This is a genomic window from Weissella sp. MSCH1, assembly GCF_045799135.1.
GTDB lineage: Bacteria > Bacillota > Bacilli > Lactobacillales > Lactobacillaceae > Weissella.
In genome coordinates this window covers 1-57,303 of record NZ_JBJMBA010000028.1, presented here as the reverse complement: position 1 = coordinate 57,303, position 57,303 = coordinate 1, and the positions used below count along the sequence as shown (strand labels likewise).

The window sequence follows — 57,303 nt, the reverse complement described above, 5'->3', positions numbered from 1 at the left end:
AGTCTTTGCTTATCCTGAATACAACGTTTTGTCAGCCCGGGTTGCACTAGCGGAAAATCGAATTGCGGACGCCATGCAATTATTGCAGTTAGCATTGGGAGATGTCGAAAAGCATCAGTATGAATTGACGGTCGAAATTTTCACGGAGATGGGCGCGACTTGGTTAGCACAAGGTGAACACATTAACGCATCAGAGTGTTTCGAACGGGCGCGTGGGATTATCCATCGATTGCCACGGGATGTGCAACTCAGTATGGCACGTGTTATTGCTCATACGAACCGTCATCGCGCGGAGATGTATTTAGCCGTCGAAGACCCACAACGAGCGATGGAACGGATTACGGAGGCGATTGATATCCTACCTGCGCCTGAAGTGACAGACTATCATGAAATGGTAGAACTACAAATGTTACGGTCACGTTGTGCAGATGCGTTATCATTAGAAGAAGAAGCAGCCAACGCGAAGATGCTGGTATATGCAGCAGCTGAATTTTCTAAGGATGCCAAATTGCAAGACGATGTAAAGCAATATTTGACACCAGTTATGCCTGAAGAGGTATAGCTAGTAATGAATACTAAAAACCCCCGGCAAAAATTTTGCTGGGGGTTTAAGTATTAGTAACCACGTGTTAAATCTACGACATTAACCGATAAAGGCTCATTTGCCAAGTAACTTGGTAAGTTCTTCATAAATAGTGGGAACAGGTTGCCAGCACGTCCCGCACTAGAATGTTCTGCCCATGTTGTATGTTGTGTTAGCAGGAGGTTGGGTTGTTGCCACAAGGGTGAATTATCAGGTAATGGTTCAGGCAACGTGACATCCAATGCTGCCTGACGGATAGCCCCTGTTTCCAATGCCGTGATTAGATCACGCTGGTTGACAGTCGTGCCACGACCGACATTGATGAACAAATACAAGTTGCCAAGGGTTGCAAAACGTTCAGCGTTGAAAAAGTTAACTGTTGTGTCAGTGCCCGGCAAGACGTCAACGACGACAGCAATATCATCAGGTAGTGCATCTAGATTGTCGATAGCGACAACGTCATCAAATCCTTCAACTGGATGACCAGAGGTGTTGACACCATAGACACGCCCACCAAACGCCTTAAGATACTGAGCAATTTGGCGTCCAATGTTGCCGGTTCCAAAGATAACGGTAGGTAGCTCGCTAATCGTATATTGATCAGTGAATTCTTGCCAGTGGGTTTGGGTTTGATAAACATTTAACCCCCGAGCAAAATGCAGGATATAACTGATTACGGATTGGGCAATTGGGATGGACTTCAAACCACTGGCGTTCGTTAACATCACTTGTCGAGCAGAAAGCTCTGCTAAGGGCATGTAATCGACACCGGCCGACATGGCTTGAACCCATCGCAGCTTGCTAGTTGGATCAGCAAGTATTTTTTCCCCGATTTCCGTTGACCAGCCGTAACTAATTTCAATTTCGCTGATATCAGCTGCTGTGACTGTGTCAGGTGTCACAACAGTAATGTCGAGATCATGTAAGACGGCAATGTCTTGCGGTTGTAATTTTGTAACTTCTAAGAGTAAGCGTGACATAATAAATTCCTCCTTGATTTGGGTTGCTTACGATAAGTGTATGTCATTTATAGGAGTTCGTCTATTAATAGTGTATTCCCTTTTCTCCACTGTCTGCACAGATAGCCTGCTATAATAACCGCATTAATAAATTTAGAGGTTATTGGAAATGACAAATACACGCTTGAAGACTCGTCAAATGGTATTGACGGCGCTATTCATTGCAATTATTTTAGTACAATCAATTATTCCATGGTTGGGTTATTTACCACTTGGCGCTTTTGCCGTGGGTGCGGCTGTACAAATTATTAGTGTGACGGTTGCGATTGGTGCGCTTATTCTTGGTCCAGCGCGAGGTGCACTGCTTGGCTTTGTTTGGGGAGCGTACGCGCTATGGAATGCTTGGACGCACGCGCCTGTAATCGGTGGATTGATTTTCCGTAACCCAATTACAGCGCTTGTACCACGTATTCTGGTCGGGTTGATTATTGGCTACCTATATTGGCGTTTTGTAAGGAACCGTTCACTTGGGCAACAAACAATTTGGCTTGTTGGTCTTGGTGCATTATCAGCTTTTATTAACACGTTCTTCGTACTTGGTTTCACCTGGATTGGCTTTACGGTGATGCACACGACCTTTACCGGCATTCCACAAACCGGCTTGCTTGGTTGGTTAATCGTCGGCGTTGCTGGATTCAATGGTATTTTTGAAATTATTGTGTCAGCTATTTTGGTACCATTAATTGGTGTACCTGTTTTGACAGTGTTACGTCGAGCAGAGTAATTAATATTTTTCGGATAAAGCAGACTGGGAATGTTGGCGGTTTTAGACCTCCGATGTGACCAATAGCTGCAGTGATAAATCCCAGTTTCATTCGTGAAGCTGGGATTTTTTTTGCGATTAATGTCCGGAAAGGGTGATTTATATGAATAAATTCTAAAGTGACATAAATAAAGTGGTAAAAATAGGACATACTCTGTACAATTAGAACTATGTAAGCATTTATTCATTGTTTAGGGATAATTTAATATTTTATAGGAGGCAAACAGTATGGATTTGACAATGGGCCTGTCTATTTTAGACTTGGCACGTGTGCAATTTGCCATGACAACTGTATTTCACTTCTTCTTCGTACCGCTGTCAATCGGACTAGGTTTGGTTGTTGCAATTATGGAGACGATGTATGTCATCAAAAAAGATGAGCAATACAAACGCATGACGAAGTTCTGGGGTAAGATTTTCTTACTTAGTTTTGCAGTGGGTGTTGTTACAGGTATCGTTCAGGAATTCCAATTTGGGATGAACTGGTCACGATATTCACGCTATGTCGGGGACATCTTTGGACCAGCTTTGGCCGTTGAGGCGTTGGTAGCGTTCTTCATGGAATCGACTTTCTTGGGTTTGTGGATGTTCGGCTGGGAGCGTTTCAATAAGGGACTTCATTTGGCCTTTATCTGGATTACCACGATTGGGTCAGCCTTTTCTTCTTTGTGGATTTTGGCGGCTAACTCATTTATGCAAAATCCAATCGGTTTCAAGGTAGATCATAAGTTTGACCGCGCCGTTTTGGTCGATTTTCCAGCATTGCTACAGAATCACCAGTTGTGGCTAGAATTCCCACACGTTATCTTTGGGACGTTCTTGGCAGGATCATTTGTTGTGATGGGAGTATCTGCTTGGTCATTGTTGCGTAAGCCAACACATGAACTAGATTTCTTTAAGAAGTCAATTAAGATTGCAGCAATTGTGGCATTAGTTGGAACGGCAGGAATTGGCCTGACCGGTGATCGTCACTCATTGTACTTGCAAGATGACCAACCAATGAAGTTCGCTGCAACCGAAGGACTTGATAAAAACGTTGGTGGTAAGAACGAATCGGCGCCTTGGTCGGTCGTCGCTTACACGAATCCAAAGACTCACGAAGTTGAATGGTCATTGGACGTGCCATACGTATTGTCAATTTTGGCGCACCACTCGCTTGTTGGTGGCAGCCAAGGTTGGACAGAAATTAATAAAGAATTACACGAAAAGTATGATCTTAAGTTTGGTAAGGATATGAACTACTACCTACCAAACAATACGATTTACTATGCATTCCGTATTATGGCTATGTCGGCTGGGGCTTTTGGCCTACTATCAGTCGTTGCTTTATGGGCTGTTCGTAAGAAGTCTAAGCTTGATATTACGAAATACAAGTGGGCATTGTGGATTTTCGGACTAGCAATGTACTTGCCATTCGTTGCCATTACGGCTGGTTGGCTGGTTACAGAATTAGGACGAGCACCGTGGGTAGTTTACGGTGTTTTGACAATTGCTGATGCCGTGTCACCAAATGTGTCATTTGCTTCCCTACTAACATCAAATATTTTGTACTTCCTAACGTTTGCTGTTTTGGGTGGTTTGATGGTGATGTTGTCACGACGCGTGATGATTGCCGGGCCTGATTCTGAAGAACGTGTGGCCGAAGAATTGGTTGATCCATTCTCCGCAAAAGCATTTGAAGCTGGCAAGGAGGCTTAAGCATGACAGATTTTCAAATTTTATGGTTTGTTTTGATTGCCGTTCTGTTTGCTGGATTTTTCTTTCTAGAGGGATTTGATTTCGGAATTGGAATGGCACTGAAAGGTGTTGCGAAAACAGAACATGAAGAAGATGCGTTGATTGCATCAATCGGTCCTCACTGGGATGGCAATGAAGTATGGTTGATTACTGCCGGTGGTGCCATGTTCGCAGCGATGCCATTTTGGTACGCATCACTATTTTCAGGTTTCTACTTAATCTTATTTGCGATTTTGTTAGGGTTAATCTATCGTGGTGTTTCATTTGAGTTTCGTGAGCAAATGAAGACAGCCAAGTATCGTAATTTGTGGACAACCATCTCGGCGGTTACGTCGTTCTTTGTACCATTCCTATTCGGGGTTTTGTTTGCAGATGTTGTGCAGGGAATGCCATTGGATAAAGCCGGCGACATGTCAGCAACGTTCTTTGACTACTTCAACGTCTTCTCGATTATTGGGGGTGTTGCAGTGGCGTTGTTGTCATATGTCCACGGTTTGAATTACCTCCGCTTGAAGGTAGAGACGGGCGTCCTACACGACCGAGTTCAAACACAAATCAAGGTGTTGTACCCAGTTTTGTTGGTTGGTGAAGTTGCTTTTGCGGCAGGCTTGTTCTTGTTTACTGACTTCTTTGCTAAGAAACCATTGATTACAGTAGCGTTTCTAGCTGTGATTGTCCTATTGACGGTTATTGCGTGGCTAACTGGTTTGAAGCGTCATAATGTTTGGTCATTTATCACGTTGGGATTGGCCATCATTGCAGTCGTGCTACTATTATTTACCGGTTTGTTCCCACGTGTGATTGTTGGGGATGTACCAAGCATGTCATTGCTGTTGAAGAATGCAACATCATCAGCATACACACTGAAGTGGATGACAATTATTTCGTTGACGGCTTTGCCAATTGTCTTGGCATACCAAATTTGGAGTTTCTATATCTTCCGTCAACGCATTGTTGTTAAGAAGTAATAATGCCCGTCGCGTACGGACATGGAAGGGGATCAAGGTTAACTTGGTCCCCTTTGTACATATCGAGAAAATGGAGAGTTTGTCATGTTAGATAAACGATTGTTTAAATTTCCGGGTGCCCGGCAAGCACTCGGCGTGTTATCACTGCTAACGTTGATTCAGGCGATTGCCATTATCGGTCAAGGACGGTTTCTAAGTGTCGCCATTACTGATTTGTGGGGCGGCCATCAATTAACATCAATTGGCATGGTGCTTGTTTGGTTTATGTTGGCTTACTTGTTGCGACAAGTAATGGGGGTCGCTAAGCAATATGCGTTGGCCCCATTCGCCGACAAAACGACGGCTAGTTTGCAGACACAGTTAACACAGAAGTATGCGGCTTTAGGTCCACGAACGGTGGCCAATCAAGGCACTGGTAAGTCAGTGACGTTAGCAGTTGAAGGAATTGACCAAGTTCATGATTATTTAACTTTGGTGTTGGTGAAATTATTTGATATGAGCATCACCCCATGGCTCATTTTGTTGTATATTGCGACAATTAATTTCAAACAGGCGGTATTTTTATTTGTCATTTATCCAGTGATTGTGATTTTCATGATTGTGCTGGGATTGGCAGCCCAAGCAAAGGCTGACCGAGAGTATGAAACGTTTAACCGTTTATCGAATCATTTCGTTGATTCACTCCGAGGCCTAACAACGTTGAAACAATTGGGGTTAGCCAAGCAATATGCGCAAAATATTTACGATGTTTCTGAAGACCATCGTAAAGCGACGATGAGCACGCTTAAGATTGCTATCTTATCAACGTTTGCGTTGGACTTTTTTACAACATTATCAATTGCGGTTGTTGCCTTGTTCTTGGGGTTAGGTTTAATGGATGGGGCAACACACTTGTTGCCGGCCTTAACGATTTTAGTTTTGGCGCCCGAATATTTTTTGCCAATCCGAAATTTTGCTAATGATTATCATGCCACACTAAATGGTAAGAACGCTTTAGCAGATATCATGACTTTGTTAGAACAACCGGTTGCACCGGAAACGAATCGGTATGTGCGACAGAGTCAACGTTGGCAAGCAACGGATACGTTGACTTTAGACCAGGTATCATTTAGTTATCCCAATACTGACCGACCAGCACTTCAGCGGATTAACTTATCCTTGACCGGTCATACTAAAGTGGCCTTAGTTGGCACTTCTGGGTCAGGAAAATCGACTTTGCTCAATTTGTTAGGTGGATTCTTAGTTGGCGAGGGTGATGTAAAGATTAATGAACAAGCATTGCCACACCTACAACAGCGTCAATGGCAAGAGCAAATTCAGGTGTTGCCACAACATCCGTATATTTTTCATGACACACTACGAGCTAACCTGGCATTTTATGCACCCGATCAGCGTGACGAGGATCTGGTTGCAGTGCTACAACGAGTCGGACTCGCCGATTGGTTTGCTAGTCTAGCTGATGGACTGGATACGTTAATTGGTGAAGGGGCAATGCAAACGTCCGGTGGTCAAGCACAACGGATTGGGCTAGCCCGGATTATGCTCGACGAAGAGCGTCGTGTTCTTTTGCTGGATGAACCGACTGCACACTTGGATATTGAAACTGAAGCGTTGCTAAAAGAAACGATGTTACCGGTTTTCGACAATCGATTAGTTATTTTTGCCACGCATCGATTACACTGGTTGCGCCAAATGGATTGGATTATTGTGATGCGAGATGGTGAAATAGCTGAACAAGGAACACTGGCTGACTTAATTGCGAATAACGGCTACTTCGTGACCTTACAAGCAGCGATGCGAGGAACGACACATGCGTAAAATGATATTACTGATCAAACGAGACACCTGGGTATTTCCATACCTCAGGTCATATAAAAAATTATTAGCCTTGATTATTTTCCTAGGATTTATGACAACGTTTTCTGGGGCGGCTTTGATGTTTACCTCAGGGTTCCTGATTTCACGTTCGGCACAGATTCCTGAAAATATTTTGATGGTATATGTCCCCATCGTATTGACACGTGCATTCGGAATTGGACGACCATCATTCCGCTACGCCGAGCGACTCGTGTCACACAATTGGGTACTTAAAATTGTGTCGACTTTCCGTCGGCGGTTATATGAGTTAGTTGAAACGGGAACAAAATCGGTTTATGCGAAAACGCAAACGGGTGAGGTTTTGAATGTTTTAGCAAATGACTTGTTTAAGATTGAAAACTTTTACTTGCGGACCCTGTTTCCAACCGTAATTGGGTTAGTCATCTACGTCCTAATTGCGATTGGTGTCGGCGTATTTGATTGGGGATTTGCCTTGGCAATCTTCTTGATATTGGGGATGACCACCATCTTAGCGCCGATGATTACGCTAGCCGTCAATGGGGCACGTGATTTTAAACAACAGCAACTAGAAGCCGAATTATATACAGATTTAACGGATACGGTCATGGGCTTGCAAGATTGGATTTTAGCTGGCCGAACAGCAGAATTGGCTGATCGACAACAAGCTGACTTCAACGCCATTAATCAGTTGAAGTCTAAACAGGCGCATTTCAATTGGTGGCGTGATTTTAGTGGTGCGATGATAATTGGATTGACGGCAATTGTCCTGCTAGTTTTTGCAACTCGTCACTTTGGGGGCACAAGTTTTGGGGTTAATTGGATTGCCGCATTTGTGTTAGCTATTTTTCCGGCCGAAGATGCCTTGACCTCTATTAGCACTGGGGTAGGTGAATGGCCGCGTTATCAAAATTCGATTACACGGTTAAATGAGATGGATGAACAGGCGCAAGCTGAGGCACAGCTACAAACGGCACAGCAGGCCGCACTGCCAGGCAATTCGACAATTGTGCTCAATCAGGTGACGTTTGGTTACGATCAAACACCGGTGTTACGGGACATGTCTCTGACGATTCCAGATGGACAAAAAATCGCGATTCTTGGTCAATCTGGTGCAGGAAAGACAACCCTTTTGAAACTATTACTTGGTGACGAAATGCCCTTGGCTGGTACAGTTACCATTGGTGGTACGGCAGTGGCTGATTTGAGTAGTGAACGGTCGACATTAATTGCGGTGTTAGATCAACAACCGTACCTATTTGCTAGTACGGTCGCTAATAATTTGCGGTTGGGGAAACTTGACGCGACTGATGCAGAGTTGTGGGACGTGTTAGAACAGGTTAATTTAAAAGAACTCGTGGTACAATTACCTGACGGCCTAGCCACACCAATGAGTGAGATGGGGAGTCGTTTTTCCGGTGGTGAACGACAACGATTCGCGTTGGCCCGTATCTTATTGCAAGATACACCGATTGTAATTTTAGATGAACCAACAGTTGCGTTAGATCCAATTACGGAATTGGCCGTATTGCAGACGATTTTTAAAACGTTACATGATAAAACTGTGATTTGGGTTACCCACCACTTGACCGGAATCGAGCTCGTTGATAAGGTTATTTTTATAGAGAATCAACAAATTGCGATGGCGGGTACACCAGCTAAGTTAATGGCCACTGAGCGTCGTTTCCAGCGCCTGCTGGCTCTGGATCATGGCGATTTAACGTCGGAATAGGAGGGAAAGGTGATGGCAAAAAGAAAAAAGCGTCGGCCACGACGGCCAAAACGCAATTTTCAGTTGTCACATTTTTTCGTTAAAAAAGGGCGACTGCAATGGCCGCGGGTGATTGTACTAGTTGTGCTTATTCTAGGCGTGGCGATTTGGCAAACTGATATGCAACATCATGAGGCTGCCGCGCAGACGCCGACAGCTGATTTACCGTTAAATCAATTAACCCGGGAACAATTCATTGACCGTCTTGCCCCAGAAGCCCAAAATTTGCAGGCGGAGTATGGCGTACGTGCCTCAATTAGTATTGCGCAAGCCGCCTTAGAATCAGATTGGGGACGATCGGAGCTTGCTGCAAAGTATAATAATTTCTTTGGTGTGAAGGCTTCACCCGGTATGCCGAGCGTGACGCTGGCTACTAAAGAATATGTTAATGACGAATGGGTGACCATCAATGCAAGTTTCAGAACGTATCAAGATTGGCGTACGTCGATGGATGACCACGCGTACCTCTTGGCCCACGGAACGACAGATAATGCCCAACGTTATGCAGGTGTGATTTATGCAGCCGATTATAAAGCGGCGGCGCAGGCGCTGGTTAGTGGTGGTTATGCGACTGATCCAGGTTATGCGACAAAAATCGTGCAAATGATTGAAACGTATCATTTAAATCAATATGATGTTAATTAGAGTTACGAAACGAAGTGAGAAAAAGTATGAGTCTTGAATTTTTACCAGGATCAACAATTGGTATTTTAGGCGATGATATGATGAGCCAGTATGTCGCTCAAGTTGCCCATAATATGGGTTACAATGTGGCGGCATATAGCACGAACCCTGAGGCGCCAGTGTTATCTGAAGCGGATTACCGTTTCGTTGAAACAGCCGGTGATTTAACAGCGCTGCAAAATTTTCTTGCGCTATCATCAATGGTGACTTATACGTCATCATGGTTACCAGCCAAAGTCATCGATGCATTGGCTGAATCACGGTTACCACAGGGCACGGATTTATTACAACTGACTGATGATCACGCTCTGGGACGAGCTTTTGCCGAAAGTCAGTCATTAAATATTTTGCCGTATGAAACAGTGAGCTCATTGGACGAGGTTGCACATGCAGCCGCGGACCTTGGTTACCCGGTGGTGGTTAAACCAATTTTTAAACACAAGCATCACGACGATACCGTTATTCTGCGAGGCGATTGGGATTTAGGGCTTGTTGCACCGATGATTGATGGTGGCACGTTGATTGTTGAGACGTGGCTCGATGATGTCCAAGAATTTGCCATGACGGCAGTCCGTGGCGTCACAGGGGACATTAAAATTTACCCACTGCGACAAACTGCGGTTGCGACGGATCACATGCGACGTGCGTGGACTATTGGAGACATCGCCGATGATTTAATGACGGTTATGTTGGGCGTAACAGAGCAAGTCGGTGAAGCTTTGCAGTACATTGGTGCTTATAACGTGGCATTCTTCTACAGTAGTACGGGTAACCTTTATATTCGTGATATTGCAGCGGGTGTGCAAGAAACAGCTGCCGTGTATACAGCAACAACCAATGTATCTGTGGCTGAGCAACACGTGCGGGCTATTACAGGACAAGCACTGTCAGACATTTTAATTAATCAGGCAGCAATCTATATGCCGTTTACAACTGAACAAGTGCCGGCATTGATGCGTCATTGGGAAATTCAAGCTAATTGGCAGATTTATTTTTACCGTTTTCCTGATACAACTGGAAAAGCAGGGTATGTCTTAGCTTGTGGCCCTTCAGTGACGTTGCTGTTTAATCAATTGCATGTGGCCGGTGTCTGGCAGTTTGCCGATTAACATTATCAAATAAAAAAACTACCTTTACGTTTACGTCGTAAAGGTAGTTTTTTTAACCCATCATAACTTGGAACAGCGTGATGAACACACCTGCCAATGAGAGTAATAACATAAAAATAACGAAGCCTTGAATAATCTTTTGCATCGTTGACTTTTCTTTTTTCTTAGCCATATGGATTTCCTTTTGATTGTTGATTAATTCTATTGTACCATTTGCCGATATGATAGAATAGACAAGTAGAACGACTGTTAGACAGTTGTTAAAATTAGTGTAGGAGGACAACCATGCTGACAGTTTTTAACTGGCCCATTACGGTCGCCCTGGCTTTTGTTATTTGGGGTCTCCTGTGGATTGGTCAACGCACGGTCTTCCTGTATAGCTGGCCGAAACATTTGCGGGCAATTGATTTAGCAACATTTGTAACGTGGTGGAGTATCGAATCGATGACGTTTCAAATTTGGCATCAATCAATTTTAGCGCCAATTTTATTGATGTTTGTCCTCTGGGGCATTGGCATCGCTCTGTATCAAGGTTTTGTGCGCGAAACGTTTGAGACGCGCAAATTCTGGATTATGTGGTGGCGCGTTGTTGGTCTGGGCAGCTTTGTAGTAATGATTGCAATGGCAATCTTTGCTTTTGTTGTGACGAAATAGAAAGAGATAATAATTATGGAAAAAATTGAAGGTTACGTTAAGACCTGGAATGCTGATAATGGCTTTGGTTTTATTGAATTGAAGGGCGAAGATGACGTCTTCGTCCACTTTTCAGCAATTGAAACACCACGTGTTCGTGATTTAGAAGTTGGTGAACCGGTTAAGCTGGTTGTCGTACAGGGCGTTCGTGGTCCGCAAGCAGCGGCTGTTGAGGTTAAAGTGACTGGGGAGGCATAACATGGCATCACAATATGACGATAAGTTTCGTGAGCGCGTTATTTCTGAAGAAGAACAATATGACGGTCATATCGTTCGGGTAACCGAGCAGACTGTTGTCTTGCCAGACGGTCGCCAAGCTAAGCGTGATGTTGTTTATCATGCCGATGCCATTGGTGTATTAGCATTGACCGCCGATGATGAAATGATTCTGGAACGTCAATGGCGTGCACCGGTCAAAAAAGTGACCCTGGAAATACCGGCCGGTAAAATGGATGAACGTGATACGGATCCGTTAGATACGGTTAATCGTGAGTTAAATGAAGAAACGCGGTTACAAGCGGGCCATGTCGAAAAAATTGCCGGCTTTTATACGTCGATTGGGTTTGCAGATGAATTCATGACGCTTTATTTAGCGACCGATTTGGTGCCAGTCGGAACCGAACTCCCACAAGATGACGATGAGCAAATCGATTTGGTGACCGTGGACTTTGCTGAGGCAACACGTTTGTTTGAAGCGGGCGAACTTGATGACGGTAAGACCGCAATGGCTTATTTGTACTGGAAGACACTTCGTTTGGCAGGTAAGTGATATGTTTTGGCAGAAGGAAAAGACACCTCAAGGTCCAGCTGATTATACGACCGATGGCAATGATGATGGGCTAGGTAGTGTACCGTTACAGTCGCAACCTGAGCAAGTAAACGATCATTTAACGCGGCGAGAGTATCGTTTATCGGGGAAGGGACGTTATGAGCTCGACCCGATAACGCATGAACTGACGCCGGTTGGAAAATCTGCCCGGTTAAAGCATCGACTTAATATCGCGATTATTGTGTTAGTGGTGTTAATCGTTGTGACTTATTTAATATTATTTTTGTTGTAGTAGAGTGATTTTGAAAGTGAGAGTTTAACGAACATGCGTTATGGAATTATTAATGCCATGGCTGAAGAGAAAGCGGCCTTGGTAGCAGCAATGACGGACGAAAAGCAAACGACAATTGCCGGCAAACTTTTTCACCATGGTAAGATTGGTAACGTTGACGTTGTGGTGGTTGAGTCAGGAATTGGGAAGGTTGCGTCAGCATTGACGACAACTTTGTTAATCACAAACTTTGCGGTTGATGCCGTGATTAATTCTGGATCAGCTGGCGCATTGGGTGCTGACTTGCGCATTGGGGATGTAGTGGTAGCGTCAGAATTGGCCTACGCCGACGCAGATGCCCGTGCATTTGGTTATGTCTACGGGCAAGTACCACAACAACCAGCACGCTTTGTGACGGATGAAGACCTATCAGCAGGCTTGGCAGCTGTATACGGTGATGTAACTGACGCTCGTTTGGTTCGTGGCTTGATTGTGACGAGTGATTCATTTATCTCTGGCGAAGAGCAAAAGCAAACAATTTTGGCAAACTTTGCTGACGCACAATCTGCTGAGATGGAAGGTGCGTCAATTGCTCAAGTGGCACATTACTTCGATGTGCCATTTGCAGTTGTTCGTGCTATCTCAGATAATGCGAATGGTGAAGCTGGCCCAACGTTTGACGAATTTATCGTCGATGCTGGTAAGCAATCAGCACAAGTGTTGATTGATTTCTTTAACAAGCAATAATAATGGCTAAAGAGCAACGTTGCAGGCTGATGCAACGTTGCTTTTTTCGGATGATGATAATCCTGTGACCATACAGGTTGTGTCATAACGGGTTATAATAGATGTTAAGCATATTAACTTACAAAAAGTACACCTTTTTATTTCCATTTCAAAAATAGTTCTGTTATTCTAATATCATTCATTAAGAGAATTACATGAAACGAAGGAGCATCCGAATATGACTATCCGTGGAATTCACCACTTGACGACGATTACGTCAGATTCACCAAAGATTTTTGATTTCTTTTCAGGGGTTTTGGGTCTTCACTTGATTAAGAAGACCGTTAACCAAGATGACGTACGTACGTACCACTTGTACTTTACTGATGATATGGGATCAGCTGGAACGGTTTTGACGTTCTTCGACTTCCCAGGTATCAATAAGGCCATCCACGGTACGGATGAAATTACGCGTACGGCGTTCCGTATTCCTTCAGACGCTTCATTCGATTACTGGATTAAGCGTTTTGACGAATTCGGTGTTAAGCACGACGCAGAAACTCACGAAGAGTTTGGTGTAAAGTACTTGGACTTTGAGGACTTCGACGGACAATTGTACGCTTTGGAGTCAAACGAAAAGAACACGGGTACTTGGGCTGAAGGTACGCCATGGCAATATTCATCAGTTGATCCACAACACGCTGTACTTGGTTTGGGTGCACAATTGTTGACGATTAACAATGAAAACGCTATGCACATGGTTTTGACGTCTGTTTTGGGCGCTAAGGAAGTCGCCCGCGATGGCGATGATGTTTTGTACGAGTTCGACAATGCCGGATTCGGTGGTCAAGTCCACACGCGTTTGGTACGTTTGTTGCCACGTGGTTTGCAAGGTTATGGAAACGCGCACCACTTCGCCTTGGCAGTTGATGATGAGACGGCTTTGAACTTCTGGATCAACCGTTTGCGTCAATTGGGCTTCCAAGACTCTGGATTCGTGGATCGTTTCTACTTCAAGTCAGAGTACTTCCGTCCAACACCAGGAATCTTGTTCGAAATCGCTACGAACGGACCAGGATTCTTGCAAGACGAGACGTACGAAGAGGCTGGTCACCACTTGGAGTTGCCACCATTCTTGGAAAACATGCGTGATGAAATTGAAGCTGGATTGATTCCATTCAACTCATCAAACGATGATTTGCCTTCACCAGAGGTGTTCAAGAAGAACGTTTCTGATAACGCAGAAAACTAATGATTATTTGAAGCAGGAACAAGTTGAAACTTGGTTCCTGCTTCTTTTTTACAAATTAGGTACACTAAAAGTACGGAAAACAGGTCGCCTTTTACTTGTTAAAAGTTAGTTAAAGTAGATATAATAGAGACACTTACTCGAACGGAGAATAAATAATGGCTAAGAAAAAGTATAAAAACACCATTCGGCATGCCTATGTATCAGGTGACCCTGATTTAGCACCAATTTTGTTACTACACGGAACTGGTGGTGATGAAACCGACTTGCTTGAAATTGCTGAATTCTTGGCGCCCGAAAATCCTAAGATTTCGATTCGTGGCCGCGTTAGCGAAAATGGTATGAATCGTTATTTTGAGCGTTATGAAGAGGGAGAGTTTAATCTTGAATCTTTGCACGCAGAAACAGATTGGTTAGTTGATGCGGTTCATGAACTGGCTAAGCGTTATGAGCTTCATGAAGAGGCCATGATTATGATGGGCTTCTCAAACGGGGCAAATATTGGGGCTCATGCGATGATGGCTCGTGAAGACACGCCATGGAAGACAGCGTTGCTCTTCCACGCGATGTCTGTTGAACGATTGGAAGAAATTCAAGATTTGACGGATACGCGCGTCTTCGCATCATTTGGTGAATTTGATCCAATTATCTCAGAGACCAATTTTGATATGTTGACGGAAGATTTGCGCAAAGGTGGCACACTATTGTCGACATTTGCGATTAAGACGTCACACACGATGTCACAACCTGAAATGCAAGCTGCGAAGCTTTGGCTTGATGCAAATGACTTACTCGATGTGGATGATGAGCCAGAATGGCCAGCTTCAATGATGTATGGTGAAGATGAACATGATCACCACCACCATGATGAACACGGGCACGATCACCATCACGAAGAAGATGATCATGATTGGCACTACCCAGATGGTCAACCGGCTGAAGATGAAGATGAGGTAGCCAAGTTGCCCGAAGACTAGTAAAATTATTCACATAAACGACTGCTTAAATGGTCGGGAAAGTTACTAGTAAAGGGAGATGTCACAATGGCATTTGAAACAACAGTTAAGGTGGTAGGCGATTCAGTAACATATCGCTTCAACCCACAATTAAAGAAATACGCGCTCGGTGATACAGGATTTGTCACTAATAATGCAGGTGCGTACGTGATGCAACGTTCACTCGAACCAGCTAAGGGATTGGCAAAGGCTATTAAGCTTAAGGTTGTCGTTGATAAGGATTTATCAGGTGTGAAAATTAAAACGGTTAATCCTAACGGGGCAGCCACGGTGAACATTTTCAACCGCAAAGATAACGCTGAAATGATTGAACTCTATCGTTTCTACTTAAACGAACTGGTTGAACGTGAAATTTTATTTGCTGAATAACAAGAAAACGCAATGGCAGAATGGCGCCATTGCGTTTTTATTTATCCAGAACTTAAAGAAAACCTTGATATTTGGGCATTTGCAAGGAAAAAGGGATAACTAAAAGTTACGGTATTTTATAAAACGCAACTTATCTTTTGTAATATTAACGTCACAAAAGGTTCAATTAAACCGAATGTTAAGGTAAAATCATGTAAAATTCGCACTTTGGACATAAATTATCTAGTTTTTTAACTGGTTAATCATTTTTGTAGAAAAGTGATTAGAACAATGATTTCGACTAACAATTCGTGCACTGTTGCATCAAAGTGACCTAAAAACAGGCGTTTGAGATAGAGACGTAACGCAACGACTTTTATTTGTAACAGTACGCGCGCTCAGGTTGGTAAACTAATATCTGTTGTTGAGAGGTACACGTGTCACAGTCGCAGAGCAATTTGGCCGCGACTGTTCGAACACATTTGTACATTTATAGATATAGAGTTTTAACCAAGAAGGAGAAATATTCCCCATGAATAAGAAGATGATTACTGCATTGGCTGTTGCTGGTATGGCTACGTTCGCTTTGACTGCTGATGCATCAGCTGACACATACACGGTACAATCAGGTGACACGTTGTCACAAATTGCAGCAAACCACAACACAACGATCGATACATTGGTCGCAAACAATGCCATTGCGAACGCTAACTTGATTTATGTTGGTGAGCAATTGGAAATCGATGCAGTTGCTTCAAACGCGTCATATGATGCAACGCAAGCTTACGTCGCACCAGCTGTTGCGTCACAAGCGCCAGTTGCAACGGAAGCAGTTGTTGCCTCAGCAGAGCCGGTTGCAACGTCAGTACCAGCTACGGTTGTTGCTTCAGCAGAACCAGTTGTTGCAGCAACGTCAGCTGAAGATACGACAGCTTACACAGCGCCTGTTGCCACAACACCAGTTGCGACGACAACTACTACGGCTGCTGCTTCAGGTTCAACGTATGACCAATTTATTGCCGCTGGTGGAACTGACGCTATGTGGACGGCTATTGTTATGCCTGAATCAGGTGGTAACGTTGATGCCTCAAACGGTCAATACCACGGATTGGGTCAAACTAACCAATCATGGGGTTACGGATCAGTTTCTGAGCAAACTTCAGGTATGTTGAACTACGCAACGTCACGTTACGGTTCAGTTGACAACGCCATTGCCTTCCGTGCGGCTAACGGTTGGTGGTAAGATTTAACCAGATAATAATTAATCGATAACACAAAAGCGCTTAACGAACACACTGTTCGCTAAGCGCTTTTTTTAGTTAACTCGATGGCTTTTTGCGGCGTCAGGAAAGGCTAGCACGGCTCCTGTGACGGGCCACATCCAATACTTTTGATTTGCGATCAATTGCATTTGTAGACTGTAAACATCTGTGGGGGTGGCCATAATGGTCACGTCTGTGATGTGATCAGTTTGATAACGGCTTGGTACTAAAATTTGCGAGACCAACTGTCGGTCATCATCAATTAGAATGCCTTCGCCAAGGGTATCATCTGCAAGTTTTACTAAACGTGTCATAAATTTCTCCAAATTGGTTACATGTCACGGAATAATTCTTGCCAGGCGGCTTTGTTGAGCTTCGGCTTTTTGCGTCGTGGCTGTCGTGGTTTAGGCGTATAGGTTGCTTTTTTATACTGCCGGACGATTTCAGCCTGGACATCCTTTTCTAGTGGCAGGGAATGGGCCACAAAATCAATGGCATCAACCGGCAAATCTGGGTAGGCAGTGTGGTTGTCAATGAACCATTGGCGCATCTCACTATTCAACCCGGCATGACGTCGAATACGTTGCAACAACTCATCCAAGCCAAAATCCAAGTGGTGAATTTTGGTTTGCAACTGGCGCATGACAGCTTCGGGAATCCCAATGTGATCCGCAAAATGTGTAATGCCAAGTTTGATAAGGGTACCGTCTTGATTTTGCAGGACGTACTGGTGCTTCAAGCGTCGACCGCAGTCGCAATAGAGTTGTGGACCGGTATTCGCATCATAATTATCGTTGTAATTATAGGCGACAAACTGCCAGGTACTGCCGTGCCCGATTAAATTTTGATCAACAAAAAGCGAAGTATGCTGATAACGAATATGCTGTTTCAACACGTCTTGCTGCTCTGACGTTAAATTATGCCAAGTTTCTTGTCGTCGTTCCCGTGTCAGGGAGACTTTTGACGACTTTGCGTGCGTTGCCATGTTTGACACGACCTTTCTAGTCAAAATACATGGTAACTATTATACGCGTTATTAGTAGCCCGCCTCAAGTAGGCGTTGTGAAATAGCGGCGTAGACTGTCTCAACATCGCGTGGCGTCCCGCGCAATTCATAGCTTGCAATCACAGGTGCCTGAAAGGCAACGGCATACCGGCGGGCAGTTAAGATGTATTGAGCGTTGAAATTTTTATTACCTGAGCCGACAATCCCTAATAAATGCTGGCGATTATCGCCATATGAAATTTGATCAGCCAAGGCATTGGTCATAATTTCTTTCACGCCGTTATCGATGCCGTTACCACCATCGAGGTAAGTTGGTACAAATGCGAAAAATGGTGCCGTTTCATCTTGATCGAAACTGGCGTCAGAAATCTCGACGGCTTCAAACGTCAAATCATCGTGATCCGTGGCATATGTCACGAGATGATTGACGAAAGATCGCGTATTGCCGGAAATCGACGTATATAAAAGACGAACTTTCATGATGTATTCCTCATATATATTTTTTCTAATACTATTCCTATACAGTAGTTGATTCAACCCATTTTTGCAAATTTTTCACATAACGGAAAGTTATTTTATAATATTTTTGTAACATTCACGCCGAAGCCTAATGTGGCGGTAAATGCCGTTGTCAAGCCCTTTTTTGTTCGATATCAGTCCCTTGCATTCTGTTAGGTTCGTCGCTATACTCAAAAGCAGATATTAACTAATGTCACGAATTTAAAAAACGAAAGATGAAGGTGAATAATATGCAAAACGTTACCGTATATACGAAGAATAACTGTATTCAATGCATGATGACGAAGAAGACGCTATCTCAATATGGAGTCAGCTATGTTGAGAAGAATGTTGAGGAAGACCCAACTGCCATGGCTTTTTTGAAGGATCAAGGTTACCAAGCGGTACCAGTTGTGTTCTCTAATACAGCCGAACCAATCAAAGGCTTCCGACCTGATTTGTTGGCGGAAGTTGCCAAGGCAATTTAAACAACTGCTTCATTAGTCGTACAAACATGCTACTCAAACGTCGGTGCAGCCATAACGGGTTCCGCTTTACGTTCGGTAGCACAGGGGGAATAATTTATGTCACTAGGAACGCTCGATTTAGATAAAGTATCATACTTTGATCTAAACAATGAATTAAACATTCCAAAGGATAACAGTATCCAACTTGGAAAAGACAAGGAAGCACTAGACGCGTTTATTCGTGAAAACGTCGTCCCAAACACGCTACAGTTTGACAGTTTGCGTGACCGCTTTGATTATTTAATTGCACATGATTTTGTTGACCAAAAGATGTTGCAACAGTATAGTTTCAATTTCATCACGCGACTCTATGACTATTTAAAGTCTCAGGATTTCCAATTCAAGTCATTCATGGCCGCGTACAAGTTTTACGCACAGTATGCAGTAAAGACCAACGATAGCGAATATTATGTTGAAAACTATATTGATCGTGTTGCGATGAACGCATTGTTCTACGGTGCCGGTAATGAAGAATTAGCTATGAATTTGGCTGATGAGATGGTTCATCAACGATACCAACCAGCAACACCATCATTTTTGAATGCCGGTCGTTCGCGACGTGGTGAATTGGTGTCATGTTTTATCCTACAAACAACGGATGATATGAATGCTATCGGTCGTGTGATTAATTCAGCCCTACAACTTTCAAAAATTGGTGGTGGTGTCGGTATCAATCTTTCTAATTTGCGTGAAGCTGGTGCGCCGATTAAGGGCATTAGCAATGCTGCCTCAGGGGTTGTGCCAGTCATGAAGTTGTTGGAAGATTCTTTCTCTTACTCAAACCAGATGGGACAGCGTAACGGTGCAGGGGTGACTTACCTATCTGTCTTCCACCCGGATATCATGAGTTTCTTAGCAACAAAAAAAGAAAATGCTGATGAAAAAGTTCGCGTGAAGACGTTGTCGCTTGGGGTGACGGTCCCAGATAAGTTCTATGACTTGATTCGCTCAAATGCGGATATGTTCTTGTTCTCGCCTTATGATGTTGAACGTGAATATGGTGAGCCATTTAACTACATTGATATTACGGCTGAATACGACAACATGGTTGCAAACCCTAAGATTAAAAAGTACAAGATTCGAGCTCGCGATTTGGAAAACGAAATTTCTAAGATGCAACAAGAGTCAGGTTACCCATACGTGATTAACATTGACACGGTCAATGCTGCCAACCCAATCCACGGTAAGGTGATTTCATCGAATTTGTGTTCAGAAATTTTGCAAGTTCAAAAAGCTTCTGAGATTGATAATGAGCAACAATACGTCACGATGGGATCTGATGTTTCTTGTAACTTAGGATCAACCAACATCGTGAACATGATGGCGACCACTGACTTTGCCCGTTCAGTTGAAACGATGATGCGTGCCTTGACATTCGTATCTGATAATTCAGATCTGGATATTGTGCCATCTGTCCAAAATGGTAATCGTGAATTGCACGCGGTTGGACTTGGTGCCATGGGCCTGCACGCTTTCTTTGCGAAAAACCACATGTATTATGGTGATGAAGAAGCATTGGACTTTACGAACGCGTATTTCTTGATGTTGAACTACTATACTTTGTTGGCGTCAAATAAGATTGCTAAGGAACGTGGCGAGTCATTTTATGAATTTGAAAAGTCTGCCTATGCGGATGGTTCGTACTTTAATAAGTATTTGATGGCTGACTGGTCACCAAAGACAGCAAAGGTTCAGGGAATTTTTGAACAACATCACTTCCCAACTAAGCATGACTGGGCGATGCTAAAAGAATCTGTGCAGAAGCACGGTTTGTACAATGCTTATCGGTTGGCAATCGCACCAACGGGATCAATTTCATACGTGAATGACTCGACGGCATCTTTGCACCCAATCATTAACAAGATTGAAGAGCGTCAAGAAAAGAAGATTGGTAAGATTTATTACCCAGCACCATATCTTGGCACGGACACGTTGCCCTATTATGAATCAGCCTACAATTTGGATATGCGTAAAGTGATTGATGTATATGCAACTGCGCAACAGCACATTGATCAGGGCATGGCTTTAACGTTGTTTATGCGTTCGACAATCCCAGCTGGTTTGTATGAATGGAAAAATGGTCGAACGGATAAAATGACCACCCGTGACTTAAATATTTTACGGATGTACGCGTACCATAAGGGCGTTAAGTCGATTTATTATGTACGAACGTATACAGACGATATGGAAGAATTCGGGGTGAATGAGTGCGAAAGCTGCTCAATCTAGCGAATTGTGAAATAATAAGCAAAAAGCTGGTATAATCTAGCTATGATTTAAGAAACGGTCAGGGTCTTAAAACTCTGACCGTTTCAATGTGTAAGTGATAGGGGATTGTTATGACTGAAGGATACGTTGCCATCAACTGGAATGAAGTTGAGGATGCGATTGATAAAGCAACATGGGAAAAATTAACTGAACAATTTTGGCTAGATACACGTATTCCGTTATCAAATGATTTGGATGACTGGCGTAAGATGACTGAAGAGGAACATTATCTGGTTGGCCACGTATTTGGTGGATTAACGTTGTTGGATACGTTGCAGTCACAAGATGGTATGGCGTCATTGAAGCGTTCAGTGCGTACACAACACGAAGAAGCAGTTTTAAATAATATTGAGTTCATGGAATCAGTGCACGCGAAGTCATATTCATCAATTTTTGAAACATTGAATACGCCCGCTGAAATCGATGAAATTTTTTCATGGACAAATACCAATGATTTCCTACAATACAAGGCGCAACGAATTAATCAAATCTACCAAACTGGGGATGATTTGCAAAAGAAGGTTGCGTCGGTATTCTTGGAAACATTCTTATTCTACTCAGGATTTTATACACCGTTGTGGTACTTAGGCCACAACAAGTTGAATAATGTGGCGGAAATCATCAAGCTAATTTTGCGTGATGAATCCGTGCACGGTACTTACATTGGTTACAAGTTCCAGCTAGGATTCAACGAGTTGACAGAAGACCAACAAAGCGAAATGAAGATGTGGATGTATGATTTGTTGCTAGACCTTTATAATAATGAAGAGCAATATACTAAGCACTTGTATGATGGAATTGGTTGGACAGAATCGGTATTGACGTTCTTACGCTATAACGCAAACAAAGCGTTAATGAATCTTGGACAAGATCCGTTGTTCCCAGATGGCGCTGAAGATGTTAATCCAATTGTGATGAATGGTATTTCAACGACCACATCTAATCACGATTTCTTTTCACAAGTTGGAAATGGTTACCGTTTGGGCCAGGTCGAAGTCATGGAAGATGGCGATTACAACATTGGTTTGGATTAGGTTGCATTTAAAAAATTAAAATGCTATCATAATTGCAAGATAAAAGTTAGGTGGAAACAGTGATGCAAAATGCAATGGCACAATTAAATGGTTGGTGGCGCAGCTAACGCGTCCGAATTGTTGATTAACAGATTCGGTACGTGCTCTTTTAGAGCGTATTGAGTCTGTGCCGACTGATTTCCGTTAACGAAAGGTCTGCACGGGTTACCGCGCAGGCCTTTCTTTTTACCGCAAGAGGGGTTTGCTAGGAGACCCTTTTGCGGTTTTATTTTGTCATGATAGTAAGAGGATAGCGATATGAATAAGAAAGTGATGGTAGCGTTAGGGCTACTCGCGGCAGTGTTAGTGGCAGCCGGCGTGCAAGAGTCAGTTAGCGAGCAACGGGCAGCGAAAGTCCCAACGGTTGGCATTTTACAATTTATGTCTCACCCGGCTTTGGATGCAATTAATAAGGGTATTCATACGGGATTGACTGAGAGTGGTTATCACATTGGTAAGGACGTCAAAATTGATTTTCAAAACGCGCAGGGCGACCAATCTAATCTGAAAACGATGGCAACGAAATTTGCGGATGCTAACGATGCCGTATCGGTTGGGATTGCAACCCCAGCCGCAGTAGCGTTGGCAAATTCAATCAAGACGCAACCAGTGGTGTTTTCAGCTTCTACAAACCCGATTGGCGCTAAGTTGGTAAAAAGTTACCAGAATCCTGGTGGTAATGTGACGGGAGTGTCTGATCAAGCCCCTTTGCCAGCGCAATTAAAGATGATGCGTGCATTTGTCCCCGGGCTTAAGACATTGGGGGTGATTTATACCTCCTCTGATGACTCGGCGACGACTGAGGCGCGCAAGATGATTACTTTAGCTAAGCAGGCGGGATTAAAGGTTAAAACCTATACAATTGCTTCTTCAAATGATTTAAATCAAACGTCGTTACAAATGGTAGCAGGGCATCAAGTCGATGCAGTATTCGTCCCAACGGATAACACCATTGCTGGTGCCATGACGACGCTTGTCAAGAATACGGACACGGCCAAGGTACCAGTCTTCCCCACGGTTGACACGATGGTGGCAGATGGTGGTGTGGCGGCTGAATCAATTAACCAAACGAAATTGGGTGTCATGACTGGAAAAATGGTGGCCAAGATTTTGAAGGGGGCTGACCCAAAGTCAGTACCGGTTGATTTTACCAAGGCAGGCGAATTAGTCGTGAACAAAGCACAATTAGATAAACTAGGTCTGACATTACCTCGTGGGTATACAGATGCAAAGCTTGTAAAGTAGAAAGGGCACATAGATGAGCATTTTAGTTTCAGCCATTGGGCAAGGGTTATTGTGGGCGACACTCGGCATTGGGTTGTTCTTAACATTTCGAATTTTAGATTTTCCGGATATGACTGTTGAAGGAACGTTTCCGCTGGGGGCAGCCGTGGCAGTCACATTGATTGCAAATGGTATGAACCCGGCGCTAGCTAGCTTGATTGCTGCGTTAGCCGGTGCGTTAGCTGGTCTGGTGACCGGTTTGATTTATACGAAGGGTAAGGTACCTATTTTGCTAGCCGGTATTTTAACAATGACTGCCATTTATTCGATTAATTTGCGTGTCATGGGTCAAGCGAACCGGTCACTCCTAGGGAAAGAAACGTTGTTTACGGCGCCTTTCTTGGACTTCTTGCCTAAGAATTTCCCAACGGTTATGGTGGGGTTGCTCATTATCATTGTGGTGACAGGTGCCACAGCGGCATTTTTGCAAACGGAATTGGGGCAGGCGTTTATTGTGACTGGTGATAATCGTGCAATGGCACGTTCATTAGGGGTCAATACAGATAATATGACCATTATGGGACTGATGGTATCGAATGCCTTAATCGGTCTTGGGGGTGCTTTAGTCGCACAAAATAACGGGTTTGCCGATGTAAATATGGGGATTGGGGTTATCGTGGTAGCGTTGGCTTCTATTATCATTGGTGAAGTTATTTTTACTGATCAAATGACGCTGACGGACCGGTTGATTACGGTTGTGATTGGTTCAGTCCTTTATCGTTTTGTTTTGGTCATCGTTTTGTATCTTGGCTTTAACGCGAATGATTTGAATCTCTTTAGTGCTGTCGTACTTGGATTGGCGTTGATTTTGCCACAGCTACGCAAGTACTTCAAGCTGGATAGTGTATTACGTAAGGGGGTCGCCTCACATGACTAAGACGAGTTTAAGATTAGAAAATGCAACGGTGGTTGTGAATCAAGGCACACCTGAGGAAAAGACGATTTTAGATAACGTCTCATTGACGCTTAACGAAGGTGATTTCGTCACGGTGTTAGGGTCAAACGGGGCGGGTAAATCAACCTTGTTCAATGTGATTGCAGGGTCCCTGATGTTAACTGCCGGTCATGTTTATCTTGGTGATCAAGACGTGACACGCCTAACTGAAACGCAACGGACGAAGTTCTTGGCCCGTGTGTTTCAAGATCCTAAGCTGGGGACTGCACCCCGCATGACGGTTGCTGAGAACTTATTGTTTGCTGAACGGCGGGGATTGTCACGTCGTCTTAAGTGGCGGGGGCTGACCAAAGAAAAACTGGCTGAGTTTGCGACGGTTGCGGCGACGATGGGAAATGGGCTCGATGCACGTTTGCATGTCGCGACTGGTGACCTATCGGGTGGACAGCGACAAGCCTTGTCATTTCTCATGGCGACAAGGCTACGACCTGAGTTATTGTTGCTTGATGAGCACACGGCGGCGCTTGACCCCAAGACGAGTGAGCAGCTGATGCGCGTCACGGACCAACGAATTCGGGAAGACGCATTAACAGCGCTGATGATTACACATCATCTTGAAGATGCAATTCAGTATGGTAACCGACTAATTATTATGTCTGCTGGAAAAGTATCGTTAGATGTTGCTGGTGCGGATAAGGCAAAATTGACGGTGCCAGATTTGCTTGAATACTTTAATCGTTATTAACAAAAAGCACTCGCGTTTGTGAGTGCTTTTTTGTTGTGAGTTAGAGACTTAACCTGATGTTTTCCTAAAAGGCTGAATAAGTGGTAAATTAGAAGGTGAGTTTTTTGCTGGAGGTATGGTATGAAAATTGATCGCACAAGACTGCTTGTTGTCGGTCGTGCAGTAATCGTGGGAATATTAGTTGGTATTGTTGTGAGTGCTTTCCGCTGGCTAGTGGAAGCCATTTTAGAACAGTGGCGCTATATCTACCATCAAATTGGCCATGCTGCGAACTGGCCAATTTGGTTAGTTGGCACAATTGTTGGGATGATTGGTTTGACCATTTTGGTGGGGCTCATTATTAAAGGTGACCCAAATGTCAACGGATCAGGAATTCCGCAAGTTGAAGGACAATTAGCCGGACAGATGACGGTTAACCCATCTTCTGTGCTGTGGCGTAAGTTCACGGCGGGCTTAATCACAATTGGCTCTGGTGCGATGTTGGGCCGTGAAGGGCCATCCATTCAATTGGGATCTGCCGTGGCACAGTTATATGGTGAAAAGCGGGGGTATGACGCCCGTGATACGAAATTAATGATTGCGATGGGGGCAGCAGCTGGTTTATCAGCAGCGTTTGGTGCACCCGTAGCTGGTACGTTGTTTGTGTTAGAGGAGGTTTATCGGACCTTTTCGATGTTGGTTTGGTTAGGGGCTTTAACGAGTGCCGTTGTGGCTGATATGGTGAGTGTGAACGTGTTTGGATTAACACCTGTGTTACACATGGCCAATTTGCATGCACTACCCTTGATTGATTATGCGTGGTTGCCATTATTCGGGATTTTGCTCGGGTTGTTTGGTTATGTTTATCAACGGGCCACGTTGGCAGCGCCTAAGTTATTTGCAAGTTTAACGTGGCTACCACGTCATTATCACTTTATTGTGGTCTTTATATTGATGCTACCAATCGGGATTTGGTTGCCTCACTTGCTTGGTGGTGGGGCCGGGTTAATTTTGGACCCAACGACAGCAACCGCTTCAATTGGATTATTAGCTCTTATTCTAGTGCTTCGGTTTGCTTATTCAACCTTAGCCTTTGGGTCTGGCGTTCCAGGTGGCATTTTTTTACCTATTTTGACACTTGGTGCTGTTGCTGGTGCCTTGTATGGCGCAATATTGGTGCATTTAGGTTGGTTGCAACCAACCTATGTATTGGACATGATGATTTTGGGGATGGCTGGCTATTTTGCCAGCATCTCGAAGGCCCCATTTACAGCCATTGTTCTGATTGCTGAAATGGTTGGCTCGATGAGTCATTTGGTCGCCATGGCAATGGTCGCGTTGATTGCGTATCTTGTAGTCGACTTTTTGGGTGGTGAACCCATTTACGAGTCTTTGTTGGCCCGGTTACGTTTGTCTGATCAGCTGACGGAATTACGGGGACGCCTCGAAGAAATGACGATTGTTGTTGCGCCAGGGAGTGCATTAGAAGATGCGGAAGTTCGTCAATTACAATTGCCAAAAGGCGTCCTTATTCAACGGATTCGACGAGGCGCGGAAGAACAGTTGCCCAATGGTGATTTTATCCTGCGGGTGGGCGATGAGTTGATCCTGTTAACTGATGAAGCGCAGTTTGGTAAGGTTTGGGATATTATGCAAGCCTTAAATCGGGAGGATCGTTAAAGATGACAAAACTTTTTTGGCAGCGTTTAATGGCGGTTGGTATTGGTGGTTTCTTTGGTGGAAGTCTGCGTGAAGCGGTCGCGCTGCTGGTTAATGTCACGGCTTTTCCGCTATCAACGCTAATTATTAATTTGACCGGTACTTTCTTGTCGGCTTTTCTAGTTGTCATTTGGTCAAAAAAAGTGACACTTGCGCAACCGGTTGCTGATTTTATTATGGTTGGCGTACTCGGGGCATATACCACATACTCAACAGCCATCTTAGATATGGTGACACACGGTTGGTTAATTGGTGGTCTGTATATCCTTGTGAGTGTTGTTGGCGGTGTCGTAGTTGTCTATCTGGGGCGTTATTTGGCTGAAAAGGTGGTGGCAGCATGATACAAATGGTCGTTGCAGGCCTGGGCGCGATTTTCGGCTCAATGGCCCGATTCAGTTTGTTAGAGTTGGCGCCAAAAGTATTTGGTAAGGCAAGTGCTTGGATGGTGATGGTCATCAATCTGTCAGCCGCATTGTTAATCGGTTTTGCGTATGGCATGCAGTTACCGGTTATGCAAAATACGTTCTGGGCAACTGGTATTTTGGGTGGTTATTCAACCTTTTCAACCCCAATTGTTGCCTTGGCAAATGGGCTACAAAATCCCGGTGAACGGGTTAACATTATCGGCCAAACCATACTAGCGTTTGTGGGCGGCGTCCCAGTCTTATTGCTAGGCGCGTGGTTAGGGGCACACTTTTGATTGGAAACGTGGTAAATTTAATACACGACGTAAACTATTTGGAGAAAAATAAGAGAAGATGAGCAAGATCGCGGTTTTGGTGGATAGTTCAAGTTATATTTCACCCGAAGATTTAGAAGCTTTAAATATTAAGCAAATTAATAATCCCATTATGATGGGCACACAAGTATTTCATGAGAATGAAGATTGGCAAACGCCGGCTGAATTTTATGAAATGGCCCGGACGGCAGCAACCCCATTTACAACCTCGCAGCCAGAAATTGGCGTTTTCATGACGGCCTTCAACGACTTGGCTGCAGCAGGTTATACTGACGTAATTGCCGTGGTTTTGTCGAGCGGTATTTCAGGTACCTATTCATCAGTCCAATCATTGTCACAAACGATGGATAATATTAAAATCCATGCTTGGGATTCACAAATTGCCGCAGCTGGAGCCGGCAATCAGGCTAAGTTGGCAGCCGAAATGGTGCGAGCTGGCCATGATGTAGCGGAAATTTTGGCGGCTTTGACGACGCTACGTGGAACGACTAATGTTTATTTCGCAGTAGATGATATTCGTCATTTGCAACGCACGGGTCGAATTTCAGGTGGGCAGGCAACGCTGGGATCATTGCTAAATATCAAGCCAATGTTGACCTTTGAAGATGGCAAAATCATTGCAATCGGGAAGGAACGCGCGATGAAGCGGGCTTGGAAGAAAATGATAGCTGACTTCACAGCAATTCACGATGCTGCTACTTATCCATTACGCGTTGCCATTGTTGATGGTAACCATCCAGATTTGGCAGATAGCTGGGCGGCTGAATTGCAAGCCGCGTTCCCGGATGTGGTTGTCGAACGTAGCATCATTGGGCCTTACATTGGTGTCCACACGGGCGAAAAAGCCATGGGGATGATTTGGGGGCAGGACTACAAGTCGTTATTATAAAGTTAAAGAATAGTTAAAGGTCTATACCAAACAAATGTTGGTATAGACCTTTTTTCATAAGGAATCATTGTCAAATCAACGGTTTAAGTGCAAAATAAAAAACATTGGTATAGGAAATTATTCATACTGTTAATTATTTTTTAGGGGAATTGTAAAAATGAAGGATTATCTACAACGAATGGGTCGTTCGTTGATGTTGCCAGTTTCCGTATTGCCAGCGGCGGCTTTACTTGTTGGGGTTGGTAATTGGATTTTGCGTTTACCGGGTGGTGTCGCGCAATCGATTGGAAATTTTTTGGCCTTTGCCGGTAATGGCTTGTTGGGCCAGTTGGCCTTGCTGTTTGCAGTCGGGTTGGCCTTGGGTATGGTGCAGAAGAAGGAAGCTGGCGCAGTTGCACTAGCAGCTGTTGTGGCGTACGAATTGCCGGTCAACTTATTAGCACCCAAGAATATCGCAGCACTGATGAACATCAAGCTTAGCGCCGTAAACCCGGCGTTTGATGCGTTGGTGACAAATAATGTGTTGCTGGGTATTATTTCAGGTTTGCTAGCGGCAGCAATGTATAATCGCTTTAGCGAAGTACGGTTGCCAGCTGCTTTAGCCTTCTTTAGCGGTAAGCGTTCAGTACCGATTATCACAGCTGTCCTGATGTTGTTGGTTTCGGTTGTATTATTATTGGTATGGCCACCGGTTTATACCGGCTTGGTTACGTTTGCGAAGCTGATTTCTGGTCTTGGCTGGGTAGGAGCCGGGTTGTACGGTTTCTTCAACCGCATGTTGATTCCAACTGGTTTGCACCACGCGTTGAATTCAGTCTTTTGGTTTAATATTGCCGGTATTAACGATATTGGTAATTACTGGAACTCAACTGGTGTTAAGGGTGTAACAGGTATGTACCAAGCCGGCTTCTTCCCAATTATGATGTTTGGGTTACCGGCTGGTGCTTATGCTATTTATCGGCAAGCACGTCCCGCGCAAAAGAAGCGGGTTGGGTCATTGATGTTAGCAGCTGGCATTGCGGCCTTCTTCACGGGGGTCACTGAGCCACTTGAGTTCTCATTCATGTTTGTGGCTTGGCCATTGTATGTGATTCACGCTGTTTTGATGGGCTTGTCATTGGCCATTGCGGCCTTCTTTCACTGGACGTCAGGATTTACGTTCTCTGGTGGTTTAGTCGATTACATTCTGAGTTATTCAATGCCATTGGCGAATAAGCCATACATGTTGCTAGTGCAAGGCCTCGTATTTGCGGTCTTGTACTACAGTATTTTTACATTCGCGATTAAGAAGTTTAACTTGATGACGCCTGGTCGTGATCCTAAGGATGACGATGACGCGGCTAACGATGTACAAGTTGGTAAGGCTGCAACAGTTGGTGGGGAAGATAAGTACCTCCGCACTGCCCGAATGGTATGGTCAGCACTAGGTGGCGACGCAGCTGCCAAGGATAATTTGACGTACTTGTACAACTGCACGACGCGTCTGCGTTACAAAATGACAGATACGTCACTGGCCGATGTGGATGCGTTGAAGAAGACACCTGGTGTCATGGGTGTTAACGTTTTGGATGATCACCAAATTCACATCGTGATTGGACCTGATGTACAATTCGTGGCTGATAACGTTGAAAAGATTTATAACGGTGAGTTGTCATCGAAGCTGGAGAAGCCATTGTCTGCTGATGAGGTGAAGACAGTTGATGAAGCACCAGCTGGTAAGGAAGAAAACTTCTTTGCGGTTGCTAACGGTGCCCTACTTCACTTGGAACACGTCCAGGATGAGACGTTTGCTTCAAAAATGATGGGTGACGGTTTTGCCATTGAACCAACCGATGACAATATCTTGGCGCCAATTGACGCCGAGGTTACGATGGTTTCACCAACCAAGCACGCTATCGGCTTACGGACAGAAAGCGGTTTGGAAATCTTGGTGCACATGGGAATCAACACTGTTGAACTAAACGGTGAACCATTTGATATCAAGGTGGCCGTGGGTGATAAAATCAAGCACGGTGACTTGCTTGCGACAATGGACATTGCTGCGGTTAAGGCTGCCGGCAAGCTTGCGACCACGATGGTTATCTTCATGGGCTTGTCAGAACAAGCCGAAGTCAAAGTTGACGATGAAGAGATTTTTGATGGTATCGCGGGGAATTATGTTGGCCGCGTGATTTTCTAGTAACGACATTCTAAAATTTAGACACAAAAACTCGTCTTTACGGTTGTAGTAAGTTAGCTACAATTGTGAGGACGAGTTTTGTTTTTTAAATCATATAAAAAATGTAAGGGAATATAGTTGAATGACTGTTTCGCCGGTGGTACACTCAGTTAAGAGAAAAAGGCACGTGCGCTAACACGCGCAAAAATCCAGAGAGAATAGATGTTGGAAGGTGTAACGCATGAGTTTAATTAATCGTGATCGAATCAATGAGATTCGACAAGCAAATGACATCCCGGTTCGTGAATTAGCGAATATTGGCATTAGCCGTAACCGCTATTACCGGTACTTGAATGAAGAAAATGATTTGCCTGCCGAGGGGTTCATCTCATTGATGAGTCACTTACTTTTGACGGGTGCGGAAATCAATAGTGAATTGGTTAACGGGCATGACACAGTTGAAGGATTAATGGGCGAGTTGTTGGCAGCAAATCAAGCCCAAGATGCAGAAACAATCAAAGAAGTGAGTCGACGCAGTTATCAGCTGTTCCGAAATACGATGGCTCGCGGATTTTTGCGTGTCGCGAGTTTAGCAGATGTGCTTCACGCGCGATTGATTCCCGATGAACACGCGCAAATTGCCCAACAAATTTTGATTGATTCGTTTGAAGCGGTTAAAATCTGGCGTGCGATGGATGTGGCATTGCTGTATCCGGTGATTGCAGAAGTTGATAAGGCGATGGCACAACAATATCTGTCAGAAATCTGGACCAAGAGCTGGCCACATAGTACGATGGAACGATTGAATGCAATGACTGTGCGTTATATGACGGTTTTGTTGGGCCGTGACGATTTTGATTTAGCCAGTTTTAAAACCGTGGCAGATTGGATCGTTAATGAGCCGAAGACCGCAATGAGCTTCGCTTGGTGGGCGCGACTGGTATCTCAATTGGAATACCATAATTGGGATGACGCTCGGAAACTGGCGAACCAGGCATCTGAATTAGGTATGGCTGAAATGGCCGAGTTATCAAGTGCCTTGATTGATGCTTGGTACAAGCGAGCAGAAAATATATGATGATTAAAATAGCCCCAACATGACCGAACTTGGTCGTGTTGGGGCTATTAACTATTTGTTAGCAATGACTTCGATGTGGTTACCTTCAAAATCATCTAAATGGAAAATGATATGCCGACCATCGTCACTCTCAGTAGCTGGCTTGGCCTGGGTGACATAGTAATTGATAAAGTGATTTTCAACGGTTTCCTTGTGATCACGAACGGTGACCTGGACAACAATTGGCTCGGCTTCCGGATCTTCTTCAAATACGATTGATTGCTGATCAAAGTACAAGTGCCGGGATTCATTCTCACCAAATTCAGTTGGCAAATCAAAAACTTCACGGTAAAAACGGACAGCTCGTGCAACATTCGTGGTCGGAATGCGCAGGGGAGCAAATTTACGAACTCGCATAATAAACCTCATTTGACTCTTAATGTGTATCCATTATACGCCTTTCTCATAGGTGGTACACGATGGAAAATGGATAATTACCCGCTTTGCGCGTCTGTATTGCTAGATGGAGGTGCGTAAATGCTAGAAATTGCAGATTCGGTGCAAAAAGTTGGTGATGCGATGGTGCAGCAGTTTGGACAGGCACCACAAGAGACCTGTTGGATACTAGCAGTCAATACGCAAATGCGGGTGCTAGAAGTTAATCGGGTCGCAATTGGAACCTTGGACAGTGTGACGGTGCATCCACGTGATATTTTTCGACGCCTAGTTGCCCTGAATGCTTACGGCTTTATTATGGTTCATAATCATCCGAGTGGTAGTTTACGACTCTCACAAGCTGATCACAAACTACTGACCCAATTGGCAATGTGTAGTGGGGTCATGCAATTCCATTTTCTTGACTTTATGGTTATTTCAAGTCGCGGCTATACGAGTTTAAGGTCGCAACATTGGTTGACAGAAATAAGCATTGAAACGTTGTATGACTTATGGACGAAAAACGATAAGGTGTGATAAACTTAATAAGAAATTAGTGTGGCGTTTTATCGTAGCAATTATTAATCTGAGCCTTGAAGTTTGTCTGGGCAGTGAGATTATTTTTTGCAGTTGATAAGGGTGACTAGGTTACGGTGGTGGGTGATAACTGCTGACGTGCCTAGAATGCTTATGTCAGGCCATAGAAAAATCAACTATAAAATATTGTAAAGAAAAGGGATAGAAGCCGTGTTTTCATTTGGAACTCGTAATGTCGGAATCGACTTAGGAACTGCCAACACGTTGGTATACATTGAAGGTAAGGGAATTGTGCTTCGTGAGCCATCAGTTGTGGCTCGTAACACAAAGACGAATGAAGTTGTCGCAGTTGGATCGGCTGCGAAGGATATGCTTGGTCGTACGCCAGGCTCAATTAAGGCAATCCGCCCAATGCGCGATGGTGTTATCGCCGATTACGAGACGACGGTTGCTATGTTGAAGTATTACCTGGGCAAGGCCTTGGGTGGCCGCGGTGCTAAGCCATACGTCACGATTGGTGTGCCATCAGGTGTTACGGCTGTTGAACGTCGTGCGGTTATTGATGCGGCACGTGTCGCTGGGGCTCGTGATGCCTATGTTATCGAGGAACCATTTGCTGCTGCTGTTGGGGCTGGCTTGCCAGTGATGGAGCCAACAGGGTCAATGGTTGTTGACCTTGGTGGTGGAACGACTGATGTTGCCACAATTTCATTAGGTGGCATTGTCTCATCACGTTCAATTCGTATGGCCGGTGACAAGATTGACGAAGCAATCATGTCATATATTCGCCAAAAGTATTCTGTTTTGATTGGTGAGCAAACGGCAGAACGCTTGAAGATGGAAATTGGTTCAGCTGATGTTGAAGCTGCTAAGAGTGCGGAAGGTACTTCTGCGCGCGGTCGTGATTTGGTAACTGGTTTGCCAAAGACGATTGATATTGAAGCGGTTGACGTTGCTGATGCGATTAAGGATGTCATTTCAGAAATCATTATTGCAATTAAGGAAACGTTGGAAGAGACGTCACCAGAAATTGCGGCCGATGTCATCGATCACGGTATCGTTTTGACGGGTGGTGGTGCTATGTTGCAACACCTTGATGAAGTAATTGCTGAAGCGACGAAGGTGCCTGTTTTCGTTGCGCCTGAGCCATTGGATGCAGTTGTGATTGGTACTGGTGAAGCATTGAAGTCAATTGATGTTTTGAAGAACAACTAAGCAAGATAGACGATAACGCCGCACCATTCGGTGTGGCGTTGTTTATTTTAATCAAACGAAAGGCAATCGGAAGATGAAAAATATCTTTACATCACGCCGTTTGGTCGTCACAGTGATTGTCGCAATTGTGACGATTGGTGTGATTACACTTAGTTCGCGTGCACGTAGTTCTCAAAAAGAGCCAGCATTGCCAACGCGTGTTGTGTCAGACGTGTCGGGATGGGTGTCTGGTGTTGTGAGTTCACCCGTCAAAGCATTGAGTAGCAGTTATGCGGCAATTACAGATTTGTTGAACACGTATAACGAAAATGAAAAGTTAACAACGAAAATTGATGATTTAGCGCAATCTAAGGTGCAATTACAGACGTTGCAAGCTGAAAACCGTGCTTTGAAAGATCAATTAAAAATTGATGGCACGTTAACCGACTATAAGGTTGTGAATGCAGTTGTCATTTCACGTTCCCCAAGTAATTGGCAATCTCAGTTGATTATCAATAAGGGAACGAATGCCGGCCTTAAGAAGGGCTTGTCAGTGATGGGATCAGGTGGTTTGATCGGTCGCATCACCCAAGTTAATACAACGAATGCCAAGGTTGAATTGTTGTCTGATGATAGTCAAGTTGCGGACCGTTTCGCTATTCGGGTGACGAACAGTAACAGCGAAGTAATTGACGGGATTGTTACCAGTTTCAATCAGTCAAAGAACCTAATTGTGATGGGACAAATTACATCTGACGTTGACGTCAAGAAAGGTGATTTGGTTACCACAAGCGGTTTGGGTGGTGTTACACCGGCTGGTTTGTACGTTGGGAAGGTTGCAAGCATCGGTAAGGATAATTACGGCTTGTCAAAGAAGATTTACATTAAGCCGGCGACAGATTTTAATAATGTGCCTGTTGTCAGCGTGGCAATTCCACAACAATAAAAATAAAACGACCGCAACTTGGCGGTCGTGTTTTTTTTTTTGAATTTTTTATAATAATGGTGGGCCCATTTGTGGGGGGTTGTGGGGATTATTTTAATATGGGCCTTGTCGCCCGCTTGCAAAACCAAAAAAAAAAAAAAAAACACGACCGCAACTTGGCGGTCGTTTTATTTTTATTCATTGTAATATAATACTGGTCGACCATTTAGTGGCTGGATGTGGCGATTATTGTAATCGTAATGCACATGGAAGGCTGCTAATTGATCAGCTGATATTGTCATTGGTTGGGCTAAAATGTACCACTCAACATTCTCTGACAACGGTGGCGTCGTTAATGAACCAATATAATGGTAGTACGATCGATCCGTGGGTAGAATGTCAGTAACATCACATTTGAATGATTGATCATTATTGATGCGACTTAAAATAGTGGCAAAAGTTGTCGATGCCGGGCCGATTTGTAAGAACACCCCAATGACCGCTTGACGACCATCAGGTGCTTGATGAACAAAATGAACTTCTGCATCAAATTGTTTGCCATCAAGCGTGTGTTCGCTGGGGGCGTGAATATGGAACTGTTGTAACTGGAAGGGACGGTTAGCGATTACCGCTGTTCCAGTTAACCCAATTTCGACACCTTGGCCGGTATCGTGGACGTATTGTCCGGTGAGATCATACGCCAAATTTAATGACGCAGGGTAGTCAATCAGATCAGTCTCCGCAGTGCGAATAGCGATTGGTGATTGCATGCGACCTGATGTCATTGACCAAGATTCCTGCGCATCATAGTTGAGCTTTTGCATGGCACTTGGCCTCCTTCTGAAGTTTTTCTCTCTCCTCAGAATACTTTTAGTTTATCAGTAGTCCGGAAAATAGGCTACTAAATCTTTATTTTTCGCTCAGGTTCGGCGGAAGGCGTTGACGTAAAATGCGGTTGGCGCTACTATGAATTAGTTACGATGATGGTAACCACTAAATGGAGAATTAATATGTTGAAATATGTTCACACGTCATGGCTACATTTTGTGTTGGTGTACCTGGCGGTTATGTTAGACGGTGGCATTGCATTGCATTTTGCACCAGTCTTATTTAAAACGCCGATGTCGGCGAGCCCATATCTCTCATTGATTATTATGATGATGCCAATTTTGACTGGCACTGATTCGCAAATGAAGGGACGTTGGCTGTATATCGCTGCATTCCTCGGCGGCCTACTATTTGATATTTTTTATAGCGGTATCATTGGTATTTCAATGATTGGCTTCCCGCTGACTGTTTGGGCAGCAAGTAAGCTCCAAGCTTATTTATCACATAACTTTTTGTCTGCGATGGCGGTTTGGTTTGTCTCGATGAGCTTATACCTGGTCTTTGATTATGCGGCATTTGGTATTATCAATTTGACGAATTTGAACTTTAGCGAATTTATCATGTTTCACATGTTTCCAACGTTGATTGTTAATTTATTAATTTTGGTCGTCATTTATGGCATCATGAATTATCTATACCATGCGACGCGCCAGCCTGATGTGTCGGCGTACAATGTTGACCAGCGTGATCTGAATATGCGAATGACAGGTAAGTCACGGTCAACGCGATTATAAGTCGGTCATCAAAGGTGTTGACTTAAAGTGCAAAGTCAATTAAAGTAATCTCATAAAGATTTGATTGGACGAGTAGTTTAACGTCATTGCTTAGAGAGTTGTGCAGAAGCTGGGAAGCAACCAATGACCTAAATGAACCACACCCATGATTATCGGTACAAGTCAAAACTGTACCCGCTTCGTCTCGTTATCGACGCGCGCCTGTTTTGAACAGGGGTCTGAGTGTTATTTGGTAACAAATAGCAAAATTGAGGTGGAACCACGAAATTAGTCGTCCTCAAGTAACCTTTATTTAGGTTGCTTGAGGGCTTTTTTGTTTAGTTAAGGAGAAAGCTATGGAGTACATGTTGCAGATTATGCCGAGTCTGCTAAGCGGATTGAAAATGACATTTGGTGTCTTTGCATTGACGCTGATTGGGTCAGTACCGCTTGGTATTTTAGTTGCTTTAGCGTTAAAATCAGATATTTATTTACTACGCTGGGTGACGAACGCCTATATTTGGGTGATGCGTGGTACGCCATTGCTATTGCAAATCGTCTTTGTTTACTACGGATTAAGTTTGGCCCACATTATCACACTACCTCGTTTTGAGGCGGCGGTGTTCACATTTATTTTGAACTATGCGGCCTACTTTGCTGAAATTTTCCGTGGTGGGCTCCAAAGCGTGTCACAAGGTCAATATGATGGTGCGAAGGTACTTGGTCTGACGCGTTGGCAAACAATGCGTAAAATTGTATTGCCACAAGTGGTCAAGATTGTGATGCCTTCCGTAGGTAACGAAGTGGTGACCCTGGTCAAGGATTCGTCACTGGTTTACGTCATTGGACTTGGTGATTTGATGCGAGCTGGTAATATTGCGGCATCACGAGACGTCACATTGATGCCTTATTTGCTAGTGGGACTGCTATATTTGCTACTAACAGCTTTGGCAACCGTTATTCAACGACGTGTTGAGACGAAGATGAACTATTACCGTTAAGGAGAGAGCCATGCTTGAAATTAAAAACTTAGCGAAGTCGTACGATACGCGGACGATTTTCAAAAATATGAATTTAACAGTTAATGATGGTGAGGTCCTTAGTATCGTTGGTCCATCTGGAATTGGTAAAACGACCTTTCTACGTATTGTGGCTGGGCTATTGCCTGCGAATGACGGTGAGATGATTTTAAATGGTGAAGCACTTGATTTAACAGGTGAACGCACAGGTGCCCAAGTAGGGGTCATTTTCCAAGATTTTAATTTGTTTCCGCAATATACCGTTAAAGAAAATGTGATGTTGGCACCGCAATTGGTTCACCATGAAACAAAGGCTGAGGCAGCTGATAATGCAGATCGTTTGTTGCAAGATTTGGGCTTAACCGCCCAGGCTGATCAATATCCATTCCAATTATCTGGTGGCCAGAAGCAACGTGTGGCAATTGCACGAGCTTTGGCGATGAAGCCGGGCATTTTGGCATATGATGAACCAACATCTGGCTTAGATGCCGAATCAACAGAACGTGTGATTGCGGTCATTAAGCAATTGCAAGCACAAGGGGTAACGCAGTTGGTAGTGACGCACGATTTGCCGTTTGCGGAAGCGGTCGCGGATAAGACATTTGATTTTGGGACAGATGTAGAACGCTAGGGGGCTGCGTATGAAAAAGAAGATTAATTGGCGTCGCCAAATTATTGGGAACGGGATTGTACTCGTCGTCCTGGCTTTGCTGGTTGGCTTTGTTTGGTATCGAACGTCACATGCAAATGATACTTGGCGCAAAGTGACTGCGGACAAGACGGTTGTTGTTGGACTCGATGATACCTTTGTGCCGATGGGCTATCGGGACAAGTCTGGTAAGTTAGTTGGGTTTGATGTGGATCTGGCCCGGGCAACCTTCAAAAAATTGGGGTTGCGGGTTAAGTTTCAGGCCATTGACTGGTCAATGAAGGAAACGGAGTTGGATACTGGGCACATTGACATGATTTGGAATGGTTATACAATGACGCCAGCTCGAGCAAAGAAGGTCGCCTTCTCGGTACCATATCACAACGATTCACAAGTGCTTGTCACATTAAAGCGTAACCACATCGATACGATTAAACAGATGGCTGGTAAGACGTTAGCTGTTCAGACTGGTTCAGCCGGTTTGACGGTCTTCAACGAGAAACCCAAGGTGTTAAAGGACTTTTTGGGGTCAGCACCGGTACAATATGATACGTTCGATAAAGCTTTGAATGATTTGCAAGTTGGCCGTGTGAGCGCAGTTTTGATTGATAGGGACTATGCCCGTTATTATGTGGCCCACGAACCTAATCCGGCTGATTTTGAAATTATTAAGACGGGCTATGGTGAAGATGCGTATGGTGTGGGGTTCCGTAAGGGGGATGTGACCTTACGAGAAAAGGTCAATCAGGTCTTAACGAGCTTTAAGAAGGACGGTACGTTGGATAAAGTTTCTGAACGTTACTTCGGCACCAAAAATAATGATTAAGAAATAAGGGTGGGATGGCAGTTTATGTCCTACTTGCTAAGGTCGCAAATCCGCCGAATTAAAATCGGCGAATTTGCGACCTTTTTTTGACGTTCATTTTTGTGGCGTGTGACTGCTCGAATATGCCGAACATTTTTAAGCATTAAACGATTGACGCAGTTTGGTGATGTTTTTTGAAACGGTTTGCTAACTGAAATCGGGGCAGGTTAACGGTTGAAACGCGAACGTTCGTCAGATTGATGTAGATTGATGGGTAATGCGGGTTGTGTTTGGCCAGTATCTCGATATGCTAGAGCTTGTAATCGGGAACATATGGATCAGCATAAAGGAGATATTCAACATGAAGACTGCATTTGACACTGTACCGGACGCTTTGCAAACGTTGCGTCAAGGGGGCGTTATTATCTTGGCAGATGATGAGAGTCGCGAAAATGAAGGTGATTTAGTGGCATTGGCTGCTGATATCACACCAGAAACGGTGCATATGATGCTTCGTGAAGCGGCTGGATTGATGTGCACGCCTGTTGGACCAGAAATTGCGGCACGGCTTGGATTGACTGATATGGTGGCTGATTCAACAGATCCTCACCAGACGCCTTTTACGTATACAGTGGATGGGACTGAAGCAGCAACCGGGGTTACGACTGGCGTTTCAGCGGCTGATCGGGCCGCGACAATTCGGCACATTGCGAATCCGACCGCCGTTCGGACGGATTTCAATGCGCCAGGCCACACCCAGCCATTAACAGCCTTAGCTGGTGGGCTGACTGAGCGCGTTGGACATACTGAAGCGGCCGTTGATTTGGCGCGCCTAGCTGGTTCAGAACCAGCCGCCGTTATTATTGAAGTCCTGAAAGCAGATGGCACGATGGCCCGCCGCGATGATCTGTTTGAATTAGCTGATCGCTTGGATTTGCCATTTATTACGATTGCCCAAATTTCGGCGTATCTAGCTACGCCAGTTATGTAATTAAAAAAGTATCCCATCTCAATCTAGGTGCAGCGCCTAGTATTGAGATGGGATTTTTTTGTCATCATTTAAAATGATAACGGTTTCATGAGAAAATTCTTAGTTAAATATGCCTTTGTTCGTTTTACAAAGATGCAAAAACGGTTAAACACGAACTAATATGTTTCATTTTAATGACTTATACTGATAAAACTGTACATTTAATCGTCGTGGTGGTTATATATAGTTGTAAAGACGAACTAAAAATGAGGTGGAAGCTAAATGGTACGTGTTGCGGTAGTAATGGGATCGATTTCAGATTGGTCAACGATGAAAGAAACGGTCGCGGTCTTACAAACGTTTGATGTTGCAGTTGAGACACATATTATTTCGGCACATCGAATGCCTGAGGAGATGACAACGTTTGCCCGAAATGCACGGGACAATGGCATGGGGGTTATTATTGCTGGCGCTGGCGGTGCTGCCCATTTGCCTGGCATGTTGGCAGCGCAGACGACGTTACCAGTAATTGGTGTTCCAATCCAATCACACGCTTTGCAGGGGATGGATTCATTGCTGAGTATCGTGCAGATGCCAGCTGGTGTCCCAGTTGCGACGGTGGCTATTGGGACCGCAGGCGCTAAGAATGCTGCTTATTTGGCAATCCAAATGTTGGGCATTGCGGAGCAAGAACTGGCCGATAAAATAGCCTTATTCCGAGAAGGACAACGCCAACAATCGATTGAGAGTGAGGCGTTGTTACATGACTAAACAAATTTTGCCACCAGCCACTATCGGTATCGTTGGTGGCGGTCAATTGGGACAAATGTTAGCCTTGGCCGCCAAACCAATGGGGTATCAGGTTATTGTCTTGGATCCGCAAGTTGATGCGCCAGCAGCCTTGGTTGCAGATCAACAAATTGTGGCGAGCTACGATGATGTTTCGGCTCTGCGTAATCTTGCTAATCAAGCGGATGTTGTGACGTATGAATTTGAAAATGTGGATCAGACGGCATTACAGACTGCCGTACCAGCTGAAAAGTTACCCCAAGGGGTGGCGTTATTAAACATTACAGCGAACCGGTTGCGTGAGAAACAATTCTTGGCAGCGTTGGGCTTACCAGTTGCCCCATTCGCAGCCGTGGATAACTTGGTCACTTTGGATGCCCGATGTCATGAAGTATCGTTGCCAGCAATTTTGAAAACGGCAACGGGGGGCTATGACGGTCATGGCCAATGGGATATTCCCAATACCGAGGCATTAGCAAATTTGTTAGCACATTGGCAACAACCGACTGATATCGCCCTTGTTTTGGAAAAAAAGTTAGCGTTTGATCGGGAATTGAGCGTGATGGTAACTCGCGATGGTCGGGGTGAAATTCGAACTTGGCCGGTGACGGTCAATGAGCATCAGCACCATATCTTACGAGTGTCCGCGGCACCGGCAACGTTATCACCACAGATTGCCAAGCAAATTGAGACCATTGCGACGACCATTGCCAATGCGCTGCAACTTGTGGGCATTTTAGGCATCGAGCTATTTGTGGTGGGGGAGCGTGTGTATATCAACGAATTAGCCCCACGTCCCCACAATTCTGCGCACTTAACCATCGAGGCGACGAATGTTTCACAATTTGAAGGCCATATTCGAAGTATTACGGGCTTGCCGATTCCGGTGATTACCCAATATGCACCGGCTATCATGTTGAATTTATTAGGGGATCAGATTATACAGGCACGCCAAGATATAGCGACACATGAGGGGTGGCACTTTCACGACTACGGTAAACGTGAAGTGAAGCCGGGACGGAAAATGGGCCACATTACAGCCACTGGCATGGCAGCTATGAAAGATTTGCGCGAATGGGGGACAAGGTTATGACAATTGTACAAGGGGCTTTATTAACAACAGGCAAAGCAAAGGCAGTGTATGCCACGGACGATCCGAATGTGTTGTGGCTCCATAGCTTGGATCAAGCAACAGCGCTTAATGGCAAACAAAAAGCCGAAATTAGCGATAAGGGACGGCTAACGACTCAAATCAGTCAGCAATTGTTTCGCTTTTTAAAGGCGCAAGGCATTGTGACACACTTTCAACAAGCAGTCGGCGAACGTGATGTGTTGGTGACGGCACTGGACATGTTGCCAATTGAAGTTGTGATTCGTAATTATGCGGCGGGCCATTTTGCAACGCGTTACGCGGTGCCAATGTTGACCCCCCTTTCACCCACGGTGCAAGAATATTACTTTAAAAACGATGCCCTTGATGATCCACCATTGAATCAATCGCAAATATTTGCCCTCAACTTAGCGACGCCAAGTCAGTTAACCCAAATCGAGGCAGTTGCTCAAACAGTTAATCGGCAACTCCGCCAATTGTTTGAAACTGTGGGTATTACGTTAATTGATTTTAAATTGGAATTTGGCCTGGACGCTACGGGTGTGTTGACGTTAGGCGATGAACTGTCACCAGATAATATGCGCCTGATTGATCAAGCCACCGGCCAATCCTTAGATAAAGACGTTTTTCGTCAGGGGACGGGCGACTTACGTGATGGATACACAACCGTTTTGCACAGATTAACGACATATTTAGGAGAGTAAGCATGTACACTGCACAGATTACAGTTACTTATAAGCCATCAATTTTGGACCCTCAGGGTGAAGTAATTAAGGATGCTCTTGCGCGTCTCGATTATCAAGGGATAACGTCAGTGACGCAAGGGAAATATTTTGAAGTTAAGTTAACGGCGACCGATGAACAAAGTGCGTATGATGAGGCCACCAGCCTGGCTGAAGCGCTACTAATTAATCCAAACACAGAAGCGTATCGCATCACGATGCTAGCAGAAGTGGAGGCTTAAGATGAAAGCAGCGGTCATTCAATTTCCCGGATCAAATTGTGATTTTGATATGTATTATGCGTTACAGGACTTTGGCGCGGAGGTCCAGTTTGTGACCGAAAAGTCGACTGACCTGTCGGCGTACGATGCGGTGTTCTTACCAGGTGGCTTTTCGTATGGTGATTACTTACGCACAGGAGCGGTGGCACGTTTCGCGCCCGTAATGACGGCCGTGCAAAAAATGGCTGCAACCGGGAAGCTGGTGGTGGGAGTGTGCAATGGCTTTCAGATTTTAACGGAGGCGGGGATGCTACCTGGGCAATTGATGATGAATCAGACACCGGGGTTCATCTGTGATGAGGTTAAGCTAACGATTACTAATCGACAAACGGCCTTCACAAACCAATATATTGATGCAACAACAACGATTAAATTACCAATTGCGCACGGCGAGGGCCGGTATGTTGCTGATGATGCAACGGTGCGAATGTTGCATGAAAATGGGCAGGTTGTCTTAACGTATGCGACTGATGTAAATGGTTCTGTTGATCGGATTGCCGGGATTACGAACCGCAGTGGGAATGTGATTGGCTTGATGCCACATCCAGAACGAGCAGTTGAGACATTGCTTGGTAATACGGATGGACGACCATTTTTTGAAAGTTTACTAGCAACCATTATGACGAAGGAGACTGTAAAGGCATGACAGCATTGTTGGCAACAACGCATGAACCTACACCGGCAGAAATTGCCGCCACGAAACCATATCAGGCGTGGGGATTAACGGACGATGAATACACGTTAATTAAGCAAACATTGGGACGCTTGCCTAATTATACGGAAACGGGGTTGTTTGCAGCCATGTGGTCAGAACACGTTTCCTACAAGAAATCTAAGCCAGTGCTCCGGACGTTTTGGTCAACCAATGAGCGTGTCTTACAAGGACCGGGTGAGGGTGCTGGCATTTTGGATATCGGCGATGGTCAGGCCGTTGTATTTAAAGCTGAATCTCACAACCACCCGTCAGCAGTTGAACCATATGAAGGTGCCGCGACAGGAGTTGGTGGTATCTTACGGGATATTTTTTCAATGGGCGCGCAACCAATCGCGGTGCTTGATAGTTTGCGTTTCGGCGAGTTAACAGATGCTCGTACGCAACATCTGTTAACCGGTGTGATTGATGGAATTGCTGGCTATGGCAATGCGATTGGCATTCCAACCGTTGGTGGCGAGATTGGCTTTGATCCGGTTTATCAAGGCAATCCACTGGTTAATGTAATGGCTGTTGGCGTACTTGATCAGGAACGGATGCAGGTCGGGCGCGCCGATGGTAGTGGTAATACTGTTCTGTATGTCGGGGCAAAAACTGGTCGTGACGGCATTCATGGTGCCACCTTTGCGTCCGCGGAATTTTCATCAGATGCCGAACAAGATCGTTCAGCTGTCCAAGTGGGGGATCCTTTTTTAGAAAAGCTGGTGATGGATGCAACTTTGACAGCAATTCAGCAATTTGGCGAGGTCATTGTCGGGGTGCAGGATATGGGCGCAGCTGGTTTGGTATCTTCGTCAGCTGAAATGGCTGGCAAAGCAGGAATGGGCATTCACTTGCAATTAGACAATGTACCACAACGCGAGACGGGCATGACGCCTTATGAACTCATGTTATCTGAATCGCAAGAACGCATGCTGTTAGTTGTGACAAAAGGTCATGAAGCAGCCGTGCAGGCAGTCTTTCAGCAAGCTAACTTAGAGGCAGTTGTGATTGGCGAAGTTACGGCAACGGGGCGGTATGAATTAACCTGGCATGGCGAGACCGTAGCTGATTTACCAGTCAATTTTTTGACACAGGCCCCTAAACAAAGCATGCAGCAGGTGAAACCAGCACGTCTGCAAGACCCAGCACCAGATTTTACACCGCGTGTGGCTGACTTGACGACAGTTTGGCATGACATATTGGCACGGCCAACGGTTGCTTCGAAAGCGAGCTTGTTCAGACATTTCGATAGTATGGTCCGAACTAATACGGTGATTAAGCCGGGTGGTGATGCGGCTGTTGTCCGTTTACGTGGCACCAAAAAGGCATTAGCCATGACAACGGATGTGAACGCACGATTTACCTACCTCGATCCTTATATCGGTGGGCAACGCGCAGTCGCTGAGGCAGCTGGCAACATTATTGCCACTGGTGCGTTGCCAATCGGCATTACAGATTGCTTGAATTTCGGTAATCCGGATGATCCAGCAATTTATTACGAATTGGCACAATCGGTAGCCGGTATTAACGAGATGGCGCAACAGATTAATACGCCGATTATTTCCGGTAATGTGTCGTTGTATAACGAGACCGACGGTGCTGCGATATATCCGACCCCAATGATTGGCATGGTTGGGTTACATACTGATACTGCTGATATCACAACGATTTCGTTTAAGCAGCCAGATGATGTCATCTATTTGCTTGGTGATACCACAGCTGACTTTAATGGTTCTGAGTTGCAACAACTACAGACTGGGGCCATTGCGGGCCGGTTGCCTAGTTTAAATCGTGATAAATTGTCAGCCACCCAGCAAAGTGTGTTAACGGGGATTCAGCAGGGGCTGATTGCCAGTGCCCACGACCTGGCGGAAGGTGGCTTAGCGGTGTCCTTGGCAGAAAGTGCCTTTAACACACCATTTGGTTTTGATGTAACGGTGCCTTGGACGGCCAGCTGGTTATTTAGTGAGACGCCAGGACGCTTTTTGGTAACTGTGCCAGCGAAAGATGTGGCCACCTTTGAAGCACGCCTGGACACAGCATATCTGCGCCTAGGTACAGTCACACATCATGATCAGTTGGTTGTCACAACAGCTGATGGGACTGTCAGCTTAGATAAGGCCCGCCTGCAACAAGCGTATGAAGGAGCAATCACATGGCAACGCAATTAAATGAACAAACTCGGTCATTAAATGAAGAATGCGGTATTTTTGGGGTTTGGGGCCATCAAACGGCAGCTAATTTGACTTACTATGGCTTACACGCTTTACAGCACCGGGGCCAAGAAGGTGCAGGAATTGTTGCCAATCAGCAAGGACATTTATGGCAAGAACGTGGTCTGGGTTTACTACATGATGTTTTTCGTGACCCGGCGCGGTTAGCGCATTTGCAGGGACAAGCAGCGATTGGTCACGTTCGATATGCGACGGCTGGTTCAGCAGGGATTGAAAATATCCAACCGTTGATGGTGAACTTTTCCGATATGCAATTATCCTTAGCACACAATGGCAATATCACGAATGCCCAATCTTTGCGCCAAAGCCTTGAGATGCAAGGGGCAATTTTTCAATCATCATCGGATACAGAAGTGTTATTGCATTTAATTCGGCGTTCAACGGCGACAACATTTTATGATCGCTTAAAAGATGCTTTGCAACAAGTGCGGGGCGGGTTCGCGTTTTTGCTTCTTACGCCAACCGCCATGTATGCAGCCCTTGATCCACACGGTTTTCGTCCCTTTGTGGTTGGCCAGTTGTCGGATGGTCAGTATGTTGTGACTAGTGAAACAGCTGCGTTACATGCGGTTGGGGCAACGTTTATTCGGGATGTCCAACCGGGGGAGCTATTAACGATTGACCAGGCCGGCTTACGGATTGATCACTACACGAGCAAAACGGATTTACATATTGATGCGATGGAGTATATCTACTTCGCACGGCCTGACTCTGATATTTATGGTGTTAACGTGCATGCTGCTCGTAAACGGATGGGGCGGCAATTAGCGCTTGAACAGCCGGCAACGGGTGACTTGGCGGTTGGTGTGCCGAATTCTTCATTATCGGCCGCCATGGGCTATGCTGAGGCAACGGGCTTACCTAATGAAATGGGGCTGGTTAAAAATCAATATATTGCTCGGACGTTTATCGAGCCAACGCAGGAGCGCCGTGAGCGGGCGGTGCGTATGAAGCTAAGCGCAGTACCGTCGGTGGTTGCCGGTAAACGCGTTGTGCTAGTGGATGATTCAATAGTGCGTGGCACAACATCAAGTTACATTGTCAAAATGTTGCGCGAAGCCGGTGCGAAGGAAGTTCACGTGCGAATTGCGTCACCAGCCTTCAAGTATCCGTCATTTTATGGCGTTGATATGCAAACAACGGCGGAACTTTTAGCGGCGAACCATACATTGGCTGAAATGACGGCCATGTTAGGGGCTGATTCATTAGCTTTTCTATCCGTGCCTGGTTTGGTACAGGCGATTGACTTGCCATACACGGGTAATGGGACTGGCTTAACGACGGCTTACTTTGATGGACATTACCCATCACCAATTTACGATTATGAAAAAACGCTGACGGCGGCGATAACCGCGGGTGAGGTTGATTTTAAAACCGAACCAACGACAACTTATCATCCAAGTCAAGTGTCATCAATTAGTGATCAACAACCAGCTACCGGTCAAACGGTGAGCTAAAAGGGGGAGAAATGACAGAAGCAAATGCGTACGCGGGGGCTGGTGTAGATATCGCAGCCGGTGAAACGGCGGTTGACATGATGCAAGCCGATGCGGCAGCTACCTATACACCAGGCGTTCTTGCTGGGGTTGGCGGTTTTGGTGCAGCGTTTGCATTAGGCACGCAATACCGAGATCCGGTTTTGATTTCAGGCACTGACGGTGTGGGCACAAAACTATTATTGGCCATCATGGCCGGACGACACGAATCAATTGGCCAGGACTTAGTTGCGATGGTGATGAACGACATTGTGGCGCAAGGAGCGAAACCCTTATTTTTACTTGATTATTTAGCAATTGCCAAAATGGTGCCCGAACAGGTAGCGACGATTGTTCGCGGGATTGCGCAAGCGACCCAGGCAACGGGAGCAGCCTTAATTGGTGGTGAATCGGCTGAATTGCCGGGTATGTATGCGCCAGACCATTATGACTTAGCAGCCTTTGGTGTTGGCGTTGTTGAACGAGATGAGATGCTAACAGTTGATCGTGTGGCTACTGGTGATGTGTTGATTGGGTTAGCGTCTAGTGGCATCCATTCCAATGGGTATTCACTGGTGCGTACAGTGTTGGGACTAGAACAGACAGCTGATTTTACGACGTTACCAACGACACTACAGGAGTCCCTTCTAACGCCAACCACCTTGTATGCTCAGACGGTTTTACCGCTACTAGCAGAACGGTTGGTCGTGAGCATGGCCCACATTACCGGTGGTGGTATCGTGGGTAACTTGCCCCGTGCCCTACCCTCGAATGTCTCGGTCACTTTAGAGTGGGGCAGTTGGCCAATTTTGCCGATTTTTATGGAACTGCAACGCCTCGGCCAGCTGTCGTTACCGGATATGTTGGCAACGTTTAATTTGGGGTTGGGGATGATTCTGGTTGTGAAGCCACCCCATGTTGCGCGTGTGTTGGCCATGCTAGCGGATGAAGGTCAAGCTGCGTATCAAGTCGGCACAGTGACGCCTGCCATGTCAGAGAAACTCAATTGGCGAGGTAAGCAACCATGGTCATAACCCGTCCAAAGTTAGCCGTGTTTGCATCAGGAACTGGCACTAATTTGGCCGCGCTTATTCAGGCGACTCAGACTGGTGAGGTGCCAGCCGAAATTGTTCGTGTGGTGGTTGATCGCCGGCATACCGGGGCCCAGCAACTTGCTGAAACGGCGGGTATTCCGGTGTTGCGGATTAACTATAAAGATTACGCGACACGCGAATTGGCAGAAGACGCCATGTTAACGGTCTTGGCATCGGATGGTGTGGTGGGCATCTTATTAGCAGGATATATGCGAATTTTGACCCCCAAGTTGGTCAATGCCTTTCGTCAACGTATTGTGAATATTCATCCGGCGCTGTTGCCCAGTTTTCCTGGCAATTCCGCGATTGCGGATGCGTGGCAGGCTGGTGTTAAAGTGACCGGTGTGACCATTCATTATGTCGATGATGGGGTTGATTCGGGTGAAATTATTGCGCAAGAGGCGGTTAAACTTACCGCAACAGATGATTTGGCGCAGCTAACAACTAAAATTCATGCGGTTGAGCATACGTTGTATCCAGCCACGGTTGCGATGTTGATTAAAAAAGGAGTATTTGTAAAATGACGCGTGCATTACTAAGTGTTTCAGATAAAGCCGGCCTTGTCCCATTCGCGACGACGCTACAGACATTGGGGTTTGAATTAGTTTCAACCGGTGGGACGTTGGCCGTGCTCGAAGCAGCCGGCTTACCAGTTACGCCGGTTGATACGGTAACTGATTTTCCCGAAATGCTGGATGGCCGGGTTAAAACTTTACACCCACGTATTCATGCTGGCTTATTAGCACGGCGTGATGATGAGGCGCATATGGCTACCTTAGCCAAGTATGACATCACCCCGATTGATCTGGTGGTTGTTAATTTGTATCCGTTCAAAGCGACAATTCAAAAGCCAGGTGTCACGCAATCAGAGGCCATTGAAAATATTGACATTGGTGGGCCATCAATGTTGCGGTCGGCGGCTAAAAATTATGCGGGCGTGTTACCGGTGGTCGACCCGGCGGATTACCAAATCGTACTTGACCGGCTACAATCCGGAACAGCTGATGAAGCTGATTTTCGTCAAGCAATGGCGGCGAAAGTGTTCCGCCACACAGCCGCCTATGATGCGCTTATTGCGACATATCTGACAACCGAAGAATTTCCAACGCAGCAAACGCTGACCTATGATCGATTTGACACGCTGCGGTATGGTGAAAATGCGCATCAACAAGCCGCTGCTTATCGCGATGCGTTAGGCAGTGACTATTCAGTATTAAGCGCAGATATTTTGCATGGCAAGCAATTGTCATACAACAACATTCGCGATGCAGATGCAGCGTTGCGAATTATCGCGGAGTTTGCTGCGCCAACTGTGGTGACGGTGAAGCATATGAATCCGGCCGGCATTGGTCAGGGAGCAACGATTGAGGCAGCATGGGATGCGGCCTTTGCGGCTGATGATATCTCCATTTTCGGTGGCATCGTGGCTTTGAATCGTGAAGTTGACTTGGCAACAGCTGAAAAGATGCATCAAATTTTCTTGGAAATTATTATTGCGCCTTCCTTTACTGATGACGCGTACGCTGTTTTAGCTAAGAAAAAGAATTTACGACTGTTGACGTTGCCGTTTACGACTGAGCTGCCGCAACAACTTGAAACGACTGCGATTTTGGGCGGCATGGTCATGCAGGAACGCGACTTAACCACCGAAACAATCGCCGATTTCACAGTTGTTAGTCAGATCCAGCCAACTGCGGCTCAACTGGCAGCGATGGTTTTTGCACAAAAAGCCGTCAAACACGTCAAGTCGAATGCAATTGTGGTCGCACGTGATGGTCAAACATTAGGCGTTGGTGCAGGGCAACCAAATCGCATTGACTCAGTCAAATTGGCAATTAACAAGGCAGAAAGTAAGCCAGGGTATGGTGAGGCTGTTTTGGCATCAGATGCCTTTTTCCCAATGGATGATTCGGTGAGCTACGCAGCTAGTCACGGTATTAAAGCGATTGTTGAACCAGGTGGATCAATTAAGGATCAGGCCTCAATCGATAAGGCAAACGAGCTCGGCATTACGTTGGTATTTTCTGGCGTACGACACTTCAAGCATTAGTGGAGGAAACTAAACTATGGCAACAGTACTTGTAATTGGCTCGGGTGCACGTGAGCATGCTTTGGCACAAGCGTTTGCAAAAAGCGATCAAGTGACAATGGTCTATGTGGCGCCAGGCAATGTTGGCATGCAGGCAGATAAAATTCACCCCGTGGGTATTCCGATGACGGATATCGATGCATTGCGTGATTTTGCAACCATGACGGCGATTGATTTGACGTTTGTTGGGTCTGAAGAACCCTTAATTGCAGGAATTGTTGATGACTTTCAAGCCGCTGGTTTGCCAATTTTCGGTCCAACGAAGGCCGCAGCACAGCTTGAAGGGTCGAAGTCATTTGCCAAGGATCGCTTAGTAGCTGCAGGTATTCCGACAGCTGCGTCGGTAACTGTAACGTCTTGGCCAGCAGCAGAACGTGCCATTATGACCAGTGAAGAACCAGTGGTGGTGAAACAGGATGGTTTGGCGGCTGGTAAAGGTGTGACGATTTATCCGACCCGTCAAGCTGCGTTGCGTGCGGTACAGGAACTTTATCAAGGCAACCAGCAGGCCAAGCTAGTCATTGAAGCCTTTTTAAGGGGTGTTGAGTTTTCAATCTTTAGTTTGGTGGGGCCAAACGGCATCGTTCACACGCCAGTTGCCCAAGATCACAAACGATTATTAGATGGCGATTTGGGACCAAATACTGGTGGCATGGGAGCGTACAGTCCAGTCCGGTGGTTAACTGACGACATCGTGTCAGATGCGATTGATCGATTGGTTGAACCATTGCTGCGTGAAATGGCGACTAATAATACCCCGTTCACGGGTGTGCTATACACCGGGGTGATGTTGACTGCAGATGGCCCAAAGGTAATTGAATACAATGTCCGCTTTGGTGACCCTGAAACGCAAGTGGTTTTGCCACAGCTCCAGAGTGATTTTTATGAACTGGTGCACGAGTTGGTCAATGGTCGCCAACCAGTTGTTCAGTGGCAAACCGCGGATGTTTTTTTAGGAGTTGTACTGGCTGCACGAGGTTATCCAGTTGCCCCAGAAGCTGGCGCTATCGTACCTACAATTTCAATGCCTAAAATAAGGTCATTTTATGCCGGGGTTGGACAAAATGATGATAAACTTATAACAAGTGGTGGCCGAGTGGTAACAATTGTGGCATCGGCGACGAGCGCGACAAGGGCTCAAGCACAGGTCTACGCGGTCCTTGATGCATTGACGACTAAGCTACAATATCGTCATGATATCGGTTATCAAGCAGTTGAAAAAGAAAATAAGGTGGTGTCTGGGGATGCAAACAGATATTGAAATTGCGCAAGCTGCAGAAGTGTGGCCCATTGAAAAAATTGCTGAAAAGGCTGGTTTAACGCCAGCAGAATGGGAACCATACGGTCGTGATAAGGCCAAAATTTCAGTTGATGAAACGGCTCACAAGGCTGAACTTGGTAAGTTGGTCTTGGTGACGTCAATTAATCCAACTCCAGCTGGTGAAGGTAAGTCAACGGTGACGGTCGGACTAGCTGATGCTTTGAATGAAATTGGCCAGCAAACAATGGTGGCTCTTCGTGAACCTTCTTTGGGACCGGTAATGGGACTTAAGGGCGGTGCAACTGGTGGTGGCTATGCCCAAGTTGTGCCAATGGCTGATATTAATTTGCATTTTACTGGCGATTTTCACGCCTTGACGAGTGCTCACAATACGTTGGCGGCCGTCATTGATAATAGTATTTATCAAGGCAACCCGTTGAACATTGACCCACGCCGGTTACTTTGGAAGCGTGCTTTGGATGTTAATGATCGTGCTTTGCGTCACGTGACAATTGGCTTGGGTGGACCAACTTCAGGTGTGCCACGTGAAGACGGCTTTGATATTACGGTTGCATCAGAGCTGATGGCTATTTTGACTTTGTCACACGACTTGATGGACATGAAAGCTCGCATTGAACGCATTGTCATTGGTTACACATATGACAAAGAGCCAGTCACAGTTAAGGATTTGGGTGTTGCAGGTGCGTTGACGACTTTGTTGAAGGATGCCATTAAGCCAAACTTGGTTCAGACGTTAGCACATACACCAGCCTTAATTCACGGTGGTCCATTTGCCAATATTGCCCAAGGTACCAATTCAATTCGTGCGACTAAGACGGCGCTACAGTTAGCAGACTATGTGGTGACTGAAGCCGGCTTTGGGGCTGACCTGGGTGGTGAAAAGTTCTTGGACTTTAAAACACCATTGCTTGGTAAGTATCCTGATGTCATCGTGGTTGTGGCGACGGTCCGAGCACTCAAGATGCACGGCGGGTTGCCTAAAACTGCGCTAACGGAACCGGATGAACAGGCGTTGGCCGCGGGTTTGGCAAACCTTGGGCAACATTTGCAGAGCATGACCCGTTATGGGGTGCCCGTCATCGTAGCTGTAAATCGTTTTGTGACAGATACGCCTGAAGAAATTGCGATGGTTGAAGCCTACGCACGAGACTTTGGCGTGCAGGCGTATGTTGCTGATGTCTGGGCTAAGGGCGGTGCTGGGGCTACCGAGCTAGCTGGTGCGGTCGCTGAAGCAGCGCAAGTCGCGAGTGATTTTAAGCCCTTGTACGAAGCTGATGATGATGCCGTCGTAAAGATCGAAAAAATCGTGCAAACCATTTATGGTGGTACGGGTGTTGAATTATCGGATAAGGCAACTAAGCAGTTACGCGAATTTGCCAAGCGTGGTTGGGATAAATTGCCCGTCATTATGGCGAAGACGCAGTATTCTTTGTCTGATGATGCTAAGAAATTAGGTGCGCCAAAGGACTTTAAGATTCATGTGCGCGAATTTATTCCGAAGTTGGGTGCTGGCTTCTTAGTTGTCATGACTGGTACTGTGCTAACCATGCCAGGTTTACCAAGTCACCCAGCTGCCTATGATATTGATATTGACGAAAACGGCCGGATTACCGGACTGTTCTAGCAGTGGGATAAAAACTCAGTCTTTAGGCTGAGTTTTTTTGTTTATGCATATTGAGTAGGTAAATTTATTCACTTATACTTGATAAGTGAGTTTTTTAAGAGAAATTAATTGAGGAGGAGAAATGGTAAGAAAGAAAGCTATGCCTGCGAAACGATTAACAATCGTTGGTACGTTGGTTGCGTGGATGTTATTTGTTGCGCCAGTTGTTTATTTTTTAATCAGTATTGGCGCGGCAATTAGCGGAGATGGGCAGCTATTTAATTTGGTCTGTTGGTTAATTAGAGGGATTTTAACCTTTAATTATATGGGCTTTTTCTCGCTCGTTAGTATCGGACTTGTTCTGATTGGTGTGATGAATTATCGGTTCGGGGATGATGCGATGCGTAATGGGGTGCCAAATGAAAACTGGGCAACTGTCACTGAAGAAGCGATGCTGAAGGAACGGGCCGTTCAAAACTTCTATTTAGAATTACACGACCATTATTCACGCGTTTCTGAGTGGGTAATTGTGACGCCTGAAGACGATTTTGCACCTGGTGAAGTAGCAGAAGTGTACGGTCGTATCACAACGACTGCACAGGAGGCACATGATGCGACGCGAGATTGAGATTACAAGATTAAAAAAATTCAAGAACAATTGCGCCAGATTCGGCATCTGAATCGAGAACAGATGCAATTATTGCGCAATTTTCATCATGATGTGATGGCACATTTACGACGTTGGCGCGTGCTATTTGGCTTATTAGGCGCATTATTAGCGTTCGTGATTTACATTGGATTACAGCTGGTGCTGATGAAATCGACGCCAGACCAATCAATGGTACATATTATTCTAGGGTATGCCATGGTCATTATTTTTGGCTTCTTCATGGGTGTTGCCTTGGCAAGTAGCGCACTACACGATTGGTTATATCAACGTGTGAGTGACCATTTGTTGTGTGATGATGCTGTGATTTTGCCAGCACTTTGGCAAAATTTGGCAATGGTTAACCAATTGGCAACAACTTTGCAGCAGGATGACTTTTTGCCGGCTGATGTGCGCGAATCGGAAAGTGCGGTTGCACTGGTGATTTCTTATTTTGAACGTAATTTGGCCTATTCACTGCCAGAGGCGCTGTATACGTTAGCCGGTAACTTGCGGGTAGTTTTGCATCCTGATCTACGTAATGAAGTCGCGCAACACCGTCGCTTCGTACGTCGATTACAGCTTGACTTGTCAGATGAACAACAGACCATTAATGAGTTGTACACGTATTTGACGACTGCGCATCATCTGAACCGGATTTAAATTAGAGATTAGAAAGAGGCAAACATGAAGGTTGTTATTGTTGGTGCCTCACATGCGGGTATTGCCGCGGCCCAACGCGTGGTCGCAAAGTACGCGGATGCCGAGGTGACTTTGATTGATAGACGGACGACGCATCTTTCGTTTATTGGTGCAGGCGCCCATATGTATTTGAATGGCGAAATTGATTCGCCGGCTGCGACGGATTATTGTGAAGATGATCAGTTACAAACATTAGGCGTTGATTTACGTCTTGGTGTTAATGTCTTGTCGTTAGATGCTGATCAACGGTTGCTTAATTTGGAAGCAGTTGCAACTGGTGAACAAACGACAGTGCGCTACGATCGTTTGATTTTGGCGACTGGATCAACGCCAAGAATTCCAGCGGTGCCAGGTTTTGAAAGTAAACATGTCCACTTGTTGAAGCGAGTTGATGATGTCATTGCATTGCGCCAGGCATTTGACAATGCGGCGGATGTTTCCGAGCGTCGCGTGATTGTTCTCGGAGGCGGTTTGGCAGGGACAGAAGCTGCCATGGCAATGCGAAACGCTGGGGCGAAAGTCACGTTATTACATAATCACGATAGTCTAGCATCCGGTTATTTTGACCATGATTTTTCACAACGGCTGGCTGACTTATTAAGTGAACACGGTATTGATGTCATCACGAACGTTGATGTGCGACGGATGGAAGACGTCGCAGATCGCGGTGTTGTCATCGAAACGGCAGTGGACACGTATGAAGCAAACGAGGTCATCGTCACGATTGGTATGCTCGCGAATACAATGACCGTTGGCGACGAAGTCACAATTGGTGTTAATCGTTCAGCTGTCGTGGATGAGTATATGTATACGACCAATCCCTACATTTTAGCGGTTGGTGATGCAGCGACTTCGAAAAATCCACAACTGCAGGAAAACTGGTCGATTATGCATGCATCCGGTGCCGTGCGCCAAGGGATTTTGGCGGCTGAAAATTTGTTTGAAAAGCGTATTAGTTCGCCGGGTAGCCAAGCCGCTTATGGCGTGAAATTATTTGACTGGTTCTTTATGCGAGTTGGCGTAACTGCTGATAGTGCACGTTTTGTCAATCGGGCGGTTGCCGAGTATGTTCTTGAAACCGATCGGGTTGCTGATTATATGGTTGTTGATAATGAAGATACCCATATTTGGATTAAAGTCATTTTTGATCCCATAACCCATGTATTGCTTGGTGTACAAATGCAATCAAAGCGCGATTTCACGGAGATGTTTAATATGATGGCGGTGGCATTGAACCATCAGGTCACTTTGGAAGACCTAGCGTTTAGCGATATGATGTTTGAGCCACATGCTAATACACCATTGAATTTTTTGTCAGATGTCGCTTTGAGAGCATTAGATGAAAACGAGGCGCGCTCATGATGATGTTTAATCGGGCGGTACTTGTTTTAATTGTGGCGTTTGTATTCACGCCGGTTATTGCAGGAACCGTACGCTTTATAGAGGATTTGCTATTTGACAAGCAAGTTGCACGTCGGACAGCACAGATGACAGCAGGCACCCAGCCACTTGTGTCGATCGTGTTGCCCTTTGGTGGGGATGTCACCGAACTACAGCACCAACTTGAGACCATGCGGACATCGTTGACATATCAGCGGTATGAGGTGTTGGTGATGGTTACAGCTGAAACAGCTGCGGTCTTACGCCGACTTCGTCAAATCGTTGCACAACATCAAATGGTGCGGGTGATTGAATTTACGGCAGCTACGAATTCAGCGAACTTGTTGTCACAAGGCGCGATGTTCAGTCGTGGTGAATTTGTATTGACATTACCCGTACACGGCGTAGTTAGCGGTGATTCTTTGGAAGAAACGTTAGCCTTGTTTATGACGGATATTAACGGCACATCAGCATCACGCGTTGGTGCCGTTATGCTTGAAACGCTACCGCAACAAGCTGATGGCTTTGCCACCACAATCGCTCAAATGGATGCGGCCGTTGAACTGGCTGCCGATCGGCGTAAACAGGCGTGGCATGATGTGATGATTCGTGTCGAAAAAGAGGCGATTATGTACCGTCGCACGGCGCTATTGGCAATTGGACTTTGGCGATCAAATCGCATTGGTGCTGAAACAGATTTGTTCTGGCGGTTACAGTTGCGTGGTTGGGTCGTTCGGTACAACACCTTTGCAACAAGTACGCGGGTGACACCAACGCGTTTACGTGGTTGGATTTCAGAACGGTTTGTTTGGAATGCAGCCGTGATTGAAAACTTATTTGCCCATAGTCGTGACATTGTTTTTCAACCAATTCGGTATCGTCGTGTCGTTCGTTTGTGGCTTGGCGAGTGGATTATGCTGGCTTGGTCATGGTATATGACAGCGCTAATTTTATGGGGAATATATTTATTACTCACCATTCATACGTCTGAAATTGCCTATGTTGTGGCAACAAGTGGTGCGATTTTGTTGTTTGTCCAATTTATCGTTGGTATGATGCAATTACTTGTTGCGATTAACTACCGGCGACACAAGGGATTATCAAACCGTTTTGTTTGGCGCGCGGGCTGGTTTGCCTGGGCTAATTGGTGGATTACAGCGCTTTTCAAGACCGTTGCAACCGTCAAAGTGGTATACAATATGTTATTTGATCCCGAGACCCGAGCCTATGATTAAGCTACTTTGGATGGCGAAATATGTTAAAAAAGAGGTTGGCGTAAAAATCGGTTCAAAGTCAAATGGTACTGATGACCGGTAAAATTTAATATTTTGAACCTTGCTTAGGCAGCTGATTTCACATTGTTGAGATCAGCTGCCTTTTGCTTATAGTTCATTGAGTAGAAACTATTCTTGAATGAGATAAGAA

At 45.3% G+C, this 57,303-nt stretch carries 60 protein-coding genes (1 of these 60 only partly in view); 53 read left to right on the top strand and 7 right to left on the bottom strand.

What is annotated here, in order from left to right; all coding sequences use genetic code 11:
- Window positions 1-562: the 3' portion of a helix-turn-helix transcriptional regulator gene (locus ACJ28U_RS02260; protein WP_099087747.1), read on the top strand. Its footprint begins 302 nt before the window's first position; the window shows 562 of its 864 coding nt (coding positions 303-864); its start codon lies beyond the left edge, outside the window; its stop codon occupies window positions 560-562.
- 53 nt (window positions 563-615) lie between these two features.
- Here ACJ28U_RS02260 and ACJ28U_RS02255 read toward each other — a convergent pair whose 3' ends face one another.
- Entirely contained in the window at window positions 616-1,563 is a 948-nt protein-coding gene (locus tag ACJ28U_RS02255) for an NAD(P)-dependent oxidoreductase (protein WP_407618258.1), read from the bottom strand.
- 148 nt (window positions 1,564-1,711) lie between these two features.
- Here ACJ28U_RS02255 and ACJ28U_RS02250 point away from each other — a divergent pair, with 148 nt between their 5' ends.
- The 7 genes from ACJ28U_RS02250 to ACJ28U_RS02220 all read left to right on the top strand — a co-directional run bounded on the left by ACJ28U_RS02250 (window position 1,712) and on the right by ACJ28U_RS02220 (window position 10,470).
- Window positions 1,712-2,326, top strand: a complete 615-nt coding sequence (locus ACJ28U_RS02250; protein ID WP_085638887.1) for an ECF transporter S component — start codon at window positions 1,712-1,714, stop codon at window positions 2,324-2,326.
- A 267-nt stretch (window positions 2,327-2,593) separates the two neighbouring features.
- A complete protein-coding gene (locus tag ACJ28U_RS02245) occupies window positions 2,594-4,063 on the top strand; it encodes a cytochrome ubiquinol oxidase subunit I (RefSeq protein WP_010373398.1) in 1,470 nt (489 codons plus the stop codon).
- 2 nt (window positions 4,064-4,065) lie between these two features.
- Window positions 4,066-5,070 (top strand): cytochrome d ubiquinol oxidase subunit II, encoded by a 1,005-nt coding sequence (gene cydB, locus ACJ28U_RS02240; protein ID WP_099087749.1) that lies wholly within the window; start codon window positions 4,066-4,068, stop codon window positions 5,068-5,070.
- A gap of 84 nt (window positions 5,071-5,154) precedes the next feature.
- The gene (gene cydD / locus ACJ28U_RS02235) at window positions 5,155-6,888 is read left to right on the top strand and encodes a thiol reductant ABC exporter subunit CydD (protein ID WP_407618257.1); all 1,734 of its coding nucleotides are present in this window, start codon (window positions 5,155-5,157) and stop codon (window positions 6,886-6,888) included.
- A complete protein-coding gene (gene cydC / locus ACJ28U_RS02230) occupies window positions 6,881-8,638 on the top strand; it encodes a thiol reductant ABC exporter subunit CydC (protein ID WP_099087751.1) in 1,758 nt (585 codons plus the stop codon). Before cydD ends, cydC begins: the two co-directional genes overlap by 8 nt.
- A 12-nt stretch (window positions 8,639-8,650) precedes the next feature.
- A complete protein-coding gene (locus ACJ28U_RS02225; protein WP_099087752.1) occupies window positions 8,651-9,322 on the top strand; it encodes a glycoside hydrolase family 73 protein in 672 nt (223 codons plus the stop codon).
- A gap of 26 nt (window positions 9,323-9,348) precedes the next feature.
- Window positions 9,349-10,470, top strand: a complete 1,122-nt coding sequence (locus ACJ28U_RS02220) for an ATP-grasp domain-containing protein (protein WP_099087753.1) — start codon at window positions 9,349-9,351, stop codon at window positions 10,468-10,470.
- Window positions 10,471-10,522: 52 nt separating this feature from the next.
- On the opposite strand, the gene ACJ28U_RS02215 is transcribed toward ACJ28U_RS02220, so the two are convergent.
- Entirely contained in the window at window positions 10,523-10,642 is a 120-nt protein-coding gene (locus ACJ28U_RS02215; protein WP_010373386.1) for a DUF4044 domain-containing protein, read from the bottom strand.
- A 113-nt stretch (window positions 10,643-10,755) separates the two neighbouring features.
- Here ACJ28U_RS02215 and ACJ28U_RS02210 point away from each other — a divergent pair, with 113 nt between their 5' ends.
- From ACJ28U_RS02210 to ACJ28U_RS02170, 9 genes are all read left to right on the top strand, one after another.
- The gene (locus tag ACJ28U_RS02210) at window positions 10,756-11,124 is read left to right on the top strand and encodes a DUF3397 family protein (protein ID WP_010373384.1); all 369 of its coding nucleotides are present in this window, start codon (window positions 10,756-10,758) and stop codon (window positions 11,122-11,124) included.
- A gap of 15 nt (window positions 11,125-11,139) precedes the next feature.
- Window positions 11,140-11,361, top strand: coding sequence for a cold-shock protein (locus ACJ28U_RS02205; RefSeq protein ID WP_099087754.1), 222 nt, complete (start codon window positions 11,140-11,142; stop codon window positions 11,359-11,361).
- A gap of 1 nt (window position 11,362) precedes the next feature.
- Window positions 11,363-11,932, top strand: coding sequence for an NUDIX hydrolase (locus ACJ28U_RS02200; protein ID WP_099087755.1), 570 nt, complete (start codon window positions 11,363-11,365; stop codon window positions 11,930-11,932).
- 1 nt (window position 11,933) lies between these two features.
- Entirely contained in the window at window positions 11,934-12,224 is a 291-nt protein-coding gene (locus tag ACJ28U_RS02195) for a hypothetical protein (protein ID WP_407618256.1), read from the top strand.
- A gap of 33 nt (window positions 12,225-12,257) precedes the next feature.
- On the top strand, window positions 12,258-12,950 hold the full coding sequence (locus ACJ28U_RS02190; protein ID WP_407618255.1) for a 5'-methylthioadenosine/adenosylhomocysteine nucleosidase: 693 nt from the start codon (window positions 12,258-12,260) through the stop codon (window positions 12,948-12,950).
- A 217-nt stretch (window positions 12,951-13,167) separates the two neighbouring features.
- A complete protein-coding gene (locus tag ACJ28U_RS02185) occupies window positions 13,168-14,181 on the top strand; it encodes a VOC family protein (RefSeq protein ID WP_010373374.1) in 1,014 nt (337 codons plus the stop codon).
- A 155-nt stretch (window positions 14,182-14,336) separates the two neighbouring features.
- A complete protein-coding gene (locus tag ACJ28U_RS02180) occupies window positions 14,337-15,155 on the top strand; it encodes an alpha/beta hydrolase (RefSeq protein WP_407618254.1) in 819 nt (272 codons plus the stop codon).
- A gap of 66 nt (window positions 15,156-15,221) precedes the next feature.
- A complete protein-coding gene (locus tag ACJ28U_RS02175; protein ID WP_010373371.1) occupies window positions 15,222-15,563 on the top strand; it encodes a cysteine desulfurase in 342 nt (113 codons plus the stop codon).
- 511 nt (window positions 15,564-16,074) lie between these two features.
- A complete protein-coding gene (locus ACJ28U_RS02170) occupies window positions 16,075-16,785 on the top strand; it encodes a LysM peptidoglycan-binding domain-containing protein (RefSeq protein ID WP_407618253.1) in 711 nt (236 codons plus the stop codon).
- A 72-nt stretch (window positions 16,786-16,857) separates the two neighbouring features.
- Here the strand turns inward: ACJ28U_RS02170 and ACJ28U_RS02165 are convergent, their stop codons facing one another.
- Genes ACJ28U_RS02165 through ACJ28U_RS02155 form a run of 3 tightly spaced genes read right to left on the bottom strand, consistent with a single transcriptional unit; the run spans window position 16,858 to window position 18,290 of the window.
- Entirely contained in the window at window positions 16,858-17,118 is a 261-nt protein-coding gene (locus ACJ28U_RS02165; protein WP_407618252.1) for a hypothetical protein, read from the bottom strand.
- A 17-nt stretch (window positions 17,119-17,135) separates the two neighbouring features.
- On the bottom strand, window positions 17,136-17,789 hold the full coding sequence (locus tag ACJ28U_RS02160; protein WP_407618251.1) for a hypothetical protein: 654 nt from the start codon (window positions 17,787-17,789) through the stop codon (window positions 17,136-17,138).
- A 51-nt stretch (window positions 17,790-17,840) separates the two neighbouring features.
- Window positions 17,841-18,290, bottom strand: a complete 450-nt coding sequence (locus ACJ28U_RS02155) for a class Ib ribonucleoside-diphosphate reductase assembly flavoprotein NrdI (RefSeq protein WP_407618250.1) — start codon at window positions 18,288-18,290, stop codon at window positions 17,841-17,843.
- Window positions 18,291-18,559: 269 nt separating this feature from the next.
- On the opposite strand from ACJ28U_RS02155, the gene nrdH reads away from it, so the two are divergent.
- The 12 genes from nrdH (at window position 18,560) to ACJ28U_RS02095 (ending at window position 31,662) form a co-directional block, all read left to right on the top strand.
- Window positions 18,560-18,796, top strand: coding sequence for a glutaredoxin-like protein NrdH (nrdH, locus tag ACJ28U_RS02150; protein ID WP_099087764.1), 237 nt, complete (start codon window positions 18,560-18,562; stop codon window positions 18,794-18,796).
- A 96-nt stretch (window positions 18,797-18,892) separates the two neighbouring features.
- Window positions 18,893-21,064 carry a class 1b ribonucleoside-diphosphate reductase subunit alpha gene (nrdE, locus tag ACJ28U_RS02145; protein WP_407618249.1) on the top strand — a complete coding sequence of 724 codons (2,172 nt, stop codon included), beginning with the start codon at window positions 18,893-18,895 and terminating at the stop codon, window positions 21,062-21,064.
- Between the two features lie 110 nt (window positions 21,065-21,174).
- The gene (nrdF, locus tag ACJ28U_RS02140) at window positions 21,175-22,137 is read left to right on the top strand and encodes a class 1b ribonucleoside-diphosphate reductase subunit beta (RefSeq protein WP_010373355.1); all 963 of its coding nucleotides are present in this window, start codon (window positions 21,175-21,177) and stop codon (window positions 22,135-22,137) included.
- Window positions 22,138-22,434: 297 nt separating this feature from the next.
- Window positions 22,435-23,421, top strand: coding sequence for a tryptophan ABC transporter substrate-binding protein (trpX, locus tag ACJ28U_RS02135; RefSeq protein WP_407618248.1), 987 nt, complete (start codon window positions 22,435-22,437; stop codon window positions 23,419-23,421).
- Window positions 23,422-23,434: 13 nt separating this feature from the next.
- On the top strand, window positions 23,435-24,337 hold the full coding sequence (locus ACJ28U_RS02130; RefSeq protein ID WP_010373353.1) for an ABC transporter permease: 903 nt from the start codon (window positions 23,435-23,437) through the stop codon (window positions 24,335-24,337).
- Window positions 24,330-25,100: an ABC transporter ATP-binding protein gene (locus ACJ28U_RS02125; RefSeq protein WP_043709166.1), complete on the top strand. Its 771-nt coding sequence runs from the start codon at window positions 24,330-24,332 to the stop codon at window positions 25,098-25,100. The genes ACJ28U_RS02130 and ACJ28U_RS02125 overlap by 8 nt, the downstream gene beginning before the upstream one ends.
- Window positions 25,101-25,220: 120 nt before the next feature.
- Window positions 25,221-26,759 carry a ClC family H(+)/Cl(-) exchange transporter gene (locus tag ACJ28U_RS02120; RefSeq protein WP_407618247.1) on the top strand — a complete coding sequence of 513 codons (1,539 nt, stop codon included), beginning with the start codon at window positions 25,221-25,223 and terminating at the stop codon, window positions 26,757-26,759.
- Between the two features lie 2 nt (window positions 26,760-26,761).
- Complete coding sequence (locus ACJ28U_RS02115) at window positions 26,762-27,139, top strand: fluoride efflux transporter FluC (RefSeq protein WP_407618246.1); 378 nt, start codon at window positions 26,762-26,764, stop codon at window positions 27,137-27,139.
- A complete protein-coding gene (locus ACJ28U_RS02110; protein ID WP_407618245.1) occupies window positions 27,136-27,498 on the top strand; it encodes a CrcB family protein in 363 nt (120 codons plus the stop codon). Before ACJ28U_RS02115 ends, ACJ28U_RS02110 begins: the two co-directional genes overlap by 4 nt.
- A gap of 58 nt (window positions 27,499-27,556) precedes the next feature.
- Entirely contained in the window at window positions 27,557-28,426 is an 870-nt protein-coding gene (locus tag ACJ28U_RS02105) for a DegV family protein (RefSeq protein WP_407618244.1), read from the top strand.
- A 157-nt stretch (window positions 28,427-28,583) separates the two neighbouring features.
- Entirely contained in the window at window positions 28,584-30,605 is a 2,022-nt protein-coding gene (nagE, locus tag ACJ28U_RS02100) for an N-acetylglucosamine-specific PTS transporter subunit IIBC (protein ID WP_099087771.1), read from the top strand.
- Between the two features lie 220 nt (window positions 30,606-30,825).
- Window positions 30,826-31,662: a hypothetical protein gene (locus ACJ28U_RS02095; protein ID WP_407618243.1), complete on the top strand. Its 837-nt coding sequence runs from the start codon at window positions 30,826-30,828 to the stop codon at window positions 31,660-31,662.
- Between the two features lie 51 nt (window positions 31,663-31,713).
- On the opposite strand, the gene ACJ28U_RS02090 is transcribed toward ACJ28U_RS02095, so the two are convergent.
- The gene (locus ACJ28U_RS02090; RefSeq protein ID WP_099087773.1) at window positions 31,714-32,058 is read right to left on the bottom strand and encodes a lactoylglutathione lyase; all 345 of its coding nucleotides are present in this window, start codon (window positions 32,056-32,058) and stop codon (window positions 31,714-31,716) included.
- Window positions 32,059-32,178: 120 nt separating this feature from the next.
- On the opposite strand from ACJ28U_RS02090, the gene ACJ28U_RS02085 reads away from it, so the two are divergent.
- From ACJ28U_RS02085 to mreC, 3 genes are all read left to right on the top strand, one after another.
- Complete coding sequence (locus ACJ28U_RS02085; protein ID WP_407618242.1) at window positions 32,179-32,613, top strand: JAB domain-containing protein; 435 nt, start codon at window positions 32,179-32,181, stop codon at window positions 32,611-32,613.
- Between the two features lie 210 nt (window positions 32,614-32,823).
- The gene (locus tag ACJ28U_RS02080) at window positions 32,824-33,828 is read left to right on the top strand and encodes a rod shape-determining protein (RefSeq protein WP_010373337.1); all 1,005 of its coding nucleotides are present in this window, start codon (window positions 32,824-32,826) and stop codon (window positions 33,826-33,828) included.
- Between the two features lie 73 nt (window positions 33,829-33,901).
- Window positions 33,902-34,753: a rod shape-determining protein MreC gene (mreC, locus tag ACJ28U_RS02075; protein ID WP_043708241.1), complete on the top strand. Its 852-nt coding sequence runs from the start codon at window positions 33,902-33,904 to the stop codon at window positions 34,751-34,753.
- Window positions 34,754-34,926: 173 nt separating this feature from the next.
- On the opposite strand, the gene ACJ28U_RS02070 is transcribed toward mreC, so the two are convergent.
- Entirely contained in the window at window positions 34,927-35,556 is a 630-nt protein-coding gene (locus ACJ28U_RS02070; RefSeq protein WP_099087569.1) for a carbonic anhydrase family protein, read from the bottom strand.
- 186 nt (window positions 35,557-35,742) lie between these two features.
- Between ACJ28U_RS02070 and mreD the strand changes: the two genes are divergently transcribed.
- The 21 genes from mreD (at window position 35,743) to ACJ28U_RS01965 (ending at window position 57,113) form a co-directional block, all read left to right on the top strand.
- A complete protein-coding gene (mreD, locus tag ACJ28U_RS02065) occupies window positions 35,743-36,354 on the top strand; it encodes a rod shape-determining protein MreD (protein WP_099087568.1) in 612 nt (203 codons plus the stop codon).
- 335 nt (window positions 36,355-36,689) lie between these two features.
- Window positions 36,690-37,334, top strand: a complete 645-nt coding sequence (locus tag ACJ28U_RS02060) for an amino acid ABC transporter permease (RefSeq protein WP_099087567.1) — start codon at window positions 36,690-36,692, stop codon at window positions 37,332-37,334.
- A 10-nt stretch (window positions 37,335-37,344) separates the two neighbouring features.
- Window positions 37,345-37,983, top strand: a complete 639-nt coding sequence (locus ACJ28U_RS02055; RefSeq protein ID WP_407618241.1) for an amino acid ABC transporter ATP-binding protein — start codon at window positions 37,345-37,347, stop codon at window positions 37,981-37,983.
- 10 nt (window positions 37,984-37,993) lie between these two features.
- Entirely contained in the window at window positions 37,994-38,827 is an 834-nt protein-coding gene (locus tag ACJ28U_RS02050) for an amino acid ABC transporter substrate-binding protein (RefSeq protein ID WP_407618240.1), read from the top strand.
- Between the two features lie 340 nt (window positions 38,828-39,167).
- The gene (gene ribB, locus ACJ28U_RS02045; protein WP_010372605.1) at window positions 39,168-39,797 is read left to right on the top strand and encodes a 3,4-dihydroxy-2-butanone-4-phosphate synthase; all 630 of its coding nucleotides are present in this window, start codon (window positions 39,168-39,170) and stop codon (window positions 39,795-39,797) included.
- Window positions 39,798-40,058: 261 nt separating this feature from the next.
- Window positions 40,059-40,547, top strand: a complete 489-nt coding sequence (gene purE / locus ACJ28U_RS02040; protein WP_099087564.1) for a 5-(carboxyamino)imidazole ribonucleotide mutase — start codon at window positions 40,059-40,061, stop codon at window positions 40,545-40,547.
- A complete protein-coding gene (gene purK / locus ACJ28U_RS02035; protein WP_407618239.1) occupies window positions 40,540-41,658 on the top strand; it encodes a 5-(carboxyamino)imidazole ribonucleotide synthase in 1,119 nt (372 codons plus the stop codon). Before purE ends, purK begins: the two co-directional genes overlap by 8 nt.
- The gene (locus ACJ28U_RS02030) at window positions 41,655-42,380 is read left to right on the top strand and encodes a phosphoribosylaminoimidazolesuccinocarboxamide synthase (RefSeq protein WP_407618238.1); all 726 of its coding nucleotides are present in this window, start codon (window positions 41,655-41,657) and stop codon (window positions 42,378-42,380) included. Before purK ends, ACJ28U_RS02030 begins: the two co-directional genes overlap by 4 nt.
- A 2-nt stretch (window positions 42,381-42,382) precedes the next feature.
- The gene (purS, locus tag ACJ28U_RS02025) at window positions 42,383-42,640 is read left to right on the top strand and encodes a phosphoribosylformylglycinamidine synthase subunit PurS (RefSeq protein ID WP_407618237.1); all 258 of its coding nucleotides are present in this window, start codon (window positions 42,383-42,385) and stop codon (window positions 42,638-42,640) included.
- Window position 42,641: 1 nt separating this feature from the next.
- On the top strand, window positions 42,642-43,325 hold the full coding sequence (gene purQ, locus ACJ28U_RS02020) for a phosphoribosylformylglycinamidine synthase subunit PurQ (RefSeq protein ID WP_407618236.1): 684 nt from the start codon (window positions 42,642-42,644) through the stop codon (window positions 43,323-43,325).
- On the top strand, window positions 43,322-45,544 hold the full coding sequence (gene purL / locus ACJ28U_RS02015) for a phosphoribosylformylglycinamidine synthase subunit PurL (protein ID WP_407618235.1): 2,223 nt from the start codon (window positions 43,322-43,324) through the stop codon (window positions 45,542-45,544). The genes purQ and purL overlap by 4 nt, the downstream gene beginning before the upstream one ends.
- A complete protein-coding gene (gene purF, locus ACJ28U_RS02010) occupies window positions 45,529-47,064 on the top strand; it encodes an amidophosphoribosyltransferase (protein WP_407618234.1) in 1,536 nt (511 codons plus the stop codon). Before purL ends, purF begins: the two co-directional genes overlap by 16 nt.
- A gap of 11 nt (window positions 47,065-47,075) precedes the next feature.
- Complete coding sequence (purM, locus tag ACJ28U_RS02005; protein WP_407618233.1) at window positions 47,076-48,116, top strand: phosphoribosylformylglycinamidine cyclo-ligase; 1,041 nt, start codon at window positions 47,076-47,078, stop codon at window positions 48,114-48,116.
- Window positions 48,107-48,700: a phosphoribosylglycinamide formyltransferase gene (gene purN / locus ACJ28U_RS02000; RefSeq protein ID WP_099087556.1), complete on the top strand. Its 594-nt coding sequence runs from the start codon at window positions 48,107-48,109 to the stop codon at window positions 48,698-48,700. The genes purM and purN overlap by 10 nt, the downstream gene beginning before the upstream one ends.
- Complete coding sequence (gene purH, locus ACJ28U_RS01995) at window positions 48,697-50,226, top strand: bifunctional phosphoribosylaminoimidazolecarboxamide formyltransferase/IMP cyclohydrolase (RefSeq protein ID WP_407618232.1); 1,530 nt, start codon at window positions 48,697-48,699, stop codon at window positions 50,224-50,226. The genes purN and purH overlap by 4 nt, the downstream gene beginning before the upstream one ends.
- Before the next feature lie 16 nt (window positions 50,227-50,242).
- A complete protein-coding gene (gene purD, locus ACJ28U_RS01990; protein WP_407618231.1) occupies window positions 50,243-51,526 on the top strand; it encodes a phosphoribosylamine--glycine ligase in 1,284 nt (427 codons plus the stop codon).
- The gene (locus tag ACJ28U_RS01985) at window positions 51,510-53,171 is read left to right on the top strand and encodes a formate--tetrahydrofolate ligase (protein WP_407618230.1); all 1,662 of its coding nucleotides are present in this window, start codon (window positions 51,510-51,512) and stop codon (window positions 53,169-53,171) included. The genes purD and ACJ28U_RS01985 overlap by 17 nt, the downstream gene beginning before the upstream one ends.
- Window positions 53,172-53,292: 121 nt before the next feature.
- Window positions 53,293-53,778: a hypothetical protein gene (locus ACJ28U_RS01980; protein WP_143699558.1), complete on the top strand. Its 486-nt coding sequence runs from the start codon at window positions 53,293-53,295 to the stop codon at window positions 53,776-53,778.
- Between the two features lie 96 nt (window positions 53,779-53,874).
- Complete coding sequence (locus ACJ28U_RS01975) at window positions 53,875-54,459, top strand: hypothetical protein (protein ID WP_407618229.1); 585 nt, start codon at window positions 53,875-53,877, stop codon at window positions 54,457-54,459.
- 24 nt (window positions 54,460-54,483) lie between these two features.
- Window positions 54,484-55,860: an FAD-dependent oxidoreductase gene (locus ACJ28U_RS01970; RefSeq protein ID WP_099087550.1), complete on the top strand. Its 1,377-nt coding sequence runs from the start codon at window positions 54,484-54,486 to the stop codon at window positions 55,858-55,860.
- A complete protein-coding gene (locus ACJ28U_RS01965) occupies window positions 55,857-57,113 on the top strand; it encodes a glycosyltransferase (protein WP_407618228.1) in 1,257 nt (418 codons plus the stop codon). Before ACJ28U_RS01970 ends, ACJ28U_RS01965 begins: the two co-directional genes overlap by 4 nt.
- The last annotated feature ends 190 nt before the right edge of the window (window positions 57,114-57,303 follow it).

Excerpts from the sequence above, each read along its gene's own strand:
- ACJ28U_RS02185 (WP_010373374.1), top strand. The coding sequence starts at position 13,168 with ATGACTATCCGTGGAATTCACCACTTGACGACGATTACGTCAGATTCA.
- ACJ28U_RS02165 (WP_407618252.1), bottom strand. The coding sequence starts at position 17,118 with ATGACACGTTTAGTAAAACTTGCAGATGATACCCTTGGCGAAGGCATT.
- ACJ28U_RS02055 (WP_407618241.1), top strand. The coding sequence starts at position 37,345 with ATGCTTGAAATTAAAAACTTAGCGAAGTCGTACGATACGCGGACGATT.
- ACJ28U_RS02215 (WP_010373386.1), bottom strand. The coding sequence starts at position 10,642 with ATGGCTAAGAAAAAAGAAAAGTCAACGATGCAAAAGATTATTCAAGGC.
- ACJ28U_RS02085 (WP_407618242.1), top strand. The coding sequence starts at position 32,179 with ATGCTAGAAATTGCAGATTCGGTGCAAAAAGTTGGTGATGCGATGGTG.
- ACJ28U_RS01970 (WP_099087550.1), top strand. The coding sequence starts at position 54,484 with ATGAAGGTTGTTATTGTTGGTGCCTCACATGCGGGTATTGCCGCGGCC.
- purM (WP_407618233.1), top strand. The coding sequence starts at position 47,076 with ATGACAGAAGCAAATGCGTACGCGGGGGCTGGTGTAGATATCGCAGCC.
- ACJ28U_RS02125 (WP_043709166.1), top strand. The coding sequence starts at position 24,330 with ATGACTAAGACGAGTTTAAGATTAGAAAATGCAACGGTGGTTGTGAAT.
- ACJ28U_RS02120 (WP_407618247.1), top strand. The coding sequence starts at position 25,221 with ATGAAAATTGATCGCACAAGACTGCTTGTTGTCGGTCGTGCAGTAATC.
- ACJ28U_RS01980 (WP_143699558.1), top strand. The coding sequence starts at position 53,293 with ATGGTAAGAAAGAAAGCTATGCCTGCGAAACGATTAACAATCGTTGGT.
- ACJ28U_RS02090 (WP_099087773.1), bottom strand. The coding sequence starts at position 32,058 with ATGCGAGTTCGTAAATTTGCTCCCCTGCGCATTCCGACCACGAATGTT.
- cydD (WP_407618257.1), top strand. The coding sequence starts at position 5,155 with ATGTTAGATAAACGATTGTTTAAATTTCCGGGTGCCCGGCAAGCACTC.
- purF (WP_407618234.1), top strand. The coding sequence starts at position 45,529 with ATGGCAACGCAATTAAATGAACAAACTCGGTCATTAAATGAAGAATGC.
- purQ (WP_407618236.1), top strand. The coding sequence starts at position 42,642 with ATGAAAGCAGCGGTCATTCAATTTCCCGGATCAAATTGTGATTTTGAT.
- nagE (WP_099087771.1), top strand. The coding sequence starts at position 28,584 with ATGAAGGATTATCTACAACGAATGGGTCGTTCGTTGATGTTGCCAGTT.
- ACJ28U_RS02250 (WP_085638887.1), top strand. The coding sequence starts at position 1,712 with ATGACAAATACACGCTTGAAGACTCGTCAAATGGTATTGACGGCGCTA.
- ACJ28U_RS02195 (WP_407618256.1), top strand. The coding sequence starts at position 11,934 with ATGTTTTGGCAGAAGGAAAAGACACCTCAAGGTCCAGCTGATTATACG.
- ACJ28U_RS01975 (WP_407618229.1), top strand. The coding sequence starts at position 53,875 with ATGGCACATTTACGACGTTGGCGCGTGCTATTTGGCTTATTAGGCGCA.
- ACJ28U_RS02205 (WP_099087754.1), top strand. The coding sequence starts at position 11,140 with ATGGAAAAAATTGAAGGTTACGTTAAGACCTGGAATGCTGATAATGGC.
- ACJ28U_RS02115 (WP_407618246.1), top strand. The coding sequence starts at position 26,762 with ATGACAAAACTTTTTTGGCAGCGTTTAATGGCGGTTGGTATTGGTGGT.
- ACJ28U_RS02225 (WP_099087752.1), top strand. The coding sequence starts at position 8,651 with ATGGCAAAAAGAAAAAAGCGTCGGCCACGACGGCCAAAACGCAATTTT.
- ACJ28U_RS02175 (WP_010373371.1), top strand. The coding sequence starts at position 15,222 with ATGGCATTTGAAACAACAGTTAAGGTGGTAGGCGATTCAGTAACATAT.
- purL (WP_407618235.1), top strand. The coding sequence starts at position 43,322 with ATGACAGCATTGTTGGCAACAACGCATGAACCTACACCGGCAGAAATT.
- ACJ28U_RS02160 (WP_407618251.1), bottom strand. The coding sequence starts at position 17,789 with ATGGCAACGCACGCAAAGTCGTCAAAAGTCTCCCTGACACGGGAACGA.
- mreD (WP_099087568.1), top strand. The coding sequence starts at position 35,743 with ATGTTGAAATATGTTCACACGTCATGGCTACATTTTGTGTTGGTGTAC.
- trpX (WP_407618248.1), top strand. The coding sequence starts at position 22,435 with ATGAATAAGAAAGTGATGGTAGCGTTAGGGCTACTCGCGGCAGTGTTA.
- purH (WP_407618232.1), top strand. The coding sequence starts at position 48,697 with ATGACGCGTGCATTACTAAGTGTTTCAGATAAAGCCGGCCTTGTCCCA.
- purN (WP_099087556.1), top strand. The coding sequence starts at position 48,107 with ATGGTCATAACCCGTCCAAAGTTAGCCGTGTTTGCATCAGGAACTGGC.
- purE (WP_099087564.1), top strand. The coding sequence starts at position 40,059 with ATGGTACGTGTTGCGGTAGTAATGGGATCGATTTCAGATTGGTCAACG.
- purS (WP_407618237.1), top strand. The coding sequence starts at position 42,383 with ATGTACACTGCACAGATTACAGTTACTTATAAGCCATCAATTTTGGAC.
- nrdH (WP_099087764.1), top strand. The coding sequence starts at position 18,560 with ATGCAAAACGTTACCGTATATACGAAGAATAACTGTATTCAATGCATG.
- ACJ28U_RS02030 (WP_407618238.1), top strand. The coding sequence starts at position 41,655 with ATGACAATTGTACAAGGGGCTTTATTAACAACAGGCAAAGCAAAGGCA.
- ACJ28U_RS02210 (WP_010373384.1), top strand. The coding sequence starts at position 10,756 with ATGCTGACAGTTTTTAACTGGCCCATTACGGTCGCCCTGGCTTTTGTT.
- ACJ28U_RS02200 (WP_099087755.1), top strand. The coding sequence starts at position 11,363 with ATGGCATCACAATATGACGATAAGTTTCGTGAGCGCGTTATTTCTGAA.
- ACJ28U_RS02060 (WP_099087567.1), top strand. The coding sequence starts at position 36,690 with ATGGAGTACATGTTGCAGATTATGCCGAGTCTGCTAAGCGGATTGAAA.
- ACJ28U_RS01985 (WP_407618230.1), top strand. The coding sequence starts at position 51,510 with ATGCAAACAGATATTGAAATTGCGCAAGCTGCAGAAGTGTGGCCCATT.
- ACJ28U_RS02220 (WP_099087753.1), top strand. The coding sequence starts at position 9,349 with ATGAGTCTTGAATTTTTACCAGGATCAACAATTGGTATTTTAGGCGAT.
- ribB (WP_010372605.1), top strand. The coding sequence starts at position 39,168 with ATGAAGACTGCATTTGACACTGTACCGGACGCTTTGCAAACGTTGCGT.
- ACJ28U_RS02095 (WP_407618243.1), top strand. The coding sequence starts at position 30,826 with ATGAGTTTAATTAATCGTGATCGAATCAATGAGATTCGACAAGCAAAT.
- ACJ28U_RS01965 (WP_407618228.1), top strand. The coding sequence starts at position 55,857 with ATGATGATGTTTAATCGGGCGGTACTTGTTTTAATTGTGGCGTTTGTA.
- ACJ28U_RS02105 (WP_407618244.1), top strand. The coding sequence starts at position 27,557 with ATGAGCAAGATCGCGGTTTTGGTGGATAGTTCAAGTTATATTTCACCC.
- ACJ28U_RS02170 (WP_407618253.1), top strand. The coding sequence starts at position 16,075 with ATGAATAAGAAGATGATTACTGCATTGGCTGTTGCTGGTATGGCTACG.
- ACJ28U_RS02245 (WP_010373398.1), top strand. The coding sequence starts at position 2,594 with ATGGATTTGACAATGGGCCTGTCTATTTTAGACTTGGCACGTGTGCAA.
- mreC (WP_043708241.1), top strand. The coding sequence starts at position 33,902 with ATGAAAAATATCTTTACATCACGCCGTTTGGTCGTCACAGTGATTGTC.
- cydB (WP_099087749.1), top strand. The coding sequence starts at position 4,066 with ATGACAGATTTTCAAATTTTATGGTTTGTTTTGATTGCCGTTCTGTTT.
- purK (WP_407618239.1), top strand. The coding sequence starts at position 40,540 with ATGACTAAACAAATTTTGCCACCAGCCACTATCGGTATCGTTGGTGGC.
- ACJ28U_RS02130 (WP_010373353.1), top strand. The coding sequence starts at position 23,435 with ATGAGCATTTTAGTTTCAGCCATTGGGCAAGGGTTATTGTGGGCGACA.
- nrdE (WP_407618249.1), top strand. The coding sequence starts at position 18,893 with ATGTCACTAGGAACGCTCGATTTAGATAAAGTATCATACTTTGATCTA.
- ACJ28U_RS02050 (WP_407618240.1), top strand. The coding sequence starts at position 37,994 with ATGAAAAAGAAGATTAATTGGCGTCGCCAAATTATTGGGAACGGGATT.
- ACJ28U_RS02110 (WP_407618245.1), top strand. The coding sequence starts at position 27,136 with ATGATACAAATGGTCGTTGCAGGCCTGGGCGCGATTTTCGGCTCAATG.
- ACJ28U_RS02070 (WP_099087569.1), bottom strand. The coding sequence starts at position 35,556 with ATGCAAAAGCTCAACTATGATGCGCAGGAATCTTGGTCAATGACATCA.
- ACJ28U_RS02155 (WP_407618250.1), bottom strand. The coding sequence starts at position 18,290 with ATGAAAGTTCGTCTTTTATATACGTCGATTTCCGGCAATACGCGATCT.
- ACJ28U_RS02255 (WP_407618258.1), bottom strand. The coding sequence starts at position 1,563 with ATGTCACGCTTACTCTTAGAAGTTACAAAATTACAACCGCAAGACATT.
- cydC (WP_099087751.1), top strand. The coding sequence starts at position 6,881 with ATGCGTAAAATGATATTACTGATCAAACGAGACACCTGGGTATTTCCA.
- ACJ28U_RS02190 (WP_407618255.1), top strand. The coding sequence starts at position 12,258 with ATGCGTTATGGAATTATTAATGCCATGGCTGAAGAGAAAGCGGCCTTG.
- purD (WP_407618231.1), top strand. The coding sequence starts at position 50,243 with ATGGCAACAGTACTTGTAATTGGCTCGGGTGCACGTGAGCATGCTTTG.
- ACJ28U_RS02180 (WP_407618254.1), top strand. The coding sequence starts at position 14,337 with ATGGCTAAGAAAAAGTATAAAAACACCATTCGGCATGCCTATGTATCA.
- nrdF (WP_010373355.1), top strand. The coding sequence starts at position 21,175 with ATGACTGAAGGATACGTTGCCATCAACTGGAATGAAGTTGAGGATGCG.